The 57671-nt window shown below is 54.9% G+C and carries 48 protein-coding genes and 7 tRNA genes (1 of these 55 running past the window's edge); 23 read left to right on the forward strand and 32 right to left on the reverse strand.

All coding sequences use genetic code 11. The annotated features are described in order from the left end of the window. Positions 1-225: 225 nt before the first annotated feature. From lnt to miaB, 5 genes are all read right to left on the reverse strand, one after another. Entirely contained in the window at positions 226-1764 is a 1539-nt protein-coding gene (gene lnt, locus PUZ33_RS15720) for an apolipoprotein N-acyltransferase (RefSeq protein ID WP_058680559.1), read from the reverse strand. 5 nt (positions 1765-1769) lie between these two features. Further along, positions 1770-2648 (reverse strand): CNNM family magnesium/cobalt transport protein CorC, encoded by an 879-nt coding sequence (gene corC / locus PUZ33_RS15725; RefSeq protein WP_013097576.1) that lies wholly within the window; start codon positions 2646-2648, stop codon positions 1770-1772. 89 nt (positions 2649-2737) lie between these two features. Next, positions 2738-3205 carry an rRNA maturation RNase YbeY gene (gene ybeY, locus PUZ33_RS15730; protein ID WP_003858677.1) on the reverse strand — a complete coding sequence of 156 codons (468 nt, stop codon included), beginning with the start codon at positions 3203-3205 and terminating at the stop codon, positions 2738-2740. Beyond that, a complete protein-coding gene (locus PUZ33_RS15735; protein ID WP_020684942.1) occupies positions 3202-4248 on the reverse strand; it encodes a PhoH family protein in 1047 nt (348 codons plus the stop codon). Before PUZ33_RS15735 ends, ybeY begins: the two co-directional genes overlap by 4 nt. Positions 4249-4411: 163 nt before the next feature. After that, on the reverse strand, positions 4412-5836 hold the full coding sequence (gene miaB, locus PUZ33_RS15740; RefSeq protein WP_058680560.1) for a tRNA (N6-isopentenyl adenosine(37)-C2)-methylthiotransferase MiaB: 1425 nt from the start codon (positions 5834-5836) through the stop codon (positions 4412-4414). Between the two features lie 135 nt (positions 5837-5971). Here miaB and ubiF point away from each other — a divergent pair, with 135 nt between their 5' ends. Then, complete coding sequence (gene ubiF, locus PUZ33_RS15745; RefSeq protein ID WP_058680561.1) at positions 5972-7147, forward strand: 3-demethoxyubiquinol 3-hydroxylase; 1176 nt, start codon at positions 5972-5974, stop codon at positions 7145-7147. Positions 7148-7252: 105 nt separating this feature from the next. Here ubiF and PUZ33_RS15750 read toward each other — a convergent pair. The 12 genes from PUZ33_RS15750 to nagB form a co-directional block, all read right to left on the reverse strand. Continuing rightward, positions 7253-7327: transfer RNA gene (locus PUZ33_RS15750), tRNA-Gln, on the reverse strand. Between the two features lie 35 nt (positions 7328-7362). Next, positions 7363-7437, reverse strand: a tRNA-Gln gene (locus PUZ33_RS15755). Between the two features lie 39 nt (positions 7438-7476). After that, positions 7477-7553: transfer RNA gene (locus PUZ33_RS15760), tRNA-Met, on the reverse strand. A 17-nt stretch (positions 7554-7570) separates the two neighbouring features. Next, positions 7571-7645: transfer RNA gene (locus tag PUZ33_RS15765), tRNA-Gln, on the reverse strand. Between the two features lie 32 nt (positions 7646-7677). Further along, positions 7678-7752 (reverse strand) — tRNA-Gln (locus PUZ33_RS15770). Between the two features lie 23 nt (positions 7753-7775). Next, positions 7776-7860, reverse strand: a tRNA-Leu gene (locus PUZ33_RS15775). Positions 7861-7868: 8 nt separating this feature from the next. Continuing rightward, positions 7869-7945: transfer RNA gene (locus PUZ33_RS15780), tRNA-Met, on the reverse strand. A gap of 227 nt (positions 7946-8172) precedes the next feature. Continuing rightward, entirely contained in the window at positions 8173-9837 is a 1665-nt protein-coding gene (gene asnB / locus PUZ33_RS15785) for an asparagine synthase B (RefSeq protein ID WP_013097572.1), read from the reverse strand. Between the two features lie 249 nt (positions 9838-10086). After that, positions 10087-10839 (reverse strand): ribonucleotide monophosphatase NagD, encoded by a 753-nt coding sequence (gene nagD / locus PUZ33_RS15790; protein WP_013097571.1) that lies wholly within the window; start codon positions 10837-10839, stop codon positions 10087-10089. Between the two features lie 45 nt (positions 10840-10884). Further along, entirely contained in the window at positions 10885-12105 is a 1221-nt protein-coding gene (gene nagC, locus PUZ33_RS15795; RefSeq protein ID WP_013097570.1) for a DNA-binding transcriptional regulator NagC, read from the reverse strand. A gap of 8 nt (positions 12106-12113) precedes the next feature. Continuing rightward, entirely contained in the window at positions 12114-13262 is a 1149-nt protein-coding gene (gene nagA, locus PUZ33_RS15800; protein ID WP_058680562.1) for an N-acetylglucosamine-6-phosphate deacetylase, read from the reverse strand. Between the two features lie 55 nt (positions 13263-13317). Beyond that, positions 13318-14118: a glucosamine-6-phosphate deaminase gene (nagB, locus tag PUZ33_RS15805; RefSeq protein WP_013097568.1), complete on the reverse strand. Its 801-nt coding sequence runs from the start codon at positions 14116-14118 to the stop codon at positions 13318-13320. 329 nt (positions 14119-14447) lie between these two features. Between nagB and nagE the strand changes: the two genes are divergently transcribed. The 4 genes from nagE to chiQ all read left to right on the forward strand — a co-directional run bounded on the left by nagE (position 14448) and on the right by chiQ (position 20452). Continuing rightward, positions 14448-16397, forward strand: coding sequence for a PTS N-acetyl glucosamine transporter subunit IIABC (gene nagE, locus PUZ33_RS15810; protein ID WP_020684946.1), 1950 nt, complete (start codon positions 14448-14450; stop codon positions 16395-16397). A gap of 169 nt (positions 16398-16566) precedes the next feature. Continuing rightward, complete coding sequence (glnS, locus tag PUZ33_RS15815) at positions 16567-18234, forward strand: glutamine--tRNA ligase (protein WP_058680563.1); 1668 nt, start codon at positions 16567-16569, stop codon at positions 18232-18234. A gap of 446 nt (positions 18235-18680) precedes the next feature. After that, entirely contained in the window at positions 18681-20078 is a 1398-nt protein-coding gene (chiP, locus tag PUZ33_RS15820; RefSeq protein ID WP_038418907.1) for a chitoporin ChiP, read from the forward strand. A 44-nt stretch (positions 20079-20122) separates the two neighbouring features. Continuing rightward, positions 20123-20452: a ChiQ/YbfN family lipoprotein gene (gene chiQ / locus PUZ33_RS15825; protein WP_013097564.1), complete on the forward strand. Its 330-nt coding sequence runs from the start codon at positions 20123-20125 to the stop codon at positions 20450-20452. A 106-nt stretch (positions 20453-20558) separates the two neighbouring features. On the opposite strand, the gene fur is transcribed toward chiQ, so the two are convergent. The 4 genes from fur to ybfF form a co-directional block, all read right to left on the reverse strand. Continuing rightward, positions 20559-21005, reverse strand: coding sequence for a ferric iron uptake transcriptional regulator (fur, locus tag PUZ33_RS15830; RefSeq protein ID WP_010428651.1), 447 nt, complete (start codon positions 21003-21005; stop codon positions 20559-20561). A 290-nt stretch (positions 21006-21295) separates the two neighbouring features. Beyond that, entirely contained in the window at positions 21296-21826 is a 531-nt protein-coding gene (gene fldA / locus PUZ33_RS15835) for a flavodoxin FldA (RefSeq protein ID WP_008501067.1), read from the reverse strand. 155 nt (positions 21827-21981) lie between these two features. Further along, the gene (ybfE, locus tag PUZ33_RS15840) at positions 21982-22269 is read right to left on the reverse strand and encodes a LexA regulated protein (protein WP_013097563.1); all 288 of its coding nucleotides are present in this window, start codon (positions 22267-22269) and stop codon (positions 21982-21984) included. Positions 22270-22397: 128 nt separating this feature from the next. Further along, entirely contained in the window at positions 22398-23171 is a 774-nt protein-coding gene (ybfF, locus tag PUZ33_RS15845; RefSeq protein WP_045902306.1) for an esterase, read from the reverse strand. A gap of 183 nt (positions 23172-23354) precedes the next feature. On the opposite strand from ybfF, the gene seqA reads away from it, so the two are divergent. Together seqA and pgm are read left to right on the forward strand one after the other, a co-directional pair. Continuing rightward, on the forward strand, positions 23355-23903 hold the full coding sequence (gene seqA, locus PUZ33_RS15850) for a replication initiation negative regulator SeqA (RefSeq protein ID WP_020684949.1): 549 nt from the start codon (positions 23355-23357) through the stop codon (positions 23901-23903). 24 nt (positions 23904-23927) lie between these two features. Further along, on the forward strand, positions 23928-25568 hold the full coding sequence (gene pgm / locus PUZ33_RS15855; protein ID WP_020684950.1) for a phosphoglucomutase (alpha-D-glucose-1,6-bisphosphate-dependent): 1641 nt from the start codon (positions 23928-23930) through the stop codon (positions 25566-25568). Between the two features lie 103 nt (positions 25569-25671). Here the strand turns inward: pgm and potE are convergent, their stop codons facing one another. The 9 genes from potE to kdpF all read right to left on the reverse strand — a co-directional run bounded on the left by potE (position 25672) and on the right by kdpF (position 37605). Next, complete coding sequence (gene potE, locus PUZ33_RS15860; RefSeq protein WP_013097559.1) at positions 25672-26985, reverse strand: putrescine-ornithine antiporter; 1314 nt, start codon at positions 26983-26985, stop codon at positions 25672-25674. Further along, on the reverse strand, positions 26982-29180 hold the full coding sequence (gene speF / locus PUZ33_RS15865; protein ID WP_274205345.1) for an ornithine decarboxylase SpeF: 2199 nt from the start codon (positions 29178-29180) through the stop codon (positions 26982-26984). Before speF ends, potE begins: the two co-directional genes overlap by 4 nt. A 257-nt stretch (positions 29181-29437) precedes the next feature. Next, entirely contained in the window at positions 29438-29542 is a 105-nt protein-coding gene (gene speFL / locus PUZ33_RS15870; RefSeq protein ID WP_003858645.1) for a leader peptide SpeFL, read from the reverse strand. Positions 29543-29820: 278 nt separating this feature from the next. Then, the gene (gene kdpE, locus PUZ33_RS15875) at positions 29821-30498 is read right to left on the reverse strand and encodes a two-component system response regulator KdpE (RefSeq protein ID WP_013097557.1); all 678 of its coding nucleotides are present in this window, start codon (positions 30496-30498) and stop codon (positions 29821-29823) included. After that, on the reverse strand, positions 30495-33182 hold the full coding sequence (gene kdpD / locus PUZ33_RS15880) for a two-component system sensor histidine kinase KdpD (RefSeq protein ID WP_058680565.1): 2688 nt from the start codon (positions 33180-33182) through the stop codon (positions 30495-30497). The genes kdpE and kdpD overlap by 4 nt, the downstream gene beginning before the upstream one ends. Then, positions 33183-33758, reverse strand: coding sequence for a potassium-transporting ATPase subunit KdpC (gene kdpC / locus PUZ33_RS15885; protein ID WP_013097555.1), 576 nt, complete (start codon positions 33756-33758; stop codon positions 33183-33185). Positions 33759-33770: 12 nt separating this feature from the next. Further along, the gene (kdpB, locus tag PUZ33_RS15890; RefSeq protein ID WP_058680566.1) at positions 33771-35819 is read right to left on the reverse strand and encodes a potassium-transporting ATPase subunit KdpB; all 2049 of its coding nucleotides are present in this window, start codon (positions 35817-35819) and stop codon (positions 33771-33773) included. Between the two features lie 17 nt (positions 35820-35836). Continuing rightward, the gene (kdpA, locus tag PUZ33_RS15895; protein ID WP_058680567.1) at positions 35837-37516 is read right to left on the reverse strand and encodes a potassium-transporting ATPase subunit KdpA; all 1680 of its coding nucleotides are present in this window, start codon (positions 37514-37516) and stop codon (positions 35837-35839) included. Continuing rightward, entirely contained in the window at positions 37516-37605 is a 90-nt protein-coding gene (gene kdpF / locus PUZ33_RS15900) for a K(+)-transporting ATPase subunit F (RefSeq protein WP_014069365.1), read from the reverse strand. Before kdpF ends, kdpA begins: the two co-directional genes overlap by 1 nt. A gap of 309 nt (positions 37606-37914) precedes the next feature. On the opposite strand from kdpF, the gene PUZ33_RS15905 reads away from it, so the two are divergent. The 7 genes from PUZ33_RS15905 to nei all read left to right on the forward strand — a co-directional run bounded on the left by PUZ33_RS15905 (position 37915) and on the right by nei (position 43656). Next, positions 37915-38121 carry a YbfA family protein gene (locus tag PUZ33_RS15905; protein WP_013097552.1) on the forward strand — a complete coding sequence of 69 codons (207 nt, stop codon included), beginning with the start codon at positions 37915-37917 and terminating at the stop codon, positions 38119-38121. A 236-nt stretch (positions 38122-38357) separates the two neighbouring features. Further along, positions 38358-39770: a deoxyribodipyrimidine photo-lyase gene (phrB, locus tag PUZ33_RS15910; protein ID WP_058680568.1), complete on the forward strand. Its 1413-nt coding sequence runs from the start codon at positions 38358-38360 to the stop codon at positions 39768-39770. Between the two features lie 10 nt (positions 39771-39780). Continuing rightward, the gene (locus PUZ33_RS15915; RefSeq protein ID WP_014831107.1) at positions 39781-40524 is read left to right on the forward strand and encodes a type 2 GTP cyclohydrolase I; all 744 of its coding nucleotides are present in this window, start codon (positions 39781-39783) and stop codon (positions 40522-40524) included. 14 nt (positions 40525-40538) lie between these two features. After that, complete coding sequence (pxpB, locus tag PUZ33_RS15920; protein ID WP_058680569.1) at positions 40539-41195, forward strand: 5-oxoprolinase subunit PxpB; 657 nt, start codon at positions 40539-40541, stop codon at positions 41193-41195. After that, on the forward strand, positions 41189-42121 hold the full coding sequence (pxpC, locus tag PUZ33_RS15925) for a 5-oxoprolinase subunit PxpC (RefSeq protein ID WP_062676702.1): 933 nt from the start codon (positions 41189-41191) through the stop codon (positions 42119-42121). Before pxpB ends, pxpC begins: the two co-directional genes overlap by 7 nt. Next, complete coding sequence (pxpA, locus tag PUZ33_RS15930) at positions 42108-42845, forward strand: 5-oxoprolinase subunit PxpA (RefSeq protein ID WP_020684961.1); 738 nt, start codon at positions 42108-42110, stop codon at positions 42843-42845. The genes pxpC and pxpA overlap by 14 nt, the downstream gene beginning before the upstream one ends. A gap of 19 nt (positions 42846-42864) precedes the next feature. Further along, positions 42865-43656: an endonuclease VIII gene (gene nei / locus PUZ33_RS15935; protein WP_058680571.1), complete on the forward strand. Its 792-nt coding sequence runs from the start codon at positions 42865-42867 to the stop codon at positions 43654-43656. A gap of 99 nt (positions 43657-43755) precedes the next feature. Here the strand turns inward: nei and PUZ33_RS15940 are convergent, their stop codons facing one another. After that, positions 43756-45039: a citrate synthase gene (locus PUZ33_RS15940; protein ID WP_020684964.1), complete on the reverse strand. Its 1284-nt coding sequence runs from the start codon at positions 45037-45039 to the stop codon at positions 43756-43758. 639 nt (positions 45040-45678) lie between these two features. On the opposite strand from PUZ33_RS15940, the gene sdhC reads away from it, so the two are divergent. The 8 genes from sdhC to sucD all read left to right on the forward strand — a co-directional run bounded on the left by sdhC (position 45679) and on the right by sucD (position 55323). Beyond that, on the forward strand, positions 45679-46083 hold the full coding sequence (gene sdhC, locus PUZ33_RS15945) for a succinate dehydrogenase cytochrome b556 subunit (RefSeq protein ID WP_020684965.1): 405 nt from the start codon (positions 45679-45681) through the stop codon (positions 46081-46083). After that, on the forward strand, positions 46077-46424 hold the full coding sequence (gene sdhD, locus PUZ33_RS15950; RefSeq protein ID WP_008501088.1) for a succinate dehydrogenase membrane anchor subunit: 348 nt from the start codon (positions 46077-46079) through the stop codon (positions 46422-46424). The genes sdhC and sdhD overlap by 7 nt, the downstream gene beginning before the upstream one ends. After that, positions 46424-48190 carry a succinate dehydrogenase flavoprotein subunit gene (gene sdhA, locus PUZ33_RS15955; protein ID WP_014831113.1) on the forward strand — a complete coding sequence of 589 codons (1767 nt, stop codon included), beginning with the start codon at positions 46424-46426 and terminating at the stop codon, positions 48188-48190. Before sdhD ends, sdhA begins: the two co-directional genes overlap by 1 nt. Before the next feature lie 15 nt (positions 48191-48205). Further along, positions 48206-48922: a succinate dehydrogenase iron-sulfur subunit SdhB gene (gene sdhB, locus PUZ33_RS15960; RefSeq protein ID WP_008501090.1), complete on the forward strand. Its 717-nt coding sequence runs from the start codon at positions 48206-48208 to the stop codon at positions 48920-48922. Positions 48923-49149: 227 nt separating this feature from the next. Further along, the gene (gene sucA / locus PUZ33_RS15965; protein WP_023622290.1) at positions 49150-51957 is read left to right on the forward strand and encodes a 2-oxoglutarate dehydrogenase E1 component; all 2808 of its coding nucleotides are present in this window, start codon (positions 49150-49152) and stop codon (positions 51955-51957) included. 14 nt (positions 51958-51971) lie between these two features. Further along, positions 51972-53192, forward strand: a complete 1221-nt coding sequence (gene odhB, locus PUZ33_RS15970) for a 2-oxoglutarate dehydrogenase complex dihydrolipoyllysine-residue succinyltransferase (protein ID WP_013097540.1) — start codon at positions 51972-51974, stop codon at positions 53190-53192. A gap of 95 nt (positions 53193-53287) precedes the next feature. After that, positions 53288-54454 carry an ADP-forming succinate--CoA ligase subunit beta gene (sucC, locus tag PUZ33_RS15975; RefSeq protein WP_006809579.1) on the forward strand — a complete coding sequence of 389 codons (1167 nt, stop codon included), beginning with the start codon at positions 53288-53290 and terminating at the stop codon, positions 54452-54454. Further along, positions 54454-55323 (forward strand): succinate--CoA ligase subunit alpha, encoded by an 870-nt coding sequence (sucD, locus tag PUZ33_RS15980; RefSeq protein WP_008501094.1) that lies wholly within the window; start codon positions 54454-54456, stop codon positions 55321-55323. Before sucC ends, sucD begins: the two co-directional genes overlap by 1 nt. A gap of 82 nt (positions 55324-55405) precedes the next feature. Here sucD and PUZ33_RS15985 read toward each other — a convergent pair whose 3' ends face one another. Continuing rightward, positions 55406-56122 (reverse strand): GntR family transcriptional regulator, encoded by a 717-nt coding sequence (locus PUZ33_RS15985; RefSeq protein WP_013097539.1) that lies wholly within the window; start codon positions 56120-56122, stop codon positions 55406-55408. A 171-nt stretch (positions 56123-56293) separates the two neighbouring features. On the opposite strand from PUZ33_RS15985, the gene mngA reads away from it, so the two are divergent. Further along, on the forward strand, positions 56294-57671 hold the 5' portion of the coding sequence (gene mngA, locus PUZ33_RS15990; protein ID WP_058680572.1) for a PTS 2-O-a-mannosyl-D-glycerate transporter subunit IIABC. It continues 539 nt past the right edge of the window; only the first 1378 of its 1917 coding nucleotides appear in the window; its start codon is at positions 56294-56296; its stop codon lies beyond the right edge, outside the window.

Raw genomic sequence — 57671 nt, forward strand, 5'->3', positions numbered from 1 at the left:
CCTTGTGAATGCGGGTTACCGGGAAAACCGGTCCATGATACTGTCCGGTTTGTCACTTGTGGAGAAGGGGCAGTCCACTGCAGGGATCTACAATACAGGCTCGTGGCCTAAGGCCGGGTACGGCATGTGGACTGCCTGACAGAAAGAACTGGCCGGTTCTTTCTGTACGGGAGGATAATACAAGGCCGGGTAAGCGTCAGCGCCACCCGGCAACAGAAGGTAAGATTAGCGACGACGCTGACGAAGGCTCATCAGCACAGCCCCAAAGCCAAACAGGGCGGTCAGGATCCACAGCGGCCAGTTGCCGGTGCGGGCATATGGCGTCAGGCCGCTTGTCGGCGTGACTTTAGCCGTCAACACTTCGCGCGTAAACTGCGGGATCATGGCCTGAATTTCTCCCCGCGGTCCAATCACGGCGGTGATGCCATTGTTGGTGCTGCGCAACAGCGGACGCGCCAGCTCCAGTGAACGCATCCGCGCCATCTGGAAGTGCTGCCACGGACCAATCGACTTACCGAACCAGGCATCATTAGAGATGGTCAGCAGGAAGTCCGTATCCGGACGGAAGTTATCGCGCACCTGTTCACCGAGGATGATCTCGTAGCAAATGGCCGCCGTCAGGGCAAAGCCGTGTGCATGCAGTTGCGGCTGCACATACGGCCCCCGACTGAAGGAGGACATTGGCAGGTCAAAGAACGGAGCCAGCGGACGCAGAATCGATTCCAGCGGAACAAACTCGCCAAACGGAACAAGGTGATTCTTGTTATACCGGTCAGTCGAGGTGTAGCTGTAGTCGCTGTCTTTGCCGAGCGTAATGATGGTGTTGTAGGTATCGTAGCGGTTCTGCTGATTCAGACGTGCATCCACAATCCCCGTGATCAGCGTACTGCCGCGCGCGCGCAGCAGATCGTTCATCATGTTGAGAAACGGTTGCTGGTTAATTTCCAGATCCGGAATGGCAGATTCAGGCCAGATGATCAGCTGCGATTTACCCATCACCTCTTCAGTGGCGTTGGCGTAAATTTTCAGCGTGTTCAGCAGCTCTTTTTCATCCCACTTCATCGCCTGCGGAATATTTCCCTGCACCATCGATACCTGTGTGGCGCGCTCTGGCATCAGGGTATACCACTGGATATAACGCAGCGGGAAGGGCAGAGCGAAAAGAACCAGCGCCACCACCAGTGGTTTCCAGTTACGCGTGACCAGCGCCAGCACCAGCAGGCCGCTCACCACCATCAGCAGGAAGTTAATGGCTTCAACGCCCATTACCGGCGCCAGACCTTTCAGCGGGCCGTCAATCTGGCTGTAGCCAAACTGCAGCCACGGGAAGCCGGTCAGCACCCAGCCGCGCAGAAACTCGGTAATCTGCCAGACCACGGGAGCCGCAATGGCAACGCGCAGCCAGCTGGTTTTAGGCCACAGGCGGGAGAGAATGCCCGCAAACAGACCGGTGTAGAGCGAGAGATAGGCGGCCAGCAGAACCACAAGGAAAACGTTAACCGGCCCCGGCATACCCCCAAACTGGGCGATGCTGACGTAGACCCAGTTGATACCTGTGCCGAACAGCCCCAGCCCCCAGAAGTAGCCGATGGCTGCGGCCTGAACGGGACGACGATTCAGGGTTAACCCCTGTAACCCCATCAGAGAGAGAATGGCCGCCGGCCAGATATCGTAAGGAGAAAAAGCCAGCGTACCGCTGGCTCCGAGTAACAGCGCCAGCAGCAAACGGACGCGCTGGCGTTCAAGCAGTGAGGCAAATGCCATTTACATTAATCTTCCAGTTTTGGCACCGGTGAGTCGTCCGGCGTTCTGACATGAACCTGTATAATACGTCGGCTGTCGGCCATCGCCACTTTGAACTGGTAACCATCGATGTCAACGGTTTCGCCGCGGGCAGGAAGATGACCAAAGGCCTGCATCACCAGCCCACCAATGGTATCCACCTCTTCATCGCTGAAGTGGGTGCCGAAGGCGTCATTGAAATCCTCAATGGAGGCCAGAGCGCGAACGGTCCACGTATGGCGGCTAAGCTGACGGAAGTCGATATCTTCTTCTTCGTCATACTCGTCTTCGATCTCGCCCACGATCAGCTCAAGAATATCCTCGATCGTGACAAGGCCTGACACGCCGCCAAATTCATCAATCACAATCGCCATGTGGTAACGCTGGGAGCGAAACTCTTTCAGCATCCGATCCACACGTTTACTTTCCGGCACAACCACGGCCTGGCGTAACACTTTTTCCATGCTGAAGGCTTCGGCATCGCTGCGCATAAACGGCAGCAGATCTTTGGCCATCAAAATCCCTTCGATGTGATCTTTGTCTTCGCTGATGACCGGGAAACGGGAGTGAGCGGATTCGATAATCACATCGAGGCATTCATCGAGGCTCTGGTTACGTTTCAGGGTGATCATCTGCGAGCGGGGGATCATGATATCGCGAACGCGCTGGTCGGCGATGTCCATTACCCCTTCGAGCATTTCGCGCGTATCTTCGTCGATAAGATCGTTTTGCCCGGAATCACGAATCAGCTCCAGCAGTTCATCACGGTTTTTGGGCTCACCATGGAAAAGCTGGCTCAGAATGAGGGAGAAAAATCCCTTTTTACTGTTTGTCGTGTCGCTACTGTGTGAATTGTCGTCGCTCATGGCGTTTGTTAAGGGTTCTCTCGTCAGTTCAATGTTTACCGCCGCGCTATTTCCTTACGCGGCGGCATGTTAGTCAGTCGGTTGTCTGACTATTCTTTCTCGGCAATGTACGGATCCTCATAGCCCAGAGCAAGCATTATCTCTGTCTCAAGGGACTCCATCTCTTCCGCTTCGTCATCTTCAATATGATCGTAGCCCAGCAGGTGCAGGCTTCCATGGACGACCATGTGCGCCCAGTGGGCCTCGAGCGGCTTTTGCTGCTCTTTGGCTTCCTGTTCCACCACCTGACGGCAGATGATCAGATCGCCGAGCAGCGGCATTTCAATACCCGGTGGGGCTTCGAACGGGAAAGAGAGCACGTTGGTTGGCTTGTCTTTCCCGCGGTAGGTCAGGTTAAGCTCATGGCTTTCTGCTTCATCCACCAGGCGAATCGTGACTTCTGACTCTTCCTGAAACTGGGGGATAACAGCATCCAGCCATTTCTGAAACTGCGCCTCTTCTGGCATGCCGGAATTATCTTCACAGGCCAGCTGTAAATCGAGGATCACCTGACTCATTTCTGTTCTTGCTCCTGCGCTTCGCGCTTACGTTCTGCGGCCAGTTCGGCCTTACGCTTCTGATCGGCCTCTTCCCAGGCTTCATAGGCATTAACGATACGCGCGACTACCGGGTGGCGTACCACGTCTTCACTGTGGAAGAAGTTAAAGCTGATTTCGTCCACCTCAGCCAGCACTTCGATGGCGTGGCGCAGGCCCGATTTGGTGCTGCGCGGCAGGTCAATCTGGGTGACGTCACCGGTGATAACCGCTTTCGAGTTGAAGCCGATACGCGTCAGGAACATCTTCATCTGTTCGATGGTGGTGTTCTGGCTCTCATCCAGAATAATGAACGCATCGTTAAGGGTACGGCCACGCATGTAGGCCAGCGGGGCGACTTCAATCACGTTACGCTCAATAAGCTTCTCAACTTTCTCAAAGCCCAGCATTTCGAACAGCGCGTCGTACAGTGGGCGCAGATAAGGATCCACCTTCTGACTCAGGTCCCCCGGCAGGAAGCCGAGTTTTTCACCTGCTTCAACCGCCGGGCGGGTCAGCAGAATACGGCGGATCTCCTGGCGCTCCAGCGCATCAACCGCAGCGGCGACGGCCAGATAGGTTTTACCTGTACCCGCCGGACCTACGCCGAAGGTGATGTCATGGTCGAGAATGTTGGCAATGTACTGCGCCTGGTTCGGTGTACGCGGCTTAATGACGCCACGTTTGGTCTTGATATTGATGGCTTTGCCATAGTCCGGCACGCTTTCTGCGCTCTGCTCAAGCACGCGCGCCTCTTTAATGGCGAGGTGAATTTGTTCCGGTTCGATATCCTGAATTTCGCCACGCATCGGGGCGGTATCGACATACAGGTTACGCAGGATGTCCGCAGCCGCATTGACGCAGATAGGGCGTCCGGTGAGTTTGAAATGATTATCGCGACGATTGATTTCGATACCCAGACGTCGCTCCAGTTGTTTGATGTTGTCATCAAACGGCCCGCACAGGCTCAGCAGGCGAGCGTTGTCTGCGGGCGTTAGGCTAATTTCAAGCGTGTCTATGTTCAAACTGTTCCTCTTTGATTGGTTAACTGGCCCGGCGCCCTCAGGCGTAATAAAACGGTCATTACCGAAATTATTCACGCCATGGAAAAAAGGCGCAAGCGTTGCGGAAGATATTGGGGACATTGAGAGGAAATACAAGGCCTGCCGGGAAGGCAGGCCTGAAGGATTATGGCTGGTAAACCCGAACGCCAGAATCGTTTTCTTTACGCGTGCGGGAAATGACGGATTCAGGAGATTGCGCAATGCGCAGCCCCATCTCATCTTCGGTGCGCACTAGTTTTCCGCGCAGCGAGTTGGCCAGCACTTCCACAATCTCGACGTCCACAAATTTACCGATCATGTCCGGGGTGCCTTCGAAATTCACCACGCGGTTGTTTTCGGTACGGCCTGAGAGTTCCATGATGCTCTTACGGGAGGTGCCTTCCACCAGAATACGCTGGACGGTGCCGAGCATGCGGCGGCTCCAGGCGTTGGCCTGCTGGTTGATACGCTCCTGCAGAATATACAGACGCTGTTTTTTCTCTTCTTCCGGGACATCGTCAACCATATCGGCCGCCGGTGTGCCAGGGCGCGCAGAGAAGATGAAGCTGTAGCTGACGTCAAAATTCACTTCGCCGATGAGCTTCATGGTGCGCTCGAAGTCGTCAGCGGTTTCACCAGGGAAGCCAACGATAAAGTCGGAACTTATCTGGATATCCGGACGCGCTTCACGCAGCTTACGAATGGTGGATTTGTACTCCAGCACCGTATGCGGACGCCCCATCAGGTTCAGCACGCGATCGGAGCCGCACTGAATCGGCAAATGCAGGAAGCTCACCAGCTCCGGCGTATCGCGGTAAACGTCGATAATATCGTCGGTGAATTCCATTGGATGGCTGGTGGTAAAGCGAATACGGTCTATACCGTCAATCGCGGCCACCAGGCGCAGCAGTTCAGCAAAGCTGCCGGTGGTGCCGTCGTAGTTCTCACCACGCCAGGCGTTAACGTTCTGCCCCAGCAGGTTCACCTCGCGTACGCCCTGTGCGGCAAGCTGCGCGATTTCAAACAGAATATCGTCTGCCGGGCGGCTCACTTCCTCACCACGGGTATAAGGCACCACGCAATAAGTGCAGTATTTGTTGCAGCCTTCCATGATTGAGACGAACGCCGTCGGGCCATCCGCACGCGGCTCGGGCAGACGGTCAAATTTTTCGATCTCCGGGAAGCTGACATCAACGACCGGGCTACGATCGCCGCGCACCTTGTTGATCATTTCCGGCAGGCGGTGCAGGGTCTGGGGGCCAAAGACAATATCCACATAGGGGGCTCTCTGACGAATCAGCTTACCTTCCTGCGACGCGACGCAGCCACCCACACCGATGATCAGGTCCGGATTTTTTCGTTTGAGAAGTTTCCAGCGACCTAAAACGTGAAAGACTTTTTCCTGCGCTTTTTCACGAATTGAGCAGGTATTCAGCAGCAGCACATCGGCTTCTTTCGCATTTTCAGTCAGCTGGTATCCGTGGGTGGTATCCAGCAGATCGGCCATCTTGGATGAATCGTATTCGTTCATCTGACAGCCCCAGGTTTTTATATGGAGTTTTTTAGTCATCGACTTGCTCAGCTCAGGATTGCAAGCCGTGTATTGTAATGCTTTGGTGGGGTTGTGACCAGTATGAAGGTTATGCGTCTCAGGACCGCAAAAATCCGGTAAACTTAAGGGATTCTCCAATAAGGAAAAGTGACCATGACACTCCAACACACCGAAATTGCCGTTGTCGGCGGCGGTATGGTCGGCGGCGCGCTGGCGCTGGGGCTGGCGCAGCAGGGATTTGAGGTAACGGTTATTGAGCAGGCGGCACCTGCTGAGTTTGACCCGACGGCAAAGCCGGATGTCCGCATTTCCGCCATCAGCGCGGCCTCTGTTGACTTGCTTCGCGGGCTGGGCGTCTGGGAGGCGGTGCTCGATATGCGGGCTCACCCTTACAGTCGCCTTGAAACCTGGGAATGGGAAAATGCCCACGTCGCGTTTGATGCCGCCGAGCTGAAGCTGCCGCGTCTGGGCTATATGGTGGAAAACAACGTCCTCCAGCGGGCGCTCTGGCAGGCGCTGGAGGCGCATCCGAAGGTGACGCTGTGTGTTCCTGCGTCGCTGAAGGCGCTGCATCCTCACAATAGCGGCTACACGCTGACGCTCGACAGCGGCGATGAACTGGCCGTGAAGCTGGTCATTGGGGCTGACGGTGCTCACTCGCAGGTCAGACAGATGGCGGGCATCGGTGTTCATGCCTGGCAGTATGAGCAGTCCTGTATGCTGATCACCGTTCAGTGTGAAAATGCGCCGGGAGAGAGTACCTGGCAGCACTTTACTCCGAATGGTCCGCATGCCTTTTTACCGCTGTTCGATAACTGGGCGTCGCTGGTGTGGTACGACAAACCGGCGCGCATTCGCCAGCTACAGGGGCTGTCAATGGAGCAGTTGCAGCGTGAAATTCTGCAACACTTCCCGGCCCGTCTTGGACATATCACACCGGTTGCCGCTGGGGCGTTTCCTCTTACACGTCGCCATGCGCTGCAGTATGCCCGTGAAGGGCTGGCGCTGGTGGGCGATGCGGCGCACACCATTCATCCCCTGGCGGGGCAGGGCGTGAACCTCGGGTATCGTGACGTTGATGCTTTACTGGATGTGCTGGGCAATGCACGTGCGCATGCGGAGGCCTGGTCAAGCCATCACGTACTCAAGCGCTACCAGACGCGACGTATGGCGGATAACTTCATCATGCAGTCTGGGATGGATCTGTTCTATGCCGGTTTCAGCAATGATCTGGCCCCGGTGCGTATTCTGCGAAACATTGGATTGATGGCGGCGGAACGCGCTGGCGGCTTGAAGCGTCAGGCACTTAAATACGCTCTGGGACTCTAATCCTTTTACCCTCTCCCCGTGGGAGAGGGCCAGGGTGAGGGCATCAGGCCGCACAATTCTGTACAAAAACAAAAAAGCCCGCAGAGCGGGCTTGTTTGTTTTAAGTGGCTGGGGTGCAGGGATTCGAACCCCGGAATGCTGGTATCAGAAACCAGAGCCTTACCGCTTGGCGACACCCCAATTGCGTTAAACGTACTGCTTAACGACTTTTAAATTGGCTGGGGTACGAGGATTCGAACCTCGGAATGCCGGAATCAGAATCCGGTGCCTTACCGCTTGGCGATACCCCAACAATTTTTTATTACCGAAACAGATCGATAATCTTAATATGGTGGCTACGACGGGATTCGAACCTGTGACCCCATCATTATGAGTGATGTGCTCTAACCAACTGAGCTACGTAGCCAGTACTGCGTTCTTCGATGGCTGGGGTACCTGGATTCGAACCAGGGAATGCCGGTATCAAAAACCGGTGCCTTACCGCTTGGCGATACCCCAATACCGCGGAGAACCGCATGATCGAAGAAATATGGCTGGGGTACCTGGATTCGAACCAGGGAATGCCGGTATCAAAAACCGGTGCCTTACCGCTTGGCGATACCCCATCCGTGCAACGCTTACCTGGGAATGGTGCGGGAGGCGAGACTTGAACTCGCACACCTTGCGGCGCCAGAACCTAAATCTGGTGCGTCTACCAATTTCGCCACTCCCGCAAAAAAGATGGTGGCTACGACGGGATTCGAACCTGTGACCCCATCATTATGAGTGATGTGCTCTAACCAACTGAGCTACGTAGCCATCTTTTTTTCGCGTTACCTTATCGGCGTTGCGGGGCGCATTATGCGTATAGACCCTTGCAGCGTCAACACCTTTTTCAACGAAAATGGCCGGAATGTGACTGTTTGGTTAGGTTGCGAACAGCGTGACCGAATATTCGGCAATTATTGGTTATTAATCGATTTTAGACGGTGAAATGTAAGGCAAATAAAAACAGGCCCCGCAGGGCCTGATGTTCAAATACGTGTTTATTTATAGGCAGACTGGTGAACGCCTACTGCACGTCCTGATGGATCGTTCATCGCTTTGAAAGATTCATCCCATTCAATGGCTTTCGCTGAAGAGCAGGCCACTGATGGACCGCCTGGCACACACTCAGCAGCACTCGGTACCGGGAACAGCTCTTCGAAGATCTCACGGTACAGATACGCTTCTTTAGAGCCTGGCGTGTTGTACGGGAAGCGGAAGCTTGCTGTTTCCAGTTGTTGGTCTGAAACCTGTTTCGCCGCCACCTCTTTCAGGGTGTCGATCCAGCTGTAGCCAACGCCATCCGAGAACTGCTCTTTCTGACGCCATGCCACGCTCGCCGGCAGGTAGGATTCAAAACATTCACGCAGGATATGTTTTTCCATTTTACCGTTGCCGCACATTTTGTCCTGCGGGTTAATGCGCATGGCCACGTCGAGGAATTTTTTATCCAGGAACGGAACGCGCGCTTCAACACCCCATGCGGACATCGCTTTGTTAGCACGTGCGCAGTCAAACATGTGCAGCGCCTGCAGTTTACGTACGGTCTCTTCATGCAGCTCTTTCGCGTTCGGCGCTTTATGGAAGTACAGGTAACCGCCAAACACTTCATCAGAACCTTCACCTGACAACACCATCTTGATGCCCATTGCTTTAATCTTACGGGACATCAGGTACATAGGGGTGGATGCACGAATGGTCGTCACATCATAGGTTTCAATGTGATAGATCACGTCGCGGATCGCATCCAGTCCTTCCTGCACGGTGAAATGAATTTCATGGTGCACGGTGCCGAGGTGGTTCGCCACGTCCTGCGCGGCTTTCAGATCCGGTGCACCTTCCAGCCCGACGGCAAAGGAGTGCAGCTGCGGCCACCAGGCTTCTGAACGCTCCTGATCTTCCACACGACGCGCCGCAAATTTCTTGGTGATGGCTGAAATAACGGAGGAGTCCAGTCCGCCGGAGAGCAGCACACCGTAAGGCACGTCTGACATCAGGTGGCTTTTAACGGAATCTTCCAGCGCCTGACGCAGCTCGGCTTTGTCAGTCACGTTGTCTTTTACCGCGTCATAGTCAAACCAGTCGCGCTGGTAGTACTGACGGATTTCGCCATCTTTGCTCCATAGATAGCTACCTGCCGGGAACTCTTTAATGGTGCGGCATACCGGCACCAGCGCTTTCATTTCAGACGCAACATAGAAGTTGCCGTGTTCATCATGGCCCATATACAACGGAATGATACCAATGTGGTCGCGGCCGATCAGATAAGCGTCTTTTTCGCTGTCGTACAGGGCGAATGCAAACATACCTTGCAGGTCGTCCAGGAACTCAGGGCCTTTCTCCTGATACAGCGCCAGAATGACTTCACAGTCAGAGCCGGTCTGGAAGGCGTAACGATCGCCATATTCGGCACGCAGCGCCTGATGGTTATAAATTTCACCGTTGACAGCCAGCGCGTGTGTTTTTTTCTCGTTATACAGCGGCTGTGCACCGGCGTTGACGTCTACAATCGACAGACGTTCGTGAGCCAGAATTGCTTTGTCACTGGCGTAAATACCGGACCAGTCCGGGCCGCGATGGCGCATCAGGCGGGACAGCTCGAGTGCTTTTTTACGCAGTTCGCCCGCGTCAGTTTTAATATCCAGTACGCCAAAAATTGAACACATAACCTTCTCCGTTAACCCTGTTGCTTTGTAATGTTGCTTGCTTATGAAAATGCCGCAAAGGAGAAGAGCGCGCAAGGGTTTTACCGGGTTAAACGAAAATAGTGCAATGGTGATTGCGGAATGTTGAAAAAAGAGTATGCCATGAACAGTTTTATTGATGATTATGCAATGAACTGGCGTTTTTGTTAGATGTGATTTTATTGGACGGGGCTATAAATGAAAAACCACGCCCTGAGGCGTGGTTCTGAATCAGATAATGTCAATTTCGTCGACGGAGGGGTAGATCCAGCTCGGCCGGAACGGCATCGAATCAATGTCATCAAGTTGAGAGACACCGGAGAGCACCAGAATGGTCTCCAGACCCGCCTGGAAACCGGCCAGAATATCGGTGCGCAGGTTATCACCGACAATCACCGTCTCTTCAGAGTGGGCCTGCATCGTGTTCAGCGCGGCACGAATGATCCACGGGCTCGGTTTACCGACCACAAACGGCTTACGACCGGAGATTTTTTCGATACCGGCGCACAGTGCGCCGCAGGCCGGATAGAAACCACGGCCGTGCGTATCCGGGTTGGTGGCGATAAAGCGCGCGCCGCTGGCGACAAAGTAGGCGGCCTTATGCATCATCTCCCAGTTAAACGAGCGCGTTTCGCCGACGATCACAAAGTCCGGGTTCACATCGGTAATGGTAAAGCCTGCTTTATACAGCTCGTGGATCAGCGCACCTTCACCGACCACGTAGGCTTTTTTCCCTTCCTGACGCTTCAAAAAATCTGCCGTCGCCATTGCGGAGGTATAAAACACGCTGTCCGGTACGTTGATGCCCGCAGTGGCAAAACGGTTCGCCAGATCCTGACCGGTTTGGGAAGGGTAGTTCGTGAGAAGAACCAGCGGCATTCCTTTGTCGATGATGCGGTGTAGAAACTCCGCAGCACCTGGCACGGCGACGTTGTCGTGCATCAGCACGCCGTCAATATCACAAATTACATTCTTAATGGTCATGAACAATCCGACATCAAAAAAAGAAGGCGTTACTATAAGTCCCGATTAGCTTTCCAGCAAATGCTGCAACAGGATCCCGTTGAGCATGGCGCGTTTGACCAGCGCAAACGCGCCAATCGCAGAGCGGTGATCCAGCGTCGAACGCACGACCGGTAAATTCTGACGAAACGCTTTCAACGCCTGGGTGTTAATGCAGCCTTCAATCGCGGGCAGTAACACTTTTTCCGCCTCGACGATTTCACCTGCAATCACCACTTTTTGTGGATTAAAAAGGTTGATGGCAATGGCAATGGTTTTGCCGAGGTGGCGCCCGACCTGTTCGATCACTTCGCAGGCCAGCGCATCGCCTTTATTGGCGGCTTTGCAGATGGCGCCGATTTTACAATCATCCAGCGTCACGCGGCTCTGGTAGCCTTGTTCCAGCAGATGACGGACGCGATGCTCAATGGCCGCGTTGGCGGCAACCGTTTCAAGACAGCCAAAATTACCGCAGTGGCAGCGCTCGCCAAGCGGTTCCACCTGGATATGACCAATCTCGCCCACATTGCCGTTACGGCCAATAAAGATACGTCCGTTGGAGATAATGCCCGCCCCGGTACCGCGGTGAACACGCACCAGAATAGAGTCTTCACAGTCCTGACTCGCACCAAAGTAGTGCTCGGCCAGCGCCAGCGAGCGGATGTCGTGACCCACAAAGCAGGTCACTTTAAAGCGCTTTTCCAGCGCCTCCACCAGCGCCCAGTTCTCGACCGGGATATGTGGCATATAACGAATGACACCGCTTTCAGGATCAACCAGCCCGGGCAGGATCACCGAAATGGCGATGAGCTCGCGGATCTTGCGCTGACAGCTTTCGATAAAGTGCGCGATGGTATTGAGCAGCGCGTGCTCCAGTGTCTCCTGGGTGCGCTCCGGAAGAGGGTAGTGCTCTTCGGCAATGGCTTTACTGCTCAGATCGTAAAGCGTCAGGGTGGTGTCATGGCGACCAAGACGAACGCCAATGGCCTGAAAATTGCGGGTTTCGGTGATGATGGAAATTGCGCGGCGGCCCCCGGTGGAGGCCTGCTGATCGACTTCTTTGATCAGGCCGCGCTCAATAAGCTGACGTGTAATTTTTGTCACGCTGGCGGGAGCAAGCTGGCTTTGTTCGGCTATCTGAATACGTGAGATTGGCCCGTGTTGGTCAATCAGGCGATATACCGCCGCGCTGTTAAGCTGTTTAACGAGATCGACATTACCGATTTGAGCTTGTCCGCCTGGTGTCATACTTTTACTTACTCAGTGACGACCTCGTTACCATTAACGATGGTCTTAATAATTTTATAATCGTGTGTGAATGCCGTCAGGTTTGCAACCATGCCTGGTGCAATTCCGCCAAGCTGTTTATCCACGCCGATGGCACGCGCAGGATAAAGGGTTGCCATGCGCAGCACTTCTTCAAGCGCAATGCCGCAATGCTCGACCAGGTTACGCACGCCTTCAATCATGGTCAGGGAGGAGCCGCTCAACGTACCGTTTTCATCCACACACAGTCCGTTGCGGTAGTATATTGTTTTACCGGCAAAAATGAACTGCTCAATATTTGCACCTGCCGGTGCGGTGGCATCCGTCACCAGGCAAAGCTTGTCACCTTTCAGCCGCTTGGCGTTGCGAATGTTGGTGTAATCGACGTGTAAACCGTCCGCGATGATGCCGCAGTAAACGTCTGGCTCATCCAGAATCGCCCCGACCAGTCCCGGTTCACGACCCGTGATATACGGCATGGCGTTATACAGGTGTGTCGCAAAGGTAATACCCGCACGGAAACCGGCTTTTGCCTCTTTCAGCGTGGCGTTTGAATGGCCCGCTGACACGACAATCCCGGCGGCGGCCAGTTTGCTGATCACGTCAGTACCGGTCATTTCAGGTGCCAGCGTCACTTTGGTGATCACATCCGCATTGGCACACATATAGTCGACCAGTTCGGCATCAGGCTTACGCACGTAATCCGGATTATGCGTGCCTTTCTTGACCATATTCAGCCATGGCCCTTCAAGGTGCAGACCCAGGGCCTGATTCGGGTGTTTCGCCAGGTATTCACGCATAACGCGGATACCCTGTTTCATCAGCTCATCGCTGCTGGTGATGAGGGTTGGCAGATAGCTGGTGCAGCCCGATTTCTCGTTCGCTTTCTGCATGATTTCCAGCGTTTCGATGGTGACGGCGTCTGCGGTGTCGTTAAACTGCACACCGCCGCAGCCGTTCAGCTGTACGTCGATAAAACCGGGGGAGATTACTGCTCCATTGAGTGAGCGCTGTTCAATCTCCGGCGGCAGCTCTGCCAGCGGACAAACACGTTCAATCAGGCCATTGGCGATAACAATCGCATGGTCATCCAGAATTTCATGGCCGGTATAAATCCGACCGTGGGTTAAAGCGTACATAACGACCCCCGGTTAAAAAAAGCGGCCGCCTCTTCATGAAGAGGCGGTTATTCAATTACAGACCTTTGATGTTCTCAGCTTCTAACTCGTTGAAGTATTTCAGCGTCTTCACCTTCAGTTCCATCGTGGACGGTTCGTCACAGACGATGACGGATTTTGGATGCAGCTGCAGGCAGCTGATGGTCCACATGTGGTTTACGTTGCCTTCAACGGCAGCCTGGAGCGCCTGCGCCTTCACGCTGCCCAGCACCAGAATCATCACTTCTTCGGCATCCAGCAGCGTGCCGACACCGACGGTCAGGGCATATTTAGGAACCTGGTTCACATCGCCATCAAAGAAGCGGGAGTTTGCCACGCGCGTGTCATGGGTCAGCGTTTTAATACGGGTACGGGACGCCAGTGACGACGCGGGTTCGTTAAACGCGATATGACCATCGTTACCCACACCGCCCATAAACAGGTGGATTTTACCGTAAGAACGGATTTTTTCTTCATACTGACGGCATTCTGCGTCAATATCAGGCGCGTTTCCATTCAGCAGGTTAATGTTTTCAGCTGGAATATCAACGTGATCAAAGAAATTACGGTGCATGAAGCTATGGTAGCTTTCCGGGTGATCCTTCGGTAAGCCGACATATTCATCCATGTTGAAGGTGACAACGTGTTTGAAGCTAACCTGGCCTGCTTTGTGCATCTCTACCAGTGCTTTATATGCGGTCAGCGGTGTGCCGCCGGTAGGGAGGCCAAGGACGAAAGGACGATCGGCGGTTGGTTTGAAGGCGTTGATACGGTTAACGATATGGCGAGCGGCCCATTTACCGACTTGTTCAGCAGTTGCCAGGGGAATCAGTCTCATTGTTCACCTCAAGAGTTTAAGTAGAAGAGTGGGCGGATGGGTATCGGGACCTGATACTTAAGCGTAACCTGGAACCTTTCAGGCCGGATCAATCCGCTTTGATTTTTCGAATGATAAAATAAGTTTTCGATGTTAGCCAGTGAAAGGGAGGGTGATAAACGATATTTGGTGACAAAAATCACAAAAAGTACGCTTTTAATTTGCGATACGAATTAATTTTTCACACACTCACAATGCCAGTGAATCATCAACTGTATTTCTAGTTCGTGACACAATAAAAAACATAGTTAATGCACGAGCCTTAACAAGGGTCTCGTAGGGGGAATAGGATGAATATTTTAGGTTTTTTCCAGCGCCTCGGTAGGGCTTTGCAGCTCCCTATCGCCGTGCTACCGGTTGCAGCACTGCTGTTGCGATTCGGGCAACCCGATCTTCTTAACGTGCCGTTTATCGCGCAAGCGGGTGGTGCGATATTTGACAACCTGGCGCTGATTTTCGCCATCGGCGTGGCGTCCAGCTGGTCTAAAGACAGCGCGGGTGCCGCGGCGCTGGCAGGGGCAGTCGGTTATTTCATCCTGACCAAAGCGATGGTAACCATCAACCCTGAAATCAACATGGGTGTTCTGGCGGGTATTATTACCGGTCTGGTCGGCGGTGCAGTGTACAACCGTTGGGCGGGTATCAAACTGCCAGATTTCCTGAGTTTCTTTGGCGGAAAACGCTTTGTCCCGATTGCGACAGGCTTTTTCTGTCTGATTCTGGCCGCTATCTTTGGTTATGTCTGGCCACCGGTACAGCATGCCATTCATGCAGGCGGTGAGTGGATCGTGTCTGCGGGCGCAATGGGGGCAGGTATCTTCGGTTTCATCAACCGTCTGCTGATCCCAACCGGCCTGCATCAGGTTCTGAATACCATCGCATGGTTCCAGATTGGTGAGTTCACCAACGCGGCAGGTACCGTATTCCACGGTGATATCAACCGCTTCTACGCGGGTGACGGCACTGCGGGCATGTTCATGTCCGGTTTCTTCCCAATCATGATGTTTGGTCTGCCGGGCGCTGCACTGGCAATGTATCTGGCCGCGCCAAAAGCGCGTCGCCCAATGGTTGGCGGCATGCTGCTCTCTGTTGCGGTAACGGCGTTCCTGACCGGTGTTACTGAGCCACTGGAATTCCTGTTCATGTTCCTGGCTCCGCTGCTGTACCTCATGCACGCGGTGCTTACCGGTATCAGCCTGTTTGTGGCCACCCTGCTGGGCATTCACGCGGGCTTCTCCTTCTCAGCCGGTGCGATCGACTACGTGTTGATGTACAACCTGCCGGCAGCCAGCAAAAACGTCTGGATGCTGGTTGTGATGGGCCTGGTGTTCTTCGTTGTCTACTTCCTCCTGTTCAGCGCGGTTATTCGTATGTTTAACCTGAAAACGCCGGGCCGCGAAGATACAAAAGATGACGTCGTAACCAGTGAAGCAAACAGCAATACCGAAGAAGGGTTGACCCAGCTGGCAACCAGCTATATCGCCGCGGTAGGCGGTACCGACAACCTGAAAGCCATTGATGCCTGTATTACCCGTCTGCGTCTGACCGTTGGCGACTCTGCGCGCGTAAGCGATGCCATGTGCAAACGCCTGGGCGCGTCTGGTGTGGTGAAACTGAACAAACAAACCATCCAGGTTATTGTGGGTGCGAAAGCCGAATCTATCGGCGATGAAATGAAAAAAGTGGTTGCCCGTGGACCGGTTGCTGCTGCCTCAACGGATAGCGCGCCTGTGGCTGATGCTCCGGTTGCTAAACCGCAGGCTGTACCAAACGCCGCTACTATCGCCGCGCTGGTTTCACCGGTTACGGGTGAGGTGGTCGCGCTTGAGCAGGTACCTGACGAAGCGTTTGCCAGCAAAGCGGTCGGTGACGGTGTTGCGGTGAAACCAACGGAGAAAACCGTTGTGTCTCCTGCGGCGGGCACCATCGTGAAAATCTTTAACACCAACCACGCGTTCTGCCTCGAAACCGAAAAAGGCGCGGAGATCGTGGTTCATATGGGTATTGATACCGTTGCGCTGAACGGCCAGGGCTTTACTCGCCTGGTGGAAGAGGGCGCAGAAGTGGTTGCAGGCCAGCCGATTCTTGAAATGGATCTGGACTTCCTGAACGCGAATGCCCGTTCGATGATAAGCCCGGTGGTATGCAGCAACATCGACGACTTCAGCGGCCTGGTGCTTCAGGCAAAAGGTCAGGTGGTTGCGGGGCAAACGCCACTGTATGAGATTAAAGGCAAGTAATCGCTCCTGAGTAGAGTCATGCCTTAAGCGGCGGGGGAGATCCTCCGCCGCTTTTTTTTGCAGCAAATGCCCCCATTATTTTCTTCCGGGACGTTTTAAGGGTTGTCACTACGTCCGGCTTATAAGATCATATGCCGTTATACGTTGTTTACGCTTTGAGGAATCCACGATGAGTGAGGCAGAAGCCCGCCCGAGTAACTTTATTCGTCAGATCATCGATGAAGATCTGGCCAGTGGTAAGCACACCACAGTGCATACGCGTTTCCCGCCGGAGCCAAATGGCTACCTGCACATTGGTCACGCCAAATCGATCTGCCTGAACTTTGGTATCGCACAGGATTACCAGGGGCAGTGCAACCTGCGTTTCGATGACACCAACCCAGTAAAAGAAGACATCGAATACGTTGAGTCCATTAAGAACGACGTGCAATGGCTGGGCTTCAACTGGTCTGGCGATATCTGCTACTCCTCTGACTATTTCGATCAGCTGTATGCCTATGCCGTTGAGCTGATCAATAAAGGTCTGGCCTACGTTGACGAGCTCTCTGCAGATGAAATCCGTGAATACCGCGGCACGCTGACGGCACCGGGTAAAAACAGCCCGTTCCGCGATCGCAGCGTGGAAGAGAACCTGGCGCTCTTTGAAAAAATGCGTGCTGGTGGCTTCGAGGAAGGTAAAGCGTGCCTGCGTGCCAAAATCGATATGGCATCACCGTTTATCGTGATGCGCGACCCGGTGCTGTACCGCATTAAATTCGCTGAACATCACCAGACCGGTAACAAGTGGTGCATCTACCCGATGTACGACTTCACCCACTGCATCAGCGATGCGCTGGAAGGCATCACCCACTCGCTGTGTACGCTGGAATTCCAGGACAACCGTCGTCTGTACGACTGGGTGCTGGATAACATCACGATTCCGGTGCATCCGCGTCAGTACGAGTTCTCTCGTCTGAATCTGGAATACACCATGATGTCCAAGCGTAAGCTGAACCTGCTGGTGACCGATAAGCACGTTGAAGGCTGGGACGACCCACGTATGCCGACCATCTCCGGTCTGCGCCGTCGCGGCTATACCGCGGCGTCAATCCGTGAGTTCTGCAAACGCATTGGCGTGACCAAGCAGGATAACACCATTGAGATGGCGTCTCTGGAATCCTGCATTCGTGAAGATCTGAACGAAAACGCGCCGCGCGCGATGGCCGTTATCGACCCGGTAAAACTGGTTATCGAAAACTATCCGCAGGGTGCGAGCGAAATGGTCTCGATGCCTAACCATCCGAACAAACCGGAGATGGGCAGCCGTGACGTACCGTTCAGTGGTGAAATCTGGATCGATCGTGCTGACTTCCGCGAAGAAGCGAACAAGCAGTACAAGCGACTGGTGCTCGGTAAAGAGGTGCGTCTGCGTAACGCCTATGTGATCAAGGCTGAGCGCGTAGAAAAAGATGCGGAAGGCAACATCACCACGATCTTCTGCACATACGATGCCGAGACCCTGAGCAAAGATCCGGCGGACGGTCGTAAGGTGAAAGGCGTGATCCACTGGGTCAGTGCATCACACGCGCTGCCGGTAGAGATTCGTCTGTACGATCGTCTGTTCAGCGTGCCTAACCCAGGCGCAGCAGAAGACTTCCTGGCGACCATCAACCCGGAATCGCTGGTCATCAAACAGGGTTACGCTGAGCCATCCCTTAAAGCGGCTGAGGCGGGTAAAGCGTTCCAGTTTGAACGTGAAGGTTACTTCTGCCTGGACAGCCGTCACAGCACCGCTGAAAAACCGGTATTTAACCGTACGGTTGGTTTGCGTGATACCTGGACGAAGATCGGCGAATAATAACGCCGCGCTGGTCAATGAGAAACAAACGCCGCGTAATGCGGCGTTTTTTTATAGAGTGATCATGCCTTTAAAGCGGTAGCCAAATAGCGTTTATTAAAATAACAGGTCAATGTGGTGCTACTTATTTTTTTTAAAAAAAGTTTATCCCCTTTCAAAATTCTGATGCACCGTAAAAAGAATATCATTTAACGCGTTACTTATTGAAAATCGGCCTTTTCCCCCGCCAGTTCTGGCATCCCGTTAAATGTTACAAAGCACTACCAATTATGTGCTCTTCGTCATAATCCTGAGTTTTAGCCACCGAAAAGCATTGATAATTCGCGTCGCGAAAAATAACCTAAAGACGGTAGTTATTCGAGGGTATTTCCGACTACCCCTGACCATCAGGTCTTTTATATTTTTCGCCGTTTTAGGCGTTTTAATTCGTCAAAGAGGAATAATCTATGCGTACGTTCAGTGGCAAACGTAGTGCGCTGGCGCTGGCTATTGCCGGTGTGACAGCAATGTCAGGCCTGGTGGTGACGCCAGACGCTAAAGCAGCAGGCTTCATCGATGATTCAACCCTCACGGGCGGTATTTATTACTGGCAGCGTGAACGTGACCGTAAAGATGTCACGGAAGATAAATATAAAACGAACCTTTCTCACTCTACCTGGAACGCCAACCTGGATTTCCAGTCTGGTTACGCTGCCGATATGTTCGGCCTGGATATTGCCGCCTTTACGGCAATTGAAATGGCGGAAAATGGTGACAGCGGCCACCCGAACGAAATAGCCTTCTCCTCCAGTAATAAAGCGTATAAAGAAGACTGGTCTGGAGATAAAAGCGGTATCAGCCTGTATAAAGCTGCCGCGAAATTTAAATACGGCCCGGTATGGGCGCGCGGTGGTTATATTCAGCCAACCGGTCAAACCCTGTTAGCACCGCACTGGAGCTTTATGCCAGGTACCTATCAGGGGGCAGAAGCGGGCGCCAATTTTGATTACGGTGACGCAGGTGCGTTGAGCTTCTCGTATATGTGGACCAACGAGTATAAAGCGCCGTGGCATATCGAAATGGACAAGTTCTACCAGAACGATAAGAAGACCAAAGTGGATTATCTTCACTCGCTGGGCGCGAAGTACGACTTTAAAAATGATTTAGTGCTTGAAGCGGCATTTGGTCAGGCGGAAGGTTATATCGATCAGTATTTTGCTAAGGCCAGTTATAAATTTGACATCGCGGGTAGCCCGCTGAGTACCAGCTACCAGTTCTACGGTACGCGAGATAAAGTCAGTGATGGTGGCGTGAATGATATTTATGACGGCACGGCGTGGTTGCAGGCGCTGACCTTCGGCTACAAAGTCGGTCAGGTAGATTTGCGTCTTGAAGGAACGTGGGTAAAAGCGGAAGGGCAGCAGGGCTACTTCCTGCAGCGTATGACCCCAACCTATGCCTCTTCAAACGGTCGTCTGGATATCTGGTGGGATAACCGTTCCGACTTCAACGCCGATGGCGAAAAAGCAGTCTTCTTCGGCGCAATGTATGATCTGAAAAACTGGAACCTGCCAGGCTGGGCGGTGGGGGCATCTTACGCCTACGCATGGGATGCGAAGCCTGCTGATATGGCAACGCCAGACGCATACTACGATCCAAACTATCGTCTCAAAGAATCCGCTTACAGCCTGGATGCGATCTACACCCTGCAGGATGGTCGCGCCAAAGGTACTATGTTCAAACTGCACTTTACACAATACGACAACCACTCCGATATCCCGAGCTACGCGGGCGGTTACGGCAACATCTTCCAGGATGAACGCGACGTGAAATTCATGGTTATCGCACCGTTCACCATCTTCTGATGACTCGTCCGGCGGGGTAATACCCGCCGGACCGGAGACTACATATGAAAAAGATTGTAATCGTCGCGTTGCTGGCATCGGGACTGGTGGCTTGTGCGCAGAATCAGGCCCCGAAAGAGGACTCCCGTCTGAAAGAAGCCTACAGCGCGTGTATCAATACGGCGGAAGGTTCGCCGGAGAAGATCGAAGCCTGTCAGAGCGTGCTGAATGTGCTGAAAAAAGAGAAAGCGCATGAACAGTTCGCAACCCAGGAGAATATTCGTGTAATGGATTATCAGGCCTGTATCCAGGCGCGTAAAACCGGTAACGATCAGGAAGTCGCGAAGCGTTGCGATCAGATCTGGAAAGAGATTCGCAGCAACAACAGCCATTAACCCGCTGTTATCATGCCCGGTAGCGCTGCGCTGCCGGGCTTTTTTTTGCCAGACCGCAGGCAAAAAAAAAGCCAACCTTGCGGCTGGCTCAGAGTATGAAACGTGTTTATTTCGCGTCGTGCGCGTGATCGTCTTCGCGGCAATCGCCTTCAGCGCAGTGACCATACAGGTACAGGCTGTGGTTCGTCAGGCGGATACCGTGACGTGCGGCGATTTCACGCTGGCGAGATTCAATGGAATCATCGCTGAATTCAATGACCTTGCCGCAATCCAGGCAGATCAGGTGATCGTGGTGATGCTGTTGAGTCAGTTCGAATACAGATTTACCGCCTTCGAAATTATGACGGGTGACAATGCCCGCGTCATCAAACTGGTTCAGCACACGATAGACGGTTGCCAGCCCAATCTCTTCGCCCATGTCGATAAGACGCTTATAAAGGTCTTCCGCACTGACATGGTGATTGTCTGGACCCTGAAGCACTTCAAGGATTTTTAACCGAGGAAGCGTAACTTTCAGGCCAGCCTTCTTTAATGCGGTATTGTTGTCAGTCATGCGGAATCTGTCCTGTTGCTAAACGATTCACTTCTGTAGGAAGTGACAGAAATTGCACCCGGGATAATGCGTCTCATTATAGAACTGCCATGGCTAAATGAAAACTGCAAGTCTCAGGTAAAGTATGCTTATAAAAACGTGGTATCACCAACAAACTTGCATTGTGAAAGCCACGTTTTATCAGGGGGTCATTGTACAGGTCTGGGCGAAAAAGTTAAAAGATTGTAGCAATTAATTTAATCGGTTTGACCTGGTTTATGGGCGCAACCACCGTTGCGCCGCAAGAATCATCAGGCGTTGAGAATATCGTCCAGGTGCAGCTCTTCACGGATCTGCTTAACCCATTTTTCAACGCGCTCGGCGGTCAGTTCTGGCTGACGATCTTCGTCAATCGCCAGACCCACGAAGTGATCGTCGTCTGCCAGACCTTTAGACGCTTCGAAGTGGTAACCAGCGGTAGGCCAGTGACCTACAATAACGGCACCGTTTGGCTCAATAATGTCGCGGATGGTGCCCAGCGCATCACAGAAGTACTCTGCATAGTCTTCCTGGTCGCCGCAGCCAAACAGGGCAACCAGCTTGCCGTTGAAATCCACCTCTTCCAGCGTTGGGAAGAAATCATCCCAGTCACACTGGGCTTCACCGTAATACCAGGTCGGAATACCCAGCAGCAGGATGTCATAGCCTTCGAGATCTTCTTTGCTGCTCTTGGCGATGTCGTGCACATCGGCAACGTCTTTACCGAGCTGTTTTTGAATGTTTTTTGCGATATTTTCGGTATTGCCGGTATCACTGCCGAAGAAAATGCCGATAATTGCCATGAGTAAAATAACCTCTTGATACTTAATGGTATGGTGGCGCAATTTGTCCACGGATAAAGGCAATAATAGCAGAACAGGCAACCCTGCGGAAACAGCTATCGCGCAGGACTGCACTCTGTGCTACATGAAAAGGGTAATAAAGGGATTTTTCGGACTTATGCCTTACTGCGCATGGTCTCGAGTTGGGTGAGTAACATCTCTTCGATCAGCTCGCTGCGGCTGATATTACGCGCGTCAGCCAGTTCGTTTAGCGCATCGACAGCGTCGGCGTTGAGCTTCAGTTCGACACGCTTAAGTCCACGATTTTTATCGCGTTTAAGCTGGTTGCGTTTATTAATACGCAGCTGTTCGTCGCGCGAAAGCGGATTCGTTTTTGGTCGTCCCGGTCGACGCTCATTCGCGAACAGATCTAGTGTCGTACGGTCCGTTTGTTCTTTGGCCATGATTCTGAGACTTCGGGGGAAACACGCCGCCCTGCTAATGCCTGGGCGATAAGCGCGCCATCATACATCACCAAAAACGGCACGCCAACGACTGGAAGCCCGCAGCCTTCCAGTCGCTCTCTTTTTAATCAATTTGCCGTATCAGTCAGATAGCGGCGAATGGCGCGTAAGACGGCGTCTGGTTTTTCCGCATGAACCCAATGTCCGGCGCCAGCTATGACATGAGCGCGTGCCTGCGGGAATTGCGCCAGCAGGGTATCGCGACAGGCGTCGGTAACGTAGGGCGAATTGCCGCCACGAATGAAGAGGGTAGGGTGCGGCCATGCCGGAACGGTTTCCCAGCCGACGATGTTATCGTACTGCTCCCACAGCACCGGCACGTTGAACCGCCACTGGCCGTCAACGAACGATTTCAGCAGAAACTGGATAACCCCTTCTTCATCCAGATGCTCACGCATAACGACGGCTGCCTGTTGGCGCGTCGAGATGCCAGCGTTGGTCACCGCGTTGATGGCGGCGAAAATCTCATCATGGCGACGGACGTTGTAATCCACCGGGGCGACATCTATGACCACCAGGCCACTTATTCTTTCTGGTGCCAGAGCCGTCAGAGCCATGACCGCTTTGCCACCCATTGAATGCCCGATCAACGTCACTTTCTCGAGATTGTTGGCATCCAGCGTATCCAGCAGGTCCTGCGCCATGGCCGCATAGGTCATCTCTTCTGAACGCCCGGAAAGGCCATGATTTCGCATATCCACCTGCAAAATATCGTGATCGGTAACCAGATCGCGCGCCAGCACGCCCAGGTTATCCAGGCTGCCAAACAGCCCGTGAACCAGTACGATGGGAGGATTCGTGTTCGGCGATTGTGCAGATTGCGCTCGGGTATTCAATTTCATGGCAAAGTTCTTTTTTTAGGTGTGACAGGTTAGGGTATTATGTTGACCATTCTGCCGCCCGGCTGCAAGGTTCCAGTTTAATCTGACTTTTGCCGCCAACTTGGTTTGACGCTATCCGCTGTTGGGATTTGACTTTATAATCTCAACGACTTGTATTCAGATAAGATATCGCACTGGATTAAGATGAAAACAATCGAAGTTGATGACGAACTCTATCAGTTTATTGCCAGCCAAACGCGGCATATCGGGGAGAGCGCGTCCGACATTTTACGGCGTATGCTTAAAATTTCCGCCGCCTCACCGTCTGCTACCCCAGCCACTAAAGATGTCGTGTCTCAGCCGAGTGTTGTTGCACAAGCAAAACCTGCCGTCGTGCAGGTGAAAGACAAAGTACGTGCGATGCGCGAGCTGCTGCTGTCTGATGAATATGCAGAGCAGAAAAAAGCGGTCAACCGCTTCATGCTGGTGCTGTCTACACTTTATTCACTGGATAACAAGGCGTTTGCTGAAGCGACTGAGTCGCTGCACGGTCGCACGCGCGTCTATTTCGCGGGCGACGAGCAGACGCTGCTGCAAAATGGCAACCAGACCAAACCTAAACATGTCCCTGGCACACCGTACTGGGTCATCACCAATACCAATACGGGCCGCAAGTGCAGCATGGTTGAACACATCATGCAGTCCATGCAGTTCCCGGCGGAATTGATTGAAAAGGTTTGCGGTACAATTTAACCCTTGCATCAGAAGGACCCGGTAATGGCAAATCACAGCCGTGCAGGCCAACCTGCACAACAAAGCGATTTGATTAACGTCGCTCAGCTGACCGCGCAGTATTATGTGCTGAAACCGGTCGTGGGCAACGCAGAACACGCAGTGAAGTTTGGGACATCAGGCCATCGCGGTAGCGCGGCACGCCATAGCTTTAACGAACCGCACATTCTGGCCATTGCTCAGGCCATCGCGGAAGAGCGCGCCAAAAACGGTGTTACCGGTCCGTGCTACGTGGGGAAAGATACTCACGCCCTGTCTGAACCGGCATTCATTTCCGTGCTGGAAGTTCTGGCGGCGAACGGCGTTGATGTAATTGTGCAGGAAAATAACGGTTTCACCCCAACGCCTGCCGTCTCTAACGCTATCCTTGTGCACAACAAAAAAGGTGGCCCACAGGCTGACGGTATCGTTATCACGCCTTCTCACAACCCGCCGGAAGACGGTGGTATCAAATACAACCCACCTAACGGTGGCCCGGCAGATACCAACGTCACCAAAGTGGTGGAAGACCGCGCCAACGCCTTAATGGCCGATGGTCTGAAAGGCGTTAAGCGTATTTCTCTGGATGCGGCCATGGCGTCCGGCCACGTGAAAGAGCAGGATCTGGTGCAGCCGTTCGTGGAAGGGCTGGCGGATATCGTCGATATGGCGGCTATCCAGAAAGCCGGCCTGAAGCTGGGTGTGGATCCGCTGGGCGGCTCCGGTATTGAATACTGGAAACGCATTGCAGAGCATTACAAGCTGGATCTGACCATCGTTAACGATCACGTCGATCAGACCTTCCGCTTTATGCACCTTGATAAAGACGGCGCGATCCGTATGGACTGCTCCTCCGAGTGCGCGATGGCGGGCCTGCTGGCACTGCGTGACAAATTCGATCTGGCCTTCGCCAACGACCCGGATTATGACCGCCACGGTATCGTTACCCCGGCCGGGCTGATGAACCCAAACCACTACCTGGCTGTGGCAATCAACTACCTGTTCCAGCATCGTCCACAGTGGGGCAAAGAGGTGGCTGTAGGTAAAACGCTGGTTTCTTCAGCCATGATCGACCGCGTGGTTGACGCGCTGGGTCGCAAGCTGGTGGAAGTGCCGGTGGGCTTTAAATGGTTTGTTGACGGTCTGCATGACGGCAGCTTCGGCTTTGGTGGTGAAGAGAGCGCGGGGGCATCCTTCCTGCGTTTCGACGGCACACCATGGTCAACCGACAAAGACGGTATCATCATGTGTCTGCTGGCGGCGGAGATCACCGCGGTCACCGGCAAGAACCCGCAGGAACACTACGACGAGTTGGCGGCGCGCTTTGGTGCTCCGAGCTACAACCGTATCCAGGCAAGCGCGACCTCCGCACAGAAAGCTGCCCTGTCTAAACTCTCTCCGGAGATGGTCAGTGCCAGCACGCTGGCCGGTGATCCCATCACGGCCCGTCTGACGGCAGCGCCGGGTAACGGTGCCTCTATCGGGGGGCTGAAGGTGATGACCGAAAATGGCTGGTTCGCCGCGCGTCCATCCGGTACGGAAGATGCGTACAAAATCTATTGTGAAAGCTTCCTCGGCGCTGAGCATCGCCAGCAGATTGAGAAAGAAGCGGTAGAGATTGTCAGCGAAGTGCTGAAAAACGCGTAAGTGGTGTTTGGTGCGGGCTGATGCCCTCACCCCGGCCCTCTCCCACAGGGAGAGGGTGAAAACACGAAAAACGGCAACCCCTGGGTTGCCGTTTTGCTTTTACCTAACTATGTTTATTCTTCAATTCAAACCGCGGTGAGACCAGCCCGTACAGCGTCCAGCCCATAAAGGTCACCATCGCACCATAAAGCATCGCCTCCTGGCCGGATGAGTAGAGCGCATAGAAGCTGTAAATCGCCCCAATCAGTGCCACAATATTGGCCGCCCGTGCTTTACGGGGATCGACTTTCGCCACCTTCTGAATGATCACCAGCGCCGCCATCGACAGAATATATGGAATGATATTTGTCACCACCGCCAGGTTGACCAGCACGTTGAACTGGCTGTTCAGCGACGGGCTAATGGTCATCAGCGACAATCCACTCTGGAAGATGACAATGGCCAGCATGCCCTGCACCGGCGCATCGGCTTTGGTCACGCGGGAGAAGATTTTCGGGAAGTAACCTTCGTCAGCCGAAGATTTAAACACCTGCGCAATGGTGAACTGCCAGCCGAGGAGTGAACCGCAACAGGACATGACCATCAGCCCCATGATCACTTTCCCGACTTCCGGGGTGAACATCTGCGCGAAGGCCAGCCCAAACGGCGCCGTGGAGTTAGCCAAATCCATGTTCGGTACGATACCGGCAATAACGTTAGTGGAGACGATATAGATCACCGCCGCGCCCAGCGTTCCGCCAAGAACGGCAATCGGGACGTTCTTTTCCGGGTTCTCTACCACTTCCGCATTAGCACAGGCAGATTCCAGACCGAGGAAGGCCCACAGCGTCATGGCGATAGAGGACCCCACAGCGGAAAAGAACGGCACATGGTGCGGGTTCCAGGAGTTCGCGTACAGGGTCGGACTGAACCAGAACCAGCCGATGATGCACAGCCCGACAACCGGGATAATCACGCCCCAGACGGTGATGCTACTTAACTGACCCGTGATGCGCGCGCCGCCAAAGTTGGCCACGGTGCAGATCCACAGCACGCCGATGGTGGCCAAACCAATTTGCACCGGGCTGAGCGTGGCACCAAACAGCTCCGTACCGTAACCCACGGCGGAGATGGCAATCGCCACGTTGGCGATCAGCAGCGACACGCCGTAGGTGTAGTTAGCCATAAAGTTGCCAGATTTGCCGAAGGCGTATTCGGCGTAGCCGCCCATCCCGCCTGACTTGCGGCTGAACATTCCGCATTTGGCAAATGCCCATGCCAGCGCCATGGAGCCGACCGCGGTTACCAGCCAGGAGATAATCGAAATGGTACCCACCTCGGCAAGTTTGGTGGGCAGCATAATAATCCCTGAACCCATCATGTTGACCATGGTGAGGATGGTCAGCTGCACCACGCCCATTTTGTTGGACTTACTCATAATTTTTCTCCTTTCAGCAGCGCGGGCTGAGCGGCGGGTTGTTTGATGACGTTACAGCGAACCTGTTTGCGTCCGTCACACTCCTCAACGTACACACCCTGTAGTTCCGGTGCGAAGCCCGGTAAAAGGTTGATACCCTCTTCCAGCGCGGCAAAGTAGCGCAGGACGGAGCCTCCCCAGACTTCACCCGGAACCACGCACAGCACGCCTGGTGGGTAAGGCAGGGCGCCTTCGGCGGCAATACGGCCTTCCGCATCACGCAGCGAGACCAGTTCAACCTCACCACGCAGATACGCATAGTTTGCGTCCTGCGGGTTCATCATCACGCGAGGGAAGTGAGACTTGCGGAACATCTCTTTTTGCAGCTGTTTCACGTTATGGAGGGCGTACAGTTCATGCATCTCCTGGCATATCTGGCGCAGGGTATAACCGGCGTAGCGTTCCGGGTATTGCTTACAGATAGACGGAAGCACCTCTTTTAATGGCGCATCGGTCTGAAGCAGTTTTTCGAAACGCACCAACTGTGCCACCAGCTGCTGCAGCTTGCCCATATCTTCCGCAGGGGTCAGCAGGAACAGGATCGAGTTGAGATCGCATTTCTCCGGCACGATGCTGTTTTCACGCAGGAAGTTAGCCAGGATGGTGGCGGGCACGCCGAAATCCTCATACTCGCCGGTACGGGCGTTGATGCCAGGCGTGGTCAACAGCAGTTTGCACGGGTCGATAAAGTATTGATGCTCGGCATACCCTTCAAAAGCGTGCCAGTTTTCACCCGGCACAAAGTGGAAGAAGCGCAGGTCGGTGGCAATTTCAGCCGTGTCCCAGCTTTCCCACGGACGGCCATCTACCAGCTCCGGCACGAACGGGCGAATAAACTGGCAGTTCTCCAGGATCAGCTTGCGTGCTTCAATGCCGGTAACCACGCAGTCCATCCACATATTGCGGCCACTCTGCCCCTCGTGCATGCGGGCGTTGATATCCAGTGCGGCAAACAGGGGGTAGAACGGGCTGGTGGAGGCGTGCATCATAAAGGCGTTATTCAGGCGCTTGTGCGGGACATAGCGCGGTTGGCCTTTAATATGGCGGTCTTTCTTGTGAATTTGCGAGGTCTGCGAAAAACCCGCCTGCTGTTTATGGACTGACTGGGTAACCAGGATCCCCGGATCGTTTTCGTTCAGCTCCAGCAGCAGCGGAGAGCAGTCGGCCATCATCGGAATAAATTGCTCGTAGCCCACCCAGGCAGAATCGAACAGGATGTAGTCGCACAGGTGACCAATTTTATCGACGACCTGGCGGGCGTTATAAATGGTGCCATCGTAGGTGCCCAGCTGGATCACCGCCAGACGGAACGGACGTTCGTCACGCGCACGACCCGGCGCCACTTCCGATAACAGCTCGCGCAGGTAGCTCTCCTCAAAGCAGTGGGCATCAATGCCACCAATAAAGCCGTACGGGTTGCGCGCAGTTTCCAGATAGACCGGCGTGGCACCCGCCTGAAGCAGGGCTCCGTGGTGGTTGGATTTATGGTTATTACGATCGAACAGCACCAGGTCGCCGGGGGTGAGCAGGGCGTTTAGCACCACTTTGTTGGATGATGAGGTACCGTTCAGCACAAAGTAGGTTTTATCCGCATTAAACACTTTCGCCGCGTGTTGCTGGGCAATGCACGGCGCGCCTTCATGAATCAGCAGATCCCCCATGGCCACGTCGGCGTTGCACAGATCGGAGCGGAAAAGCGTTTCGCCGAAGAAATCGACAAATTGATTACCGGCAGGATGACGGCGGAAAAATTGCCCACCCTGATGCCCCGGACAATCGAATGCGCTGTTGCCCTGATTCACGTAGTCGACCAGTGCGCGGAAAAACGGGGGGCGTAGCTGGGTTTCGTACTTCTGCGCGGCCGCTTCCAGTTGACGTCCGTAAAAGTCGTTACTGGTCTCTGAACACTCAAACACACCGTGGATGCGCGATAAATATTCAGCCGGAATGAACTCTTCTTTATGTGTCGCAATAAATACGGGAATACCAAACCCGGTAGCTTCTATTTCTTCCAGAGTGCCACTGGAAATATCGCTCACGGCCAGAACAATGGCGGCGACGTCAATATAATCAGAGGTGCTGACATCTACCAGTTCACGGTGAGTGGTAAAGCAATCAGGGCATGCACGGCTGGCTGCAATTTTTAAACTTTTCATCTTTCTCTCTTTATTTAAGGCAATATTCGTCCCTCGATTTCTCGCTAGAAAGAAATCGATAATGTCCGGAAAAAAAAAGCAAAGTGTGGCCGCTGATAAAAAATCAGTAAGTTGCTTTTTAATGAATGAGATTCAGTCCGCCCGGCTGCGGATAAGTCTGAATTAAATTGAATGAACGCACGCCTTCACAGGCAACGGCCTGTAAAATAGAGTTTTTTCAGGTTAACCTGCAAGCGGGTGCGCCAGAAGTCGAAGGACTACCGGGCATTAAAGAGATGGAAGTCAAAGCAGTTTCGGTGGGCAAACATCATGATATGTGTTGTCCGCCTTATATGGGGCATCAAGCGATTATTGTTTTCCATGTTTCATTTTCCTTTCAGTAATTGAAAGCATGGTCATTTTATCCAGGAAAAAGCGATTAACTGTGAATCAGATCACCCTTAACCGATCAAATAAGAAATAATTATTCGTTTTCGATGAATATCGCAGATCAAAACACTGGTTTGTTGATGATGCGTTAACGGATTGTGTTGTTTCTGTTTTGAATGAGCGAAAATAAGCCAAAATTATCGCTTATGGCTTATTTAAACGGAATTATGTGGGAGGGTTTTTTTTATTGGAAATAAAATTGAATAGTTATTCAAAGCATAAACCGATAACCGATACCGGTTTCAGTTAATAAATGGCGAGGACGTGCGGGGTCGGTTTCAAGTTTCTGGCGCAGGTGGCCCATATATATGCGTAAATAGTGACTATGTTCCACGGCGTTGGGTCCCCACACCTGAGCCAGCAGCTGACGTTGGGTCAGCACCTTACCGTGGTTGTTGAGCAAAACCGCAAGCAGGCGGAACTCTATCGGCGTGAGATGTATCTCCTCTTCACCGCGCACAATACGTCGCGAAGCGAGATCAACGTGCACATCACCGAAAGTGTACGTGGGGTCGGCAGGCGTGGCGGCACCGTGGCGACGCAGCGCCACACGAAGGCGAGCCTGTAACTCACCAATCCCAAAAGGTTTAATAAGATAGTCGTCCGCCCCGGCATCCAGCGCGGCGATTTTATCTGACTCTTCGGTGCGTGCGGAGAGCACCAGAATGGGCATCTGGCTCCACTGGCGCACCTCGCGAATAAAATCGATACCGTCGCCATCCGGCAAACCGAGATCGAGGATCACCAGGTCCGGCTTGCGGGTAGCGGCTTCAATCAACCCGCGCTGGAGCGTACCGGCATCATGAACGCGCAGACCGTCACCTTCCAGCGCAGCGCGCAGAAACCGGCTAATGGCGAGTTCATCTTCTACAATCAGGACGTTGATCACAAATCCTCTGGTAATTCATCAAGTTCTGGCGGGGCGTCCAGAGGAAGTGTAACACAAAAACGTGCACCTCCTTCCGGGCGGTTCTCCGCCGAAATGGTGCCGCCATGGACGTCAATAATGGCCTGGCAGATCGCCAGACCCAGCCCAACCCCCGGAATGGCAGACTCTTTATTGCCTCGTGAGAATTTTTCGAATATCGCTTTTTCCTGCCCGGCAGGAATACCGGGCCCGGTGTCCCAGACATCGAGCCGCAGGGTGTGATCTTCCACCGAAGCATTCACCCCAATTTGCGCGTGTGCTCCGGCATATTTACCCGCATTTTCCAGCAGATTAATTAACACCCGCTCAAACAGCGGGCCATCAACGTGAATTAATGTCAGGGGATCGGGCATGTTCAGGGCGATATGCCGTCCGCCGAGACCGGGCTCCAGCATTTTCAGCGCGCTTCCTACCACTTCCTCAAGCGTGAGCCACTCTTTTTTGAGGTTGAACCCGCCAGACTGTATCCGCGCCATATCGAGCAGGTTATTCACCAGCCGCGTGGTGTTCAGCACGTGCTGGCGGATCTCGCTGGCCTGCAGGGCATGTTTTGAACCTTCAGCCGCCAGATCCAGGGTCAGAATTTCCGACTGGCCAAACAACACGGTGAGAGGCGTGCGAAGATCGTGGGAGAGGGCCGCCAGCAACGAGTTACGAATGCTTTCACGCTCGCTTGCCAGACGCGCCTGCTCTTCGCTCGCCGTCAGCGCCAGTCTTTCGAGCGCACTGGCAACCAGCAGCGTAAAGGTCTCCAGCAGCCTTTGCTGCTCGGGGATCATCAGCTGGCGCAGATTAGACGGCTCGACGATGACCAGCCCCTGATTTTTATCGGCACTGCGCAGCGGCAGGATCTGATACGGCACGCCGGGCAGGGTGTCTGTCCCTGCACCGGCCGGTAAACCTTTATCGAAGCTCCAGCGCGCAATGGCTTCATCCCAGGGCGTCATGCCCGAGGCCGACGTCAGCGGGCGTAATTTCCCGTGCTCGTCCGGGAGTAAAATCAGGTTGCTGGCATTAAAGGTCGAGCGGATAAACTGCTCGCTGGTCTGGACGATATCCAGCGGCGTGCGGCCTACCGCCAGCGATTTAGACATCTCGTATAAATGTCGGGTGCGCTGTTCGCGATAGCGGGCGATACGCGCCTGATAGCGAACGCCTGCCGTCAAATTCCCGATCACCAGCCCGACGGTGAGCATGACGGCAAATGTGAGGACGTACTGTACATCCGAGACGGCAAGCGTTCCGCGCGGGTCGATAAAGAAGAGATCGAAGCTGATGACGTTAATCACCGTCGCCAGGACTGACGGCCAGCGCCCGTAGAAGAGCGCCACCACCACCACGCCGAGCAGGTAGATCATCACCAGGTTGGCGGCATCAAATGCAATCAGCCACTGGCTGGCAATAAAGGTAATCAGGGCGCAAAGCACGACGGCGATAAGGCAACCGCGAAGCTGGATGCGCCATTTATCGGTGAACGTGCGGCTGTCTGGCGCACGGTTGGGTAACGGCGTGGGTTTGTCGTCCAGCGCCACGACCACCAGATCCAGGTCGGGTGCACGCCGGGCCAGCTTGTCGGCAAACGATTCGCGGCTAAACCAGCGCCGGTGCTGGCGACGGCCAATGACAATTTTGCCCAGGTTGTGCTCACGCGCGTAGCGCAGAATGGCTTTATCTTCCTGCGGATCGGAGAGGGTCGCGGTTTCCGCCCCCAGCTCCTGGGCCAGGCGCAGCGAACTGAGGATCGCGCGACGCTGGTTTTCTGGCAGGGCGTGAAGCTGCGGCGTTTCGACATACACCGCATGCCAGACGCTGCCAAATTTCGCAGCCAGCCGGGCGGCGGTACGGACAAGCTTTTCATTGCCGCTACCGTGACCAATGCACAGCAGGATGGCATCCCGCGTATGCCAGACGCGTTCCTGTCCTTGCAGATCGCGCCAGGCACGCATCTGGTCATCCACGCGATCGGCGGTGCGGCGCAGGGCCAGTTCGCGCAGGGCAATCAGGTTGCCTTTACGAAAGAAGTGTTCGATAGCGCGTTCGGCCTGGCCTGCAATATAGACTTTCCCTTCATGCAGGCGCTGGCGCAGATCGTCTGGCGGCAGGTCCACCAGCACTACTTCATCAGCGGAGTCAAAGAACGGATCCGGCACCGTTTCGCGCACCTGAATGCCGGTCACGCCGCTGACCACGTCGTTCAGGCTTTCAAGATGCTGAACATTCACCGTGGTGAAGACGTCAATCCCGGCTTCAAGTAACTCTTCAACGTCCTGCCAGCGTTTGGGGTGTCGCGAGCCTGGCGCATTGCTGTGCGCCAGTTCGTCCATCAAAATAAGGGCGGGGCGGCGGGCGAGGGCGGCGTCGAGATCAAACTCCGTCACCAGCCTGCCACGATGGCTGATACGGCGAGGAGGCTGCGTGGCCAGCCCCTTTAACAACGCCGCGGTTTCTTTACGGCCGTGGGTTTCCACCACGCCGATCAGAATATCGAGCCCCTGAGCCCGAAGCCGCTGAGCTTCTGTCAGCATGGCGAAGGTTTTCCCGACGCCCGCGCAGGCACCGAAGAAAATTTTCAGCTTGCCGCGATGGGCTTCAGCTGTCTGTTCCAGCAGCCTGTCAGGATCCGGGCGCAAGGGCTCGTCGGTCATTTAGTTATTCCTTAGCGCGTCCAGCGCCAGATTCAGCTCAACAATATTTACTACCGGCATGCCAATGAAACTGACCAGCGGCTTTTGCGTGTGCGCTGCCACCAGCTGGCTGACCTGCTCGACGCTAAGATGACGGGCCGCGGCGACGCGCGGTATCTGCCAGGCCACCGCTTCAGGCGTCAGGCTGTAGTCCAGCCCACTGGCGGAGGCAGTCACCAGTTCAACTGGAATCTCCCGGCTGGCCTGCGGGTTGGCACTGCGCAGGGCCGCCACACGCTCAGCGATGGCTTTGTCCAGTTCAGGATTACTGCCCGCCAGGTTGCTCCCGCCGGATGCCATCGGATTATACGGGCTATCGGCGGTAGCGGAAGGGCGTCCCTGAAAGTACCGGGCATCCGTAAAGTTTTGACCAATCAGGCGGGAGCCGCGGTTTTCACCCTGCTGTATGATCAGCGAGCCATTGGCCTGATCCTTGAACCACCACTGGCCCAGCGCGGTGGTCAGCAGCGGGTAAAGCCCACCGGTAATGAGAGACAGCAGAATAAACAGAAGTATAGCGGGACGTAACATCGTCATTTGATTCACCTTTTAAACCAGCCCGAACAGCGTTAACAGCAGGTCGATAGCTTTAATCCCGATAAAGGGCACCAGCAGCCCGCCCAGCCCGTAAATCCACAGGTTACGGCGCAGCATGGCAGCAGCCGTCAGCGGTTTATAGCTCACCCCTTTCAGCGCCAGCGGGATCAGGAAGACAATAATCAGGGCGTTGAAAATCACCGCACTGAGAATGGCCGAAGACGGGGAGTGCAGATGCATCACGTTCAGCGCGTTTAGCTGCGGATAGGTGGCCGCGAACGCTGCGGGAATAATGGCGAAATACTTCGCCACGTCATTGGCGATACTGAACGTGGTTAATGACCCGCGCGTCATCAGCATCTGTTTACCGATATGCACCACTTCAATCAGCTTGGTCGGGTTAGAGTCAAGGTCGACCATGTTGCCCGCCTCTTTTGCCGCCTGGGTACCGGAGTTCATCGCCACCGCCACGTCGGCCTGTGCGAGGGCAGGGGCGTCGTTGGTACCGTCACCGGTCATCGCGACCAGACGACCTTCCGCCTGGTACTGACGGATCAACGCCAGCTTGGCTTCCGGTGTGGCTTCCGAGAGGAAATCATCCACGCCCGCTTCTGCGGCAATCGCGGCGGCAGTCAACCGGTTATCCCCGGTGATCATCACCGTTTTGATCCCCATTTTACGCAACTGGGCGAAACGCTCTTTAATGCCGCCTTTGACGATGTCCTTCAGCGCAATCACCCCCAGCACATTCGCCCCTTCGGCTACGACCAGCGGTGTGGCCCCCTGGCGGGCAACGCTCTCAACCAGATTGTCCACTTCCGGTGGAAAATGGCCGTTGTTGGCTTCAATGTGGCGACGAATGGCATCAACGGAACCTTTACGGATCATGCGCTCCTGAATGTTGATACCGCTCATTCGGGTTTGTGCCGTGAAGGGGACAAAAGTGGCGTGCAGGCTCTGCACATCACGCTGGCGCAGATTAAAGCGCTGTTTCGCCAGAATCACGATGCTGCGGCCTTCCGGCGTTTCATCGGCAAGAGACGAGAGCTGGGCGGCATCGGCCAGCGTTTTTTCATCCACGCCCGGGGCAGGTAAAAACTCGGAGGCCTGGCGGTTGCCGAGGGTGATGGTCCCGGTTTTATCCAGCAGCAGCACATCCACGTCACCGGCGGCCTCTACGGCGCGTCCGCTGGTGGCGATAACGTTCGCGCCCAGCATGCGACTCATACCCGCCACACCAATAGCGGAGAGCAGGCCGCCGATGGTGGTTGGGATCAGGCAGACCAGTAGCGCCACCAGCACGGTGATGCTGACCGCGGTGCCCGCGTAGCTGGAGAAGGGCCACAGCGTGGCGGTAGCCAACAGGAAGACGATGGTCAGCGCCACCAGCAGAATGGTGAGGGCAATTTCGTTGGGTGTTTTACGACGCTGCGCGCCTTCTACCATGGCGATCATCCGGTCGAGGAATGTTTCACCCGGGTTGACGCTGCACTGGATCACCAGCCAGTCGGAGAGAATACGCGTCCCGCCCGTGACCGAGGCGAAGTCACCGCCAGATTCACGAATGACCGGCGCGGATTCCCCGGTAATGGCGCTCTCGTCTACCGAGGCGCCCCCTTCAATGACTTCGCCATCACACGGGATGATGTCACCGGCTTCCACCAGCACCACATCGCCTTTACGCAGCTCATCTGCCGGCACGTGGTCCATCTGCGCGCCGTATTTTGGCTCACGTAATTTGCGTGCGAAGGCGGTCTTTTTTACCCCTTTCAGGCTGTTGGCCTGCGCTTTACTGCGGCCTTCCGCCAGCGCCTCGGCAAAGTTGGCAAACAGCACGGTAAACCACAGCCACAGGCTGATGGTTCCGGTAAACATCGCGTTGCCCGGGAGGTGACCTGTTCCCATGGCAAGCGCCAGGACGGTAGTCAGCACGCTGCCTGCCCAGACGATAAACATCACCGGGTTGTGCCACTGTACGCGCGGGCTCAGCTTTTTCACCGCATCCATGAGGGCCTGACGAACTAACGACGGTTCGAACAGGGCCAGTTGTTTACGACTCATGACAATTCTCCGCAAAATCAGCGTAAAGAGAGGGTTTCCGCGACCGGGCCTAACGCGAGGGCGGGGATAAAGGTCAGGGCGCCTACCAGCAACACGGTGCCGGTCAGCAGGCCAATAAACAGCGCACCGTGTGTCGGTAATGTACCGGTGGTGGTCGGTTGGATTTTTTTATTCACCAGCGATCCGGCGATGGCCATCACCGGCACAATCACGCCGAAGCGGCCGACAAACATGCAGAATGCCAGCAGACAGTTCCAGAAAGGCGAGTTGGCACTTAAGCCTGCAAAGGCGCTGCCGTTGTTGTTCGCCGCAGACGAGACGGCGTAGAGCACTTCACTAAAGCCATGGATACCCGGGTTAAAGATGCCGCTGCGGCCGGCTTCGGTCATCAGTGCCAGCGCGGTGCCGAGCAGCACGAGGGCAGGCGTGACCAGAATGGCCAGCGCGGTTAATTTCATTTCCCGGACGTCGATTTTTTTGCCCAGGTATTCCGGGGTACGGCCAATCATCAGACCGGCAATAAACACCGCCAGCAGCACAAACAGCAGCATGCCGTAAAGACCAGAGCCCACGCCGCCAAACACCACTTCGCCAATCTGCATCAGCCACATTGGGATCATGCCACCCAGTGCCGTAAAGGAGTCATGCATGGCGTTAACCGCCCCGCACGAGGCTGCGGTGGTAACCACGGCAAACAAACTGCTGGACAGGATGCCAAAGCGACTCTCTTTCCCTTCCATGTTGATTGCGCTGTCAGCGCCCAGCGTCAGGAAATGCGGATTACCTTTCCATTCCGCCCACATCACCAGCGCGACGCAGACCACGAAGATCAGAGACATGGTCCACAGAAGGGTGCGTCCCTGACGGCGGTCGTTGACCACATCGCCAAAGGCAAAACAGAGCGCGGCGGGGATCAGGAAGATCGCCAGCATTTCGACAAAGTTGGTCAGCGCGGTTGGGTTTTCAAACGGATGCGACGAGTTGGCGTTGAAGAAGCCACCGCCGTTAGTCCCGAGCATCTTAATGGCTTCCTGCGACGCCACCGGCCCCATAGGCAAAAGCTGTTTTGCCCCTTCCAGAGAAGTATACGGCGCGTAGGGCAGCAGGTTTTGCAGGGTACCTTGCTGAATAAAGAACAGCGCGATAATGAGGGCAACAGGGAGCAGTATCCACAGCGTGATGCGTGTCAGATCGACCCATGCGTTGCCCAGCGTGCTGATATTTTGACGCGCAAAGGCACGCGTGAGCGCGAAGATCACCGCAATGCCGGTGGCAGCAGAGAGGAAGTTTTGCACGGTTAACCCGGCCATCTGGCTAAAGTAGCTCAGCGTGGTTTCCCCGGCATAGGACTGCCAGTTGGTGTTAGTGACAAAGCTGACTGCCGTGTTCAGCGCCAGATGCCAGGACAGACCCGGCAACTGCTGCGGGTTGAGCGGTAAGCTACCCTGCAGCATCAGCATGGCGAAGAGGGCGACAAGGCCGACAATATTCAGCAGCAGGATCGCCAGCAGATACTGACGCCAGTTCATTTCCCCCTCCCGAATGCCCAGAACGCGCCAGATCCCTTTTTCAACGCGACCTGCCACCGGCAGCGGCACGTTGTTGATCATCCTTGCCAGCACTGTTCCCATCGGTCTTGCCAGAAGGAACAGCGCCCCTAAAACACTGGCAATAAGCAAAAACGCCTGAGCAGCCATCAGAATGCCTCCGCATTAATCAAGGCATAAACCAGATAACCCAATAACAGGAACACCAGCACGATGCCGGCAATAAGACCTGCACTCACAATCCACCTCCGGGTGACATTTGTATTTGTGCTAACGGTAGGATTTATGGCGCAAAGATTTCGCAAAAATCAGGACGGGGGGTGTAAAAAAAGTATAAAAATGGCAAAGCCCACAATTTAACTATTGGTAAGTAAACCTTTAACTTTTTTGTAACTTAATTACGGCGTGAATGTAAATTTTGGTTAAACAGGTGAAAATAAGTGGTCGGATGAGTAGTAAAATTACAAACAAAGCGATATTATTTTAGCCAGGTCACAGTTTTTGAATTTTCCGGAGTCAGTTTCCGGCCAACTACAGGGGAGAAAAATATGGATCTTTATAAAGAGTATCCTGCTCATATCGTGTTCATGCGTCGCGCTTTCGCCGTAGTGGCTGGCGTGCTGGCCCTGCCGGTGATGTTGTTCTGGAAAGATCGCGCACGTTTTTACAGCTATCTGCACCGCGTCTGGGCGAAAACCAGCGAGAAGCCGGTGTGGATGGATCAGGCCGAAAAAGCGACCTGTGATTTTTACTGATACTAAGACTACACACAGCAATAAAAAAACCGCCTACAGCAATGTGGCGGTTTTTTTGTCCCTCCGGATTCGCGGTCCGTTGGGTGGTTTTCAGGCATATCTTCTTTTCCTGAGTAATCAAACTGCCACTCCCTTATTTCATCCCGTCTACACTTCATGGCAAAGTAGTTCAATACGTGCCTTTTTCCTTTTACGGCATGCCCTTACGGATATAATGGACAATTGCCTGGAGTTTTATGCCCACCCATCTGGTTTGGTTTCGCGCGGATCTGCGCCTGCATGACAACATCGCCCTGGCGGCAGCCTGTCGCTCTGAACACGCCCGCGTGCTGGCGCTGTTTATCGCTACCCCCGGACAGTGGCAGCAGCATGATATGGCCCCCCGTCAAGCCGCTTATCTCTGTTCGCATCTGAATGCCCTGCAACGTTCGCTGGCGGAAAAAGGCATTCCGTTGATTTACAAAGAGGTCAGTGATTTTGCCGCTCAACTCAGCGCGGTACAGGAGGTCTGTCAGCAGAACGACGTCACGCATCTTTTTTACAACTACCAGTACGAATTCAATGAACAGCAGCGCGATCGTCAGCTGGAGCGGATCCTCGGGGACGTAGAGTGTCAGGGATTTGATGACAGCGTGATGCTGCCCCCGGGCAGCGTGATGACCGGCAATCGCGAGATGTATAAGGTCTTTACGCCGTTTAAAAATGCATTTATCAAACGGCTGAAAGAGGCGTTGCCGGAGTGTGTTGCCGCGCCGTCCGCGCGAGGGGAGAGTGTAAACAACCTGCCTGAACTGACGTTTGACTATCCGCAACAGGCGTATGACCACGCTTTATTCCCGGCTGATGAAAAAGCGGCAATCGCGCAGTTGCGCCAGTTCTGCAAAACGGGGGCGGCCGCTTACGACGCACGCCGGGATTTCCCCGCCATTGAAGGTACCAGCCGGTTGTCGGCCTGTTTAGCGCTGGGCGTGCTTTCTCCGCGCCAGTGTTTACACCGTCTTCTGGCAGAGCAGCCCCAGGCGCTGGAAGGGGGCGCTGGTTCGGTATGGCTTAACGAGCTTATCTGGCGCGAATTCTACCGTCATCTGATGACGTATCACCCTGAATTATGTAAACATCGACCTTTCATTCGCTGGACCGAAAATGTGCAGTGGCAGCAGAACGAGACGCTGCTGCAGGCCTGGCAAAAGGGAGAAACCGGCTACCCGATTGTGGACGCCGCGATGCGCCAGCTGAATGAAACCGGATGGATGCATAACCGCCTGCGGATGATTACCGCCAGCTTCCTGGTGAAAGATCTGCTTATCGACTGGCGTGTCGGGGAGCGGTATTTTATTTCTCAGCTGATCGATGGCGATCTGGCGGCGAATAATGGCGGCTGGCAATGGGCGGCCTCGACCGGAACCGATGCGGCACCTTACTTCCGGATTTTTAATCCCACCACGCAGGGACAAAAATTTGATGCGGACGGGACGTTTATCCGCCACTGGTTGCCTGCGCTGAAAGCGGTCCCCGCTAAGGCGATCCACGACCCGTGGGCATGGGCGGACAAACAGGGCGTAACGCTCGATTATCCTCGCCCGATTGTTGAACATAAACAGGCGCGCGTCGCCACGCTGGCGGCGTACGAAGCGGCCCGTAAAGCTTAAGAGAGTCATGATGAAAAACACCGAACTGGAAAGTCTGATCAACGAAAAACTGAACAGCAGCGCCTTCAGCGACTACGGCCCGAACGGGTTACAGGTCGAAGGGCGCGACACGGTGCAAAAAATTATCACCGGCGTGACCGCCAGTCAGGCGTTGCTGGATGAAGCCGTGCGTCAGGAGGCCGATGCTGTCATCGTCCATCACGGCTATTTCTGGAAAAACGAATCACCGATCATTCGCGGCATGAAGCGCAACCGTCTGAAAACGTTGCTGGCAAATGATATCAACCTGTATGGCTATCATCTGCCACTGGATGCGCACCCCGAACTTGGCAACAACGTTCAGCTCGCGCAGCTGTTAGGGATCACCGTGATGGGTGAAATTGAGCCGCTGGTGCCGTGGGGCGAGCTGTCGATGCCAGTGCCGGGCCTTGAGCTGGCCTCATGGATTGAAGCGCGTCTGGGACGTCGTCCGCTGTGGAGCGGTGATACCGGTCCGGATACGGTGAAGCGTGTCGCCTGGTGCACGGGTGGCGGTCAGGGCTTCATTGATAGCGCCGCGCGTTTTGGTGTTGATGCGTTTATCACCGGTGAAGTCTCCGAGCAGACTATTCATTCAGCCCGTGAACAGGGGCTGCATTTTTACGCGGCAGGTCACCATGCCACCGAACGCGGCGGCATTCGCGCCCTGAGCGAATGGCTGACCGAAAATACCGATCTGGATGTTACGTTTATTGATATCCCTAACCCGGCCTGATGAGAGGTACCTGAGTGCAGCGAGCGCGTTGTTATCTTCTGGGTGAAACGGCGGTGGTGCTGGAGCTGGAGCCGCCTGTTACCCTTGCGACCCAAAAGCGTATCTGGCGGCTAACGCAGCGTCTGGTGGAGGTGCCTGAGGTGGTTGAAGCGATCCCGGGGATGAATAACATCACCGTGGTTCTGCGTAATCCGCATACGCTGGCACTGGATGCCATCGAGCGTTTACAGCGCTGGTGGGAGGAGAGCGAAGCGCTGGAGCCGGAATCCCGCACGATTGAGATCCCGGTAGTGTATGGCGGCACAGGGGGACCCGATCTTGGCGTGGTGGCTGAACACTGCGGGCTAACCGAAAAACAGGTCGTTGAGCTGCACGCCTCCGTTGATTATGTGGTCTGGTTTTTGGGATTCCAGCCTGGCTTCCCGTATCTGGGCGGACTCTCCCCGGCGTTACACACGCCACGCCGCGCTGAACCGCGCCTGAGCGTGCCGGCGGGTACCGTCGCGATTGGTGGCGAACAGACGGGCATTTATCCGCTCGCGTCGCCGGGGGGCTGGCAGCTCATCGGACACACATCCATGCCGTTATTTGCACCGGGGCTGGAATCGCCGGTCCTCCTGCGTCCTGGCGACACCCTTCGCTTTATCCCGCAGAAGGAGGGAGTATGTTAACGCTTATTCGCGCCGGGCTTTACACCTCCGTTCAGGATGCGGGTCGCTTTGGCATGCGCCAGTCTGGCGTGAGCTACTGTGGCGCGCTGGACAGGCCAGCACTGGAGATTGCCAACGTGCTGGTGGGCAATCCCGGCAATACGGCTGCGCTCGAAATTACGCTGGGGCAGTGTGTCATTGAATTTAGTCAGGAGACCTGGTTTGCGTTAACCGGCGCCGGGTGCGATGCCACGCTTGATGGCAAAGCGGTCTGGACCGGCTGGCGACTGCGGGCAAAAGCCGGACAGCGTTTAACGCTTAAGCGACCTCAGCATGGGGTTCGCAGTTATCTTGCCGTTGCCGGTGGGATTGACGTGCCGGAGGTGTTGGGCTCATCCAGTACCGATCAGAAAGCCGGAATTGGCGGTCACGAAGGACGATTGTTGCGCGATGGCGATCGTCTGGCGATAAAACCGTCAACGCGGCACTTTTCAACCGCGCAGGGTGTAAAACAGCTCCTGTGGGGAAACCAGATCCGCGCCCTGCCGGGGCCGGAGTATCAGGAATTTGATGAGGTGTCTCAGGAGTCTTTCTGGCGCTCGCCGTGGAAGATTAGCCCGCAGAGTAACCGCATGGGGTATCGTCTTCAGGGGCAGCCGCTGACCCGTACGACGGACCGCGAGCTGCTTTCACACGGTCTGTTGCCCGGCGTCATTCAGGTACCGGGTAACGGTCAACCGATTGTGTTGATGAACGATGCACAGACCACGGGCGGTTACCCGCGCATCGCCTGCATTATTGAGGCCGATCGCTACCATCTGGCGCAAATCCCTCTCGGACAGCCGATTCACTTCGTGCAATGCTCCCTGGAGGAGGCGCTGAAGGCGCGGCAGGACCAGCTGCGTTATCTGGCACAACTGGCGTGGAGGCTTGATGGTAAAGATTGATTTGAACGCCGATCTGGGCGAGGGCGGCAGCGCCGACGCTGAACTGATGACCCTGGTCACCTCGGTGAATATCGCCTGCGGTTTTCACGCGGGTGATGCCCAAACGATGCTGGCGAGCGTGCGCAACGCCATCAAAAATGGTGTTGCGATAGGGGCGCATCCGAGCTTCCCTGACCGGGAGAACTTTGGCCGCACGGCGATGGATCTCCCGCCCGAGACGGTCTACGCTCAGACGCTTTACCAGATTGGCGCGCTCGAGGCGATTGTGCGTTCGCAGCAGGGCGCGCTGCGCCACGTGAAGCCGCACGGCATGCTCTATAATCAGGCGGCGAACGACCCCGCGCTGGCAGAGGCCATCGCCCGGGCGGTGTTCGATTGCAACCCACAACTGATCCTGGTTGGCCTGGCGGGGAGCGAGCTGATTCGCGCCGGTCAGCGTCTGGGGTTAACCACCCGCCAGGAAGTGTTTGCCGACCGAGGCTATCAGCCCGACGGAACCCTGGTTCCCCGTTCCCGGCCCAACGCGCTGATCACCGATGAGTCTCTGGCGCTGGCGCAGACCCTTCAGATGGTGCGCGAGGGAACAGTAACAACGGTCGAAGGTACAACGGCCAGCGTTCAGGCTGACACAGTATGCTTACACGGTGATGGCGAGCACGCGCTGCAGTTTGCCCGCCGCTTACGGGCGGCGTTTGCAGAGCAGGGGATCCTCGTCAGCGCCTGAAAATCATAAGGATAAAGAGATGCCAGAAGGCCCGGAGATCCGCCGTGCTGCGGATAGCCTCGAGGCGGCGATAAAAGGCAAACCCCTGACGGACGTCTGGTTTGCTTTTCCTCAACTGAAGCCGTTTGAAGCACCGCTGGTGGGACAAACGGTGACCCACATCGAAACACGGGGAAAGGCGTTACTCACGCATTTTTCCCATAACCTGACGTTATACAGCCACAACCAGCTTTACGGCGTCTGGCGGGTGGTTAATGCCAACGAGCAGCCGCAAACCACCCGCGTGCTGCGCGTCAGGCTGCAAACCGCGGATAAAGCGATTTTGCTGTATAGCGCGTCTGATATCGAAATGTTAACGCCGGAGCAACTGCTTACGCACCCGTTCTTACAGCGGGTCGGGCCGGACGTGCTGGATATGCGTCTGACGGCGAACGATGTCAAAGCCCGCCTGTTATCCCCTAAATTCCGCAACCGGCAATTTTCCGGGCTACTGCTCGATCAGGCGTTCCTGGCCGGATTAGGCAATTACCTTCGCGTCGAAATTCTCTGGGAGGTCGGGCTGGCACCGCAGCACAAAGCGTCGCAGTTGAGCGATGACCAGCTGGAAGTGCTCTCTCACGCGCTGCTGGATATTCCGCGGCTATCGTACAACACCCGCGGCGTGGTAGATGAGAACAAACATCACGGGGCGCTGTTCCGCTTTAAGGTGTTTCATCGGGCGGGGAAGAGGTGCGAGCGGTGCGGTGGGGTGATTGAGAAGACAACGCTCTCTTCACGACCGTTTTACTGGTGTCCCGGGTGCCAGAGGTAAAAAGTAAAACGGTAACCCTCAGGTTACCGTTTTTAATGTTTTCACCCTCTCCCGGTGGGAGAGGGCCGGGGTGAGGGCATCAGGCCGCACCCACGTCTTTTAGCGCTTAAGATCAGACTTAAAATCACGCTGCTCGTAGCCGGTATACAGCTGACGAGGACGGGCGATTTTCATGCCTTCGCTGTGCATTTCGTTCCAGTGCGCAATCCAGCCCACGGTACGCGCCATGGCGAAGATCACGGTGAACATGGAAGACGGAATGCCCATCGCTTTCAGAATAATGCCAGAGTAGAAGTCTACGTTCGGGTAGAGTTTCTTCTCGATGAAGTACGGGTCGTTCAGCGCGATGTGTTCCAGCTCCATCGCCACTTCCAGCAGATCGTCTTTGGTGCCCAGCTCTTTCAGCACTTCGTGGCAGGTTTCACGCATCACGGTTGCACGTGGGTCGTAGTTTTTGTACACACGGTGACCGAAGCCCATCAGACGGAAGGAGTCATTCTTGTCTTTCGCGCGGCGCACGAATTCAGGAATGTGCTCAACGGTGCTGATCTCTTCCAGCATCTTCAGTGCAGCTTCGTTCGCGCCGCCGTGCGCCGGTCCCCACAGGGAGGCGATGCCCGCAGCGATACAGGCGAACGGGTTCGCACCTGAAGAGCCTGCGGTACGGACGGTGGAGGTAGAGGCGTTCTGTTCGTGGTCAGCGTGCAGGATCAGAATACGGTCCATCGCGCGTTCCAGCACCGGATTCACTTCGTACTCTTCGCACGGCGTAGAGAACATCATGCGCAGGAAGTTACCGGCATAGGAGAGGTCGTTACGTGGATACACGAACGGCTGACCGATGGAGTATTTGTAGCACATCGCTGCCATGGTTGGCATTTTGGACAGCAGGCGGAACGCGGCGATATCGCGGTGGCGTGGGTTATTCACGTCAAGGGAGTCGTGGTAGAACGCCGCCAGCGCACCGGTAATCCCGCACATCACCGCCATCGGGTGAGAGTCACGACGGAACGCATGGAACAGACGGGTAATCTGCTCATGGATCATGGTGTGACGGGTGACGGTGGTTTTGAATTCATCATACTGAGCCTGCGTCGGCTTTTCGCCGTTCAGCAGGATGTAGCACACTTCCAGATAGTTGGATTCGGTGGCTAACTGATCGATGGGGAAGCCGCGATGGAGCAGGATACCTTCGTCACCGTCAATGTAGGTGATTTTGGATTCGCAAGATGCGGTAGAGGTAAATCCAGGGTCAAAGGTGAACATTCCTTTGGAACCCAGCGTACGGATATCAATAACATCCTGACCGAGCGTGCCTTTTAGCACATCCAGTTCAATAGCATCACCACCGTTGAGGGTGAGTTTTGCCTTTGTATCAGCCATTTACGGTCTCCTTAGCGCCTTATGCTTAAGACTGCGCTTTACCGGATTTGCTTTCAGCTGTTAATCACCGTTACCAGATTGTTATTTGGCTTACCGCTCAGCTCACGAGGACAAACCAGGGTACAGAGCTATGGCGCCTTGCAGGTAAACGAATGAAATATCAGTGAAACAACAGCAAATCAGCGTTTTTGCAGTCCGAATTTTTCAAACCTGTATATCACTAATAACTGTCCTGATAACTTCGGTCAATACCATCACACTGTTACATAACTATTTGTCAGGTGAAAGAGAGACCTCATAACTTTTGCGCATTATATGCCTTTTCTGATGACGTTTGTAACAATATTGTTTAACATTTGTCAAATCAGATGATTAAAAATTAAAAAGATGTTGTTATCGTGACCCTGATCACTGTTCCAGAGAAAACCCGACAAACTGTATGTAGGTTAATTGTAATGATTTTGTGAACGGCCTATACTGCCGCCAGGTCTCCGGAACACCCTGCAATCCCGAGCCACCCAGCGTTGTAACGTGTCGTTTTAGCATTTGGAAGCAATGTTTTGCATGACGCGCAGTTATAGAAAAGGAACGCTGTCTGACCCGCATCGCAGTCCGGAGGAAGGAAACAATAAGAACAGCATGTGGGCGTTATTCATGATAAGAAATGTGAAAAAACAAAGACCTGTCAATCTGGATCTCAAAACGATCCGGTTCCCCGTAACAGCAATAGCGTCCATTCTGCACCGTGTATCGGGTGTGATTACGTTTGTGGCGGTAGGCATTCTGCTGTGGTTACTGGGCACCAGCCTCTCTTCTCCTGAAGGATTCCTCCAGGCCTCTGCCATCATGAACAGCTTCTTCGTGAAATTCATCATGTGGGGCATTCTGACCGCACTGGCGTACCACGTTGTGGTGGGTGTTCGCCATATGCTGATGGACTTTGGTTACCTGGAAGAGACTTTCGAAGCCGGGAAACGTTCCGCTAACATTTCATTTGTGATTACAGTCGTGCTTTCACTTCTCGCAGGAGTTCTCGTATGGTAAGCAACGCCTCCGCATTAGGACGCAACGGCGTACATGACTTCATTCTGGTCCGTGCTACCGCCATCGTTCTCACCCTCTACATCATCTATATGATCGGTTTCTTCGCGACCAGCGGCACGCTGACGTGGGAAATCTGGAGTGGGTTCTTCGGATCTGCCTTCACCAAAGTGTTCACCCTGCTGGCGCTGTTCTCCATTCTTATTCATGCCTGGATTGGCATGTGGCAGGTGTTGACCGATTACGTTAAACCGCTGGCGATTCGCCTTCCTCTGCAACTGGCCATTGTCGTTGCACTGGTGGTTTACGTTATTTATGGATTCGTTGTGGTGTGGGGTGTGTAATGAAACTGCCAGTCAGAGAATTTGATGCTGTTGTGATTGGTGCGGGTGGCGCAGGTATGCGCGCCGCGCTGCAAATTTCCCAGAGCGGCCAGACCTGTGCGCTGCTCTCTAAAGTATTCCCGACCCGTTCCCACACGGTATCTGCGCAGGGCGGTATTACCGTTGCGCTGGGTAACTCCCATGAAGATAACTGGGAATGGCACATGTACGACACGGTAAAAGGGTCCGACTACATCGGCGACCAGGATGCCATCGAATATATGTGTAAGACTGGCCCGGAAGCGATTCTGGAGCTGGATCATATGGGTCTGCCGTTCTCCCGTCTGGAAAATGGCACCATCTATCAACGTCCGTTTGGCGGCCAGTCGAAAAACTTCGGCGGCGAGCAGGCGGCACGTACCGCGGCGGCGGCTGACCGTACCGGTCACGCGCTGCTGCATACTCTGTATCAGCAGAACCTGAAAAACCACACTACTATCTTCTCCGAGTGGTATGCGCTGGATCTGGTGAAAAACGCCGATGGCGCGATTGTTGGTTGTACTGCGCTGTGCATTGAAACCGGTGAAGTGGTCTACTTCAAAGCGCGCGCAACCGTGCTGGCAACCGGCGGTGCAGGGCGTATTTACCAGTCCACCACTAACGCCCACATCAATACCGGTGATGGCGTTGGGATGGCTATCCGCGCTGGCGTGCCGGTGCAGGATATGGAGATGTGGCAGTTCCACCCAACCGGTATCGCCGGTGCGGGTGTTCTGGTGACAGAAGGCTGCCGTGGTGAAGGCGGTTACCTGCTGAACAAACACGGCGAACGTTTCATGGAACGTTATGCCCCGAATGCGAAAGACCTGGCGGGTCGTGACGTGGTGGCGCGTTCCATCATGATCGAAATCCGTGAAGGTCGCGGCTGTGATGGCCCATGGGGTCCACACGCCAAGCTGAAACTCGACCACCTGGGTAAAGAGGTACTGGAATCCCGTCTGCCGGGTATTCTGGAGCTGTCCCGTACCTTCGCCCACGTCGACCCGGTGAAAGAGCCAATTCCGGTTATTCCTACCTGCCACTACATGATGGGCGGTATTCCGACCAAAGTGACCGGCCAGGCATTGACCGTAAACGAGCAGGGCGAAGATGTGGTCATCCCAGGCCTGTTCGCGGTAGGCGAAATTGCCTGCGTATCCGTACACGGTGCCAACCGTCTGGGGGGGAACTCCCTGCTGGACCTGGTGGTGTTTGGTCGTGCGGTGGGTCTGCACCTGCAGGAATCCATTGCCGAACAGGGCGCGCTGCGTGACGCCACTGACGACGAAATTGATGCATCGCTTGAGCGTCTGAACCGCTGGAACGGTAACCGTAACGGTGAAGATCCGGTGGAAATCCGCAAAGCGCTGCAGGAATGTATGCAGCACAACTTCTCGGTATTCCGTGAAGGTGACGCGATGGCGAAAGGTCTTGAGCAGCTGAAAGCGATCCGCGAGCGCCTGAAAAACGCCCGTCTGGATGACACCTCCAGCGAGTTCAACACCCAGCGCGTTGAGTGTCTGGAGCTGGATAACCTGATGGAAACCGCGTTCGCAACCGCGATGTCGGCCAACTTCCGTACCGAAAGCCGTGGCGCGCATAGCCGCTTCGACTTCCCGGATCGTGACGATGAAAACTGGCTGTGCCATTCCCTGTATCTGCCAGAGTCGGAAACCATGACGCGCCGTCAGGTGAACATGGAACCGAAACTGCGTCCGGCGTTCCCGCCGAAGATTCGTACTTACTAATGCGGAGACAGGACAATGAAACTCGAATTCTCAGTTTATCGTTATAACCCGGATGTAGATGACGCTCCGCGCATGCAGGATTACACGCTGGAAGCGGAAGAAGGTCGTGACATGATGCTGCTGGATGCGTTAATCCAGCTGAAAGAAAAAGATCCGACACTGTCGTTCCGTCGCTCCTGCCGTGAAGGGGTGTGTGGCTCTGACGGCGTCAACATGAACGGCAAAAATGGTCTGGCCTGCATCACGCCAATTTCCGCGTTGCAACGCCCGGGCCAGAAAATTGTTATCCGTCCTCTGCCAGGCCTGCCGGTCGTGCGTGATTTGGTGGTAGACATGGGGCAATTCTATGCACAATATGAGAAGATTAAGCCTTACTTATTGAATAATGGGCAAAATCCACCCGCTCGTGAGCATTTACAGTCTCCTGAGCAGCGTGAAAAACTCGACGGCTTGTATGAGTGTATTCTCTGTGCATGTTGTTCAACGTCGTGCCCGTCGTTCTGGTGGAACCCGGACAAGTTCATCGGTCCGGCCGGTCTGCTGGCTGCCTATCGCTTCCTGATCGATAGCCGCGACACCGAAACCGATAGTCGTCTGGAAGGTTTAAGTGACGCTTTCAGCGTATTCCGCTGCCATAGCATCATGAACTGCGTCAGTGTGTGTCCGAAGGGGCTTAACCCGACGCGCGCCATCGGCCATATTAAGTCGATGCTGCTGCAGCGCAGTGCGTAAGTAAGTAGTGAGAGGGGGCGCTGTTCCCCCTCACCCTAACCCTCTTCCAAAGGGAGAGGGGATAGATTGCAGAAACCTTTAAAAACTGCCCTGAAGTCTAGACAGTTTCTAAAGGTTCCTTCGCGGGCCAAATGAAAAGAGCTCGCAGGTGAACCCCGGCACGTACACGCGGTGTGCGTGGTAGTTTCTACGGCGAAAGTAAGCATAAAAATGCTTAAGGGATCACGATGCAGAACGGCGCAATGAAAGCCTGGCTGGACTCTTCTTACCTCTCTGGTGCCAACCAGAGCTGGATAGAACAGCTCTATGAAGACTTCTTAACCGATCCTGACTCAGTGGACGCAAACTGGCGTTCCATGTTCCAGCAGTTGCCTGGCACGGGAGTCAAACCGGATCAATTCCATTCCAAAACACGTGATTATTTCCGTCGTCTGGCGAAGGATGCCTCACGTTACTCTTCTGCGATTTCCGACCCTGACACCAACGCGAAGCAGGTTAAAGTCCTGCAGCTTATTAACGCTTATCGCTTCCGCGGTCACCAGCATGCGAATCTCGATCCGCTGGGACTGTGGAAACAAGACCGTGTGGCGGATCTCGATCCGGCGTATCACGATCTGACCGAGGCCGATTTCCAGGAAAGCTTTAACGTAGGTTCTTTTGCCATCGGTAAAGACACGATGAAGCTGGGCGATCTGATCGACGCCCTCAAGCAAACCTACTGCGGCTCCATCGGCGCGGAATACATGCATATCACTTCTACCGAAGAGAAACGCTGGATCCAGCAGCGTATCGAATCCGTAGCGGGCCACGCGACCTTCTCGGCTGACGAGAAAAAACGCTTCCTGAACGAACTGACCGCAGCGGAAGGGCTTGAGCGCTATCTGGGCGCGAAGTTCCCGGGCGCAAAACGCTTCTCGCTGGAAGGCGGCGATGCGTTAGTGCCAATGCTGAAAGAGCTGATTCGTCATGCAGGCAAGAGCGGTACCCGTGAAGTGGTACTGGGCATGGCGCACCGTGGTCGTCTGAACGTGCTGGTCAACGTGCTGGGTAAAAAACCGCAGGACCTGTTCGACGAATTCGCGGGCAAACATAAAGAACATCTCGGCACCGGTGACGTGAAGTACCACATGGGCTTCTCGTCTGATATCGAAACCGAAGGCGGTCTGGTTCACCTGGCGCTGGCGTTTAACCCGTCGCACCTGGAGATCGTCAGCCCGGTAGTTATCGGTTCCGTGCGTGCGCGTCTGGATCGTCTGGACGAGCCAAGCAGCAACAAAGTGCTGCCAATCACCATTCACGGTGATGCGGCGGTCACAGGGCAGGGCGTGGTTCAGGAAACCCTGAACATGTCCAAAGCGCGTGGTTATGAAGTGGGCGGTACCGTTCGTATCGTCATCAACAACCAGGTGGGCTTCACAACGTCTAACCCACTGGATGCGCGTTCAACCCCTTACTGCACCGACATCGGCAAGATGGTACAGGCGCCAATCTTCCACGTGAACGCGGATGACCCGGAAGCGGTCGCCTTCGTGACCCGTCTGGCGCTGGACTTCCGTAACACCTTCAAACGCGATGTGTTCATCGACCTGTTCTGCTACCGCCGTCACGGCCACAACGAAGCCGACGAGCCAAGTGCAACCCAGCCGTTGATGTACCAGAAAATCAAAAAACACCCGACGCCGCGCAAAATCTACGCTGACAAGCTGGAAAGCGAAAAAGTGGCGACGCTGGAAGATGCGACCGAAATGGTCAACCTCTACCGCGACGCGCTGGATGCGGGTGAGTGCGTGGTGAAAGAGCTGCGTCCGATGAACATGCACTCCTTTACCTGGTCGCCGTACCTCAACCACGAGTGGGATGAGAGTTACCCGAACAAGGTCGAGATGAAGCGCCTGCAGGAGCTGGCTAAACGCATCAGCACCGTGCCAGACGCCATCGAGATGCAGTCTCGCGTGGCAAAAATTTATGCTGACCGTCAGTCTATGGCGGCAGGTGAGAAGCTGTTCGACTGGGGCGGTGCAGAAACGCTGGCTTACGCGACGCTGGTTGACGAAGGTATTCCTGTTCGTCTGTCCGGTGAAGATGCGGGCCGTGGCACCTTCTTCCACCGCCACGCGGTAGTTCACAACCAGTCTAACGGTTCAACCTACACCCCGCTGCAGCACGTGCACAACGGTCAGGGCCAGTTCAAGGTCTGGGACTCCGTGCTCTCTGAAGAAGCGGTGCTGGCCTTCGAATACGGTTACGCTACCGCAGAGCCGCGTACGCTGACCATCTGGGAAGCGCAGTTCGGTGACTTCGCCAACGGTGCTCAGGTGGTTATCGACCAGTTCATCTCTTCTGGCGAACAGAAATGGGGCCGTATGTGTGGCCTGGTGATGCTCCTGCCACATGGTTATGAAGGCCAGGGTCCTGAGCACTCCTCCGCGCGCCTGGAACGTTATCTGCAGCTCTGCGCTGAGCAGAACATGCAGGTTTGCGTACCGTCCACCCCGGCTCAGGTTTACCACATGCTGCGTCGTCAGGCGCTGCGCGGTATGCGCCGTCCGCTGGTGGTCATGTCACCAAAATCCCTGCTGCGTCACCCACTGGCGGTGTCCAGCCTGGATGAGCTGGCGAATGGCACCTTCCTGCCTGCCATAGGTGAGATTGATGAACTGGATCCGCAGGCTGTGAAGCGTGTGGTGATGTGTTCTGGTAAGGTTTATTACGACCTGCTGGAACAGCGCCGTAAGAACGATCAGAAAGATGTCGCCATCGTGCGTATCGAACAGCTTTATCCATTCCCGCACCAGGCGGTGCAGGAAGCGCTGAAACCGTACGCTCACGTGCATGATTTTGTCTGGTGCCAGGAAGAGCCGCTCAACCAGGGCGCATGGTACTGCAGCCAGCATCATTTCCGTGAAGTGATTCCATTTGGGTCTGCCCTGCGTTATGCAGGTCGCCCGGCCTCCGCCTCTCCGGCGGTAGGGTATATGTCCGTTCACCAGAAGCAGCAACAAGATCTGGTCAATGACGCGCTGAACGTCGATTAATTAAAGGATACATAATGAGTAGCGTAGATATTCTTGTTCCCGACCTGCCTGAATCTGTAGCAGATGCGACCGTCGCTACCTGGCATAAAAAACCAGGCGATGCCGTTAAGCGCGATGAAGTGCTGGTAGAAATCGAAACTGACAAAGTGGTACTGGAAGTACCGGCTTCGGCGGATGGCGTTCTGGACGCGGTGCTGGAAGACGAAGGCACCACCGTAACCTCTCGCCAGATCCTGGGTCGCCTGCGTGAAGGCAACAGCGCGGGCAAAGAGTCCAGCGCGAAGTCTGAAGAGAAAGCCTCTACGCCGGCTCAGCGCCAGCAGGCTTCTCTGGAAGAACAGACCAACGACGCGCTCAGCCCGGCGATCCGTCGCCTGCTGGCTGAACACAGCCTTGACCCGGCAGCAATCAAAGGTACCGGTGTAGGCGGTCGTCTGACCCGTGAAGACATCGACAAACACCTGGCGAAAGCGCCTGCTCAGGCAGAAGCGAAAGCCCCTGTGGCAGCGCCAGCAGCACAGCCTGCTCTGGGTGCGCGCAGTGAAAAACGCGTGCCAATGACTCGCCTGCGTAAGCGTGTGGCAGAGCGTCTGCTGGAAGCGAAAAACTCCACCGCGATGCTGACCACCTTCAACGAAGTGAACATGAAGCCAATCATGGACCTGCGTAAGCAGTACGGTGACGCGTTTGAAAAACGTCACGGTATCCGTCTGGGCTTTATGTCCTTCTACGTGAAAGCGGTTGTTGAAGCACTGAAACGCTACCCGGAAGTGAACGCGTCCATCGATGGTGATGACGTGGTTTACCACAACTATTTCGACGTCAGCATGGCGGTGTCTACGCCACGTGGTCTGGTGACTCCGGTTCTGCGTGATGTGGATACCCTGGGTATGGCCGACATCGAGAAAAATATTAAAGAGCTGGCCGTGAAAGGCCGCGACGGCAAGCTGACCGTAGACGACCTGACCGGCGGTAACTTCACCATTACCAACGGCGGCGTATTTGGTTCGCTGATGTCTACCCCGATCATCAACCCGCCGCAGAGCGCGATCCTGGGTATGCACGCCATTAAAGATCGTCCGATGGCGGTAGACGGTAAAGTGGAGATCCTGCCAATGATGTATCTGGCGCTCTCTTACGATCACCGTCTGATCGACGGCCGCGAGTCCGTGGGCTTCCTGGTAGCGATTAAAGAGCTGCTGGAAGATCCAACGCGTCTGCTGCTGGACGTCTAGTCCCTTTTAGCATCACCTGCCCTGTAGGCCGGATACGCCTTGCACCGGCCTGCAGGTTTGAAGATAACGATTACCCTGAAGGATGGATAGAACACATGAACTTACATGAATATCAGGCCAAACAGCTGTTTGCCCGGTATGGCTTACCGGCTCCGGTGGGTTATGCCTGTACTACCCCGCGTGAAGCAGAAGAAGCCGCATCTAAAATCGGTTCCGGCCCGTGGGTAGTTAAATGTCAGGTTCACGCTGGTGGCCGTGGTAAAGCGGGCGGTGTGAAGGTTGTTAAGAGCAAAGAAGAAATTCGTGCATTTGCTGAACATTGGCTCGGCAAGCGTCTGGTCACTTACCAGACAGATGCGAACGGCCAGCCAGTCAACCAGATCCTGGTTGAAGCGGCAACCGACATCGCGAAAGAGCTGTATCTGGGCGCGGTGGTAGACCGTAGCTCGCGTCGCGTGGTGTTCATGGCGTCTACCGAAGGCGGCGTGGAAATCGAAAAAGTGGCAGAAGAGACGCCACACCTGATCCATAAAGTGGCTATCGATCCACTGGCAGGTCCAATGCCTTACCAGGGCCGTGAGCTGGCGTTCAAACTGGGTCTGGAAGGCAAGCTGGTTCAGCAGTTCACCAAGATCTTTATGGGTCTGGCGACCATCTTCCTGGAGCGCGATCTGGCGCTGATCGAGATCAACCCGCTGGTGATCACCACTCAGGGCGATCTGATCTGCCTCGATGGCAAACTGGGTGCTGACGGCAATGCCCTGTTCCGCCAGCCAGATCTGCGCGAAATGCGTGACCAGTCTCAGGAAGACCCGCGTGAAGCACAGGCTGCTCAGTGGGAACTGAACTACGTGGCGCTGGATGGCAACATCGGCTGCATGGTTAACGGTGCGGGCCTGGCGATGGGCACCATGGACATCGTTAAGCTGCACGGCGGCGAGCCAGCGAACTTCCTCGACGTAGGCGGTGGCGCAACCAAAGAGCGCGTAACCGAAGCGTTCAAAATCATTCTCTCTGACGACAACGTGAAAGCCGTTCTGGTGAACATCTTCGGCGGTATCGTACGTTGCGACCTGATCGCAGACGGCATCATCGGCGCGGTAGAAGAAGTGGGCGTTAACGTTCCGGTTGTTGTGCGTCTTGAAGGTAACAACGCTGAACTCGGCGCGAAAAAACTGGCTGACAGCGGCCTGAATATTATTGCAGCGAAAAGTCTGACGGATGCAGCTCAGCAGGTTGTTGCCGCAGTGGAGGGGAAATAATGTCAGTTTTAATCAATAAAGATACCAAGGTTATCTGCCAGGGCTTCACCGGTAGCCAGGGGACTTTCCACTCCGAGCAGGCGATTGCCTACGGTACGCAGATGGTTGGCGGTGTAACACCAGGTAAAGGTGGCACCACACACCTGGGCCTGCCGGTGTTCAACACCGTGCGTGAAGCCGTAGAAGCGACGGGCGCAACCGCGACCGTTATCTACGTTCCGGCACCGTTCTGCAAAGACTCCATTCTGGAAGCGATCGACGCAGGCATCAAACTGATCATCACCATCACTGAAGGTATCCCGACGCTGGATATGCTGACCGTGAAAGTGAAGCTGGACGAAGCGGGCGTGCGCATGATCGGCCCGAACTGCCCAGGCGTGATCACCCCAGGCGAATGCAAAATCGGCATCATGCCAGGTCACATTCACAAGCCGGGCAAAGTGGGTATCGTTTCCCGTTCCGGTACGCTGACCTATGAAGCGGTTAAGCAGACCACCGACTACGGCTTCGGCCAGTCCACCTGTGTGGGCATCGGCGGTGACCCAATCCCAGGCTCTAACTTCATCGACATCCTGAAGCTATTCCAGGAAGATCCACAGACCGAAGCGATCGTCATGATCGGTGAGATCGGTGGTAGCGCGGAAGAAGAAGCGGCTGCTTACATCAAAGAACACGTAACCAAGCCAGTAGTCGGTTACATCGCGGGTGTGACGGCGCCGAAAGGTAAGCGTATGGGTCACGCAGGCGCGATTATCGCCGGTGGTAAAGGTACGGCTGATGAGAAATTCGCAGCGCTGGAAGCCGCAGGCGTGAAGACCGTTCGCAGCCTGGCGGATATCGGCGAAGCACTGAAATCCATCATTAAGTAAGTCCTCTCTGCGCCCTGAAAGGGGCGCGTTGAAATAAAAAATGTCCGTTTCGACATGGTTGGCCGCTGTAAAGCGGCCTTTTTTATTGCCTGCGTTTCGCCACGAGGGTGAATTTGTAATCGTCGGTATTGAACACGTTGCGGCTGTATTCGAAAACCCGGCCATCTTTCAGGAAACCGCGGGAGACTTTTTCCAGGATCGGTTTTGCCGGATCGAGCGCCAGCGCGGCAATCGCCTCTTCTGAGGGCATGACCGGCACCAGCTCCTGTTCACTGCGATCGATGACCAGCTTTTTGATCTGTTCAACGTAGTGGTATTTCGACTTTTCCATCACTTCCCAGGTGAGGTCGGGGAACATCGCCAGCGGCATCCAGGTTTCTTCCAGGTTTACCGGCTTCTGCTTGATGAAGCGTACGCGCTTGACGTGCCAAACCTTATCATCCTCGCCAATTGCCAGCGTAGCCGCGAGTCTTGTATCGGCTTTTACCACTTCAAAAATTTTAACATCGCTGTGCGTATCAACGTTTCGGTCCGCCAGTTTTTCGTAAAAGCCGGTGAGCTGGTAAATGTCGTAATTCACCCGCTCCTCTTTTACATATGAACCACTGCCCTGGATGCTTTCGATGATCTGTTCGTCGGCAAGCAGTTTCAGGGCCTGCCGGACGGTGACGCGGCTGACGCTAAACGCCTCCTGAAGGCTGGATTCCGTTGGTAGCGCGTCACCCGGTTTTAATTCTCCGGCGTTAATTTTTTCGCGGAAGACATCCGCTATCTGCCGGTATCGCGGTTTATTGCCCATTTTATCGCGCCTGATTAATACCTTTTCTGAGAATTATGCATTCAACTAATGATTTGTAAATAATACAACTTAAATACAAATGTTGATGTTAGTGAAAATGATCACATAAATGTATTATTCGCTCTGCCACAATCCTTCGCAGACTATAACGATGCAACTGTGAGGATCTCTATGAACCTGACGACCCTGACCGATCCACGTGCTGTCTGCGTTCAGGCGCAGTTTACCCGCCGTGATGAGGCAATACGTCAGCTCGCGATGCGGCTGGAGGCGCTGGGCAAAATCACTGACGCCGAGGCTTTTCTGGTGGACGTTTTTCAACGGGAATCGCTTGGCCCAACCGCGCTGGGTGAGGGGCTGGCTGTCCCCCATGGCAAATCGGCCACGGTAAAAGAGGCGGCATTTGCCGTCGCAACGCTGTGCGAGCCGCTGGAATGGGAAGGGGTGGACGGGCCGGAAGAGGTCACGCTCATTTTCCTGCTCGCGATCCCTCCGGCGGAAGCCGGATCAACGCATATTGAGGTGTTAACGGCGCTCACGTCTCGCCTGGCGGATGACGATCTCAGGGCTCGCGTAATGGCGGCGACCACGGCAGAAGGTGTGCTGACCGCGCTGGACGCCGCACCCGGGGAGCAGGCCGACGCCATCCAGGAGAGTGCCCCGACTATTGTCTGCGTTACCGCCTGCCCGGCCGGGATTGCCCACACCTATATGGCGGCGGAATATCTGGAAAAAGCGGGACGCAGGATGGGCATCAACGTGGTGGTGGAAAAGCAGGGGGCGAACGGCATTGAGGGGCGCCTCACGTCGCAGCAACTGCAGGAGGCCAGAGCATGCATCTTTGCCGCAGAAGTGGCGATCAAAGAGAGTGAACGCTTTGCGGGGATCCCCACCGTTTCCGTACCCGTTGCGGAACCACTACGCCATGCTGAAGCGTTAATAGAACGCGCGCTGGCGTTAAAGCCTGCCGACGCTGCGCGGCATGCGCCCGTCGATACTGAAACAAAAAAAAGTGTCAAAACCGAGCTCAAGCAGGCGCTCCTGAGCGGCATCTCCTTTGCGGTGCCGTTGATTGTTGCTGGCGGTACGGTGCTGGCCGTGTCGGTATTGCTGGCGCAAATCCTGGGGCTGCAGCACTTGTTCGATCAGGAAAATTCGTGGCTGTGGATGTACCGCAAGCTTGGCGGCGGCATGCTTGGCATGCTGATGGTTCCCGTTCTGGCGGCGTATACCGCTTACTCACTGGCGGATAAACCGGCGCTGACGCCGGGTTTCGCTGCCGGTCTGGCTGCCAATATGATTGGTTCCGGTTTTCTGGGTGCCATAGCAGGCGGGCTGATTGCGGGCTACCTGATGCGCTGGGTAAAAAATCATATTCGTCTCAGTAGCCGCTTCAACGGCTTCTTAACCTTTTATCTTTATCCAGTTATTGGCGTGCTGGGCGCAGGCAGCCTGATGCTGTTTGTGATCGGCGAACCGGTGGCCTGGATAAACAACGCGCTCACCGCCTGGCTTAATGGTCTTTCTGGCGCGAATGCGCTGCTCCTGG

It is taken from the genome of Enterobacter cloacae complex sp. 2022EL-00981 (assembly GCF_028737495.1).
Taxonomy (GTDB): domain Bacteria; phylum Pseudomonadota; class Gammaproteobacteria; order Enterobacterales; family Enterobacteriaceae; genus Enterobacter; species Enterobacter cloacae.

Coding starts and splice junctions, on each gene's coding strand:
- lnt (WP_058680559.1), bottom strand. CDS start 1,764: ATGGCATTTGCCTCACTGCTTGAACGCCAGCGCGTCCGTTTGCTGCTG.
- corC (WP_013097576.1), bottom strand. CDS start 2,648: ATGAGCGACGACAATTCACACAGTAGCGACACGACAAACAGTAAAAAG.
- ybeY (WP_003858677.1), bottom strand. CDS start 3,205: ATGAGTCAGGTGATCCTCGATTTACAGCTGGCCTGTGAAGATAATTCC.
- miaB (WP_058680560.1), bottom strand. CDS start 5,836: ATGACTAAAAAACTCCATATAAAAACCTGGGGCTGTCAGATGAACGAA.
- ubiF (WP_058680561.1), top strand. CDS start 5,972: ATGACACTCCAACACACCGAAATTGCCGTTGTCGGCGGCGGTATGGTC.
- asnB (WP_013097572.1), bottom strand. CDS start 9,837: ATGTGTTCAATTTTTGGCGTACTGGATATTAAAACTGACGCGGGCGAA.
- nagD (WP_013097571.1), bottom strand. CDS start 10,839: ATGACCATTAAGAATGTAATTTGTGATATTGACGGCGTGCTGATGCAC.
- nagC (WP_013097570.1), bottom strand. CDS start 12,105: ATGACACCAGGCGGACAAGCTCAAATCGGTAATGTCGATCTCGTTAAA.
- nagA (WP_058680562.1), bottom strand. CDS start 13,262: ATGTACGCTTTAACCCACGGTCGGATTTATACCGGCCATGAAATTCTG.
- nagB (WP_013097568.1), bottom strand. CDS start 14,118: ATGAGACTGATTCCCCTGGCAACTGCTGAACAAGTCGGTAAATGGGCC.
- nagE (WP_020684946.1), top strand. CDS start 14,448: ATGAATATTTTAGGTTTTTTCCAGCGCCTCGGTAGGGCTTTGCAGCTC.
- glnS (WP_058680563.1), top strand. CDS start 16,567: ATGAGTGAGGCAGAAGCCCGCCCGAGTAACTTTATTCGTCAGATCATC.
- chiP (WP_038418907.1), top strand. CDS start 18,681: ATGCGTACGTTCAGTGGCAAACGTAGTGCGCTGGCGCTGGCTATTGCC.
- chiQ (WP_013097564.1), top strand. CDS start 20,123: ATGAAAAAGATTGTAATCGTCGCGTTGCTGGCATCGGGACTGGTGGCT.
- fur (WP_010428651.1), bottom strand. CDS start 21,005: ATGACTGACAACAATACCGCATTAAAGAAGGCTGGCCTGAAAGTTACG.
- fldA (WP_008501067.1), bottom strand. CDS start 21,826: ATGGCAATTATCGGCATTTTCTTCGGCAGTGATACCGGCAATACCGAA.
- ybfE (WP_013097563.1), bottom strand. CDS start 22,269: ATGGCCAAAGAACAAACGGACCGTACGACACTAGATCTGTTCGCGAAT.
- ybfF (WP_045902306.1), bottom strand. CDS start 23,171: ATGAAATTGAATACCCGAGCGCAATCTGCACAATCGCCGAACACGAAT.
- seqA (WP_020684949.1), top strand. CDS start 23,355: ATGAAAACAATCGAAGTTGATGACGAACTCTATCAGTTTATTGCCAGC.
- pgm (WP_020684950.1), top strand. CDS start 23,928: ATGGCAAATCACAGCCGTGCAGGCCAACCTGCACAACAAAGCGATTTG.
- potE (WP_013097559.1), bottom strand. CDS start 26,985: ATGAGTAAGTCCAACAAAATGGGCGTGGTGCAGCTGACCATCCTCACC.
- speF (WP_274205345.1), bottom strand. CDS start 29,180: ATGAAAAGTTTAAAAATTGCAGCCAGCCGTGCATGCCCTGATTGCTTT.
- speFL (WP_003858645.1), bottom strand. CDS start 29,542: ATGGAAAACAATAATCGCTTGATGCCCCATATAAGGCGGACAACACAT.
- kdpD (WP_058680565.1), bottom strand. CDS start 33,182: ATGACCGACGAGCCCTTGCGCCCGGATCCTGACAGGCTGCTGGAACAG.
- kdpC (WP_013097555.1), bottom strand. CDS start 33,758: ATGACGATGTTACGTCCCGCTATACTTCTGTTTATTCTGCTGTCTCTC.
- kdpB (WP_058680566.1), bottom strand. CDS start 35,819: ATGAGTCGTAAACAACTGGCCCTGTTCGAACCGTCGTTAGTTCGTCAG.
- kdpA (WP_058680567.1), bottom strand. CDS start 37,516: ATGGCTGCTCAGGCGTTTTTGCTTATTGCCAGTGTTTTAGGGGCGCTG.
- PUZ33_RS15905 (WP_013097552.1), top strand. CDS start 37,915: ATGGATCTTTATAAAGAGTATCCTGCTCATATCGTGTTCATGCGTCGC.
- phrB (WP_058680568.1), top strand. CDS start 38,358: ATGCCCACCCATCTGGTTTGGTTTCGCGCGGATCTGCGCCTGCATGAC.
- PUZ33_RS15915 (WP_014831107.1), top strand. CDS start 39,781: ATGAAAAACACCGAACTGGAAAGTCTGATCAACGAAAAACTGAACAGC.
- pxpC (WP_062676702.1), top strand. CDS start 41,189: ATGTTAACGCTTATTCGCGCCGGGCTTTACACCTCCGTTCAGGATGCG.
- pxpA (WP_020684961.1), top strand. CDS start 42,108: ATGGTAAAGATTGATTTGAACGCCGATCTGGGCGAGGGCGGCAGCGCC.
- nei (WP_058680571.1), top strand. CDS start 42,865: ATGCCAGAAGGCCCGGAGATCCGCCGTGCTGCGGATAGCCTCGAGGCG.
- PUZ33_RS15940 (WP_020684964.1), bottom strand. CDS start 45,039: ATGGCTGATACAAAGGCAAAACTCACCCTCAACGGTGGTGATGCTATT.
- sdhC (WP_020684965.1), top strand. CDS start 45,679: ATGTGGGCGTTATTCATGATAAGAAATGTGAAAAAACAAAGACCTGTC.
- sdhD (WP_008501088.1), top strand. CDS start 46,077: ATGGTAAGCAACGCCTCCGCATTAGGACGCAACGGCGTACATGACTTC.
- sdhA (WP_014831113.1), top strand. CDS start 46,424: ATGAAACTGCCAGTCAGAGAATTTGATGCTGTTGTGATTGGTGCGGGT.
- sdhB (WP_008501090.1), top strand. CDS start 48,206: ATGAAACTCGAATTCTCAGTTTATCGTTATAACCCGGATGTAGATGAC.
- sucA (WP_023622290.1), top strand. CDS start 49,150: ATGCAGAACGGCGCAATGAAAGCCTGGCTGGACTCTTCTTACCTCTCT.
- odhB (WP_013097540.1), top strand. CDS start 51,972: ATGAGTAGCGTAGATATTCTTGTTCCCGACCTGCCTGAATCTGTAGCA.
- sucC (WP_006809579.1), top strand. CDS start 53,288: ATGAACTTACATGAATATCAGGCCAAACAGCTGTTTGCCCGGTATGGC.
- sucD (WP_008501094.1), top strand. CDS start 54,454: ATGTCAGTTTTAATCAATAAAGATACCAAGGTTATCTGCCAGGGCTTC.
- PUZ33_RS15985 (WP_013097539.1), bottom strand. CDS start 56,122: ATGGGCAATAAACCGCGATACCGGCAGATAGCGGATGTCTTCCGCGAA.